Genomic DNA, 56,321 nt, shown 5'->3' with positions numbered 1-56,321 from the left:
CACCGGCGCAAGGCCGAGTTCTTCAAGACACTCGGTCATCCGGCCCGGATCCGCATCCTCGAGCTGCTCGCCGAGCGCGACCACGCGGTGCACGAGCTGCTCGAGCAGATCGACATCGGGCCGAGCAATCTCTCCCAGCAGCTGGCCGTCCTGCGCCGTCACGCCCTGGTGGTCTCCCACCGGCAGGGCAACGAGGTCCTGTACTCCCTCGGCATGCCCGAGGTGGCCCGGCTGCTCGAGGTCGCCCGCAGCATCGTCGAGCACCCCGACGCCGCCGACGCCCTCGTTCCCGAGGTCGAGAACACCCGCCACACGGGTCCATCGACCCCCACGAGTGAGACCCGCCTCACCCCACCACCCCGCAACTGAGAGGCCTCCTTCTTCGTCATCTCGACCAGACGAAGGAGTACGACACACCACATGACGACGATCCCGGTCAGCGAGACCGCCCCCGCCCAGCCCGGCACCCCCCGCTCCCCCCAGCAGTCCCAGCAGCCCTCCTCCCCCGCACCCGACCCCCGCCCGGTGGACCGTCTCGCGGCGCTCCTGGGGACCGTCCGCGACGTGCTGCTCGCGCTGCTCGACCTGGGCCGCGCGCACACCCGCACCGCCTGGTCGGAGATCCGCGCGACCACCCCGCCGTGGTTCCCGACCGTCTTCCTGACCTGGTGCGTGGCCGCCGCGGTGCTCGCCGCCGCGTTCGCGGTCTGGGTGCTCCTCGTCATGCTCACCACCGGCTGACACGATCCACCCGGGAGGTCCGATGTCGAGGCAGCAGGTCGCGGTGCTGGGTGCCGAGAGCACCCTCGGCACGCTCGTCGTGGACCGGCTGCGCGCCGAGAGCCACCAGCCGCTCCCCCTCGCGTCGTACGACGAGGACGCGCTGCGCGCCGGCCTCGCCGGCACCGACGTGGTGATCAGCGTGCTGACGCCACCGCAGGACACCGGGGCGCCGTCGCTGACCGAGGTGACAGGACGGGTGCTCGACGCCATGCGCGCCGCGGGCGTGCAGCGCTACGTCGGGATCGGCAGCGCCGCCGTGCGCTGGTGGCGCGACGAGCCGACGGCGCGGGCCCTGCTGCTCCCCCGCCTGGCGCGGCTGCGGTCCCGCGACGCCCAGGCCGACCTGGCCGCGATGACCGAGCTGGTGAGCGGATCGGCGCTGGAGTGGACCCTGGCCCGGGTCGTGCGCACGACCGACGCGCCCTCGCGCGGCACCATCCGCTCCGGCTACCTGGGCCTGGACGCGGTGCGCTGGTCGATGACCCGCACCGACCTGGCGACCTTCCTCGTCGAGCAGGTCACGGACGAGACCTACCTGCGCGCCGCGCCGGTCGTCTCGAACTGACACGATGCCGCGCCGCCGGCCGAGCGACGCTATCGTGCGGCGGGTGAGTGATGTGACGGCGGTACGCCACCCGGTTCCCGAGACGGTGCGCACCCTCGACGTCCTCGCCAAGGCGGCACTGCTGCTGCTGATGTTCCTCGCGGTGACCTCGCCCGATCTGGGCAACATGCAGGACAAGGGCGCCCACGCCCGGGCGATCGGCTATCCGCTGGCCGCCTTCGCCGTACCGGTCATCTGGTACGTCTGGTGGCGGGAGCGCGCATCGTTCCCCTGGGTGGCCGACCTGCTGATCACCTTCACCTGCTTCACCGACACCCTCGGCAACCGGATGGACCTCTACGACTCGATCGTGTGGTTCGACGACTGGATGCACTTCATGAACACCGGGCTGCTGACCGCCGCGGTGATCCTGCTGACCCTGCCGCACACCAGCTCGCTCGGGCGCACCCTGGAGCGTGCCGTCGCCTTCGGTGCCACCGCCGGCATCGTGTGGGAGCTCGCCGAGTACGTCGCGTTCCTGAGCAAGTCCACCGAGCGGCGCTCGGCCTACAGCGACACCCTCGGCGACCTCACGCTGGACACCCTGGGCGCCGTGGTGGCCGCGCTGGTGCTCTTCGTGCTCTGGCGCCGCGGCCAGCTCCACCGGGCGGCACCGCAGCTGGCGCACCGCGCCGCGTTCGCCGTCTGAGGCGCCCTGCTCAGGCCTCCGGGTCCTCGGGCCGGTGCCGCGCCGGGCCCTCGCGCTTCATCCGCTGGCGCTGCGAGACCACGGTGTACTTGGGGTCGCGTGCCGAGGCCTGACCGGCCTCGAAGACCCCGAAGCGGATGCAGGCCGACCCGGCCATCAGCGCTGCCCCCGAGAGCGCGGACAGCACACGACTGCGTCCCGACAGCGCGGCACCGGCCGCGCCCGCCAGGGTGAGGCCGCGTGCGGCCCGCATCAGCCGACCGGCGCGTCCGGCGTGCAGCGGCTCCGCGGTCACGCCCATCGACTGCTCCATGCGGCGTTCCATGGCCAGCTCCATCAGCGCGCCCCCGACCGCGAGGCGGCGTGCCGGTCCGGTCTCCGAGGTCGGGGCCCCGATCAGGGCGAGCCCGGAGGCCGCGGCGGCGGCGGAGCCGACGAAGACGAACGGCAGCTCCCGGTAGGCCTCGTGCCACGACGGGGTCGCGGTGTCGGAGAGCAGCACCGCGGTGTAGGAGGCCACCGGCGGGGCGAACACGGCGGCGACCAGCCCGGCCGGGCGTCCGGTGAGCTCCAGCAGCCGCAGCGGTCCGCGCCGCTTGTCGGCGGGCAGCAGCGCGACGAGCTCGGCGGCGGCCGCTGCCCCCGCGAACGGCCCGTAGGCCGACAGGATCCAGGTGCCCACCGACATCGGCGAGGTCAGCTTGGCCACGCGCAGCATGTTCACGAAGCGGGAGGGTCGGCCCAGGTCGTGGACCAGCGCGGCCATCGAGAACGACAGCGCACCGAGCGCACCCACCCGTCCGACCCGCCGCAGGCCCGGGCGCCCGGTCAGGTCGGCACCGGCCGCGAGCAGCGAGGAGCCGGCCGCCAGGCCGCCAGCGAAGAGGTAGGCCGGGATGTCGGCCTCCCACGGGGACGGCTTGACGATCGGGCGTCCGTAGTAGGAGGTGAACTCCGCCTCCGGCACCATCGAGCGCTCGCCGCCGCGACGGCGTCGCCCACCCCCGCCGCGTCGGGAGCCGCGCGGCGGGCGACCCTGGGTCTGCGCGAGGGTGTCGCTCATCCCCGCCTCCCCACGAACGCGACCGCGGCGCCGGCCAGCAGCGTGACGGCTGCGGCGCTGGCGCGGCGGAACATCTGCGGCAGGTCGCGGGTGGTGACCACCGGGTCCGGTGGGAAGCCGTAGACCTCGGGCTCGTCGAGCAGCAGGAAGAACGCGCCGGTGCCGCCCACGCCGTCGTGCGGGTCGTTGCCGTAGAGGCGCGCGTCCATGACCCCGGCCTCGTGCAGGCGCGCGACCCGGCGCTCGGCGCGCTCGCGCAGCTCCTCGACGTCGCCGAACTGGATCGACTGCGTGGGGCACGCCTGGGAGCAGGCCGGCTGCTGACCGGCGCCGAGCCGGTCGTAGCACAGCGTGCACTTCTGGGCGATCCCGACGTTCTTGGAGCCCTCCGGTCCGCGGCGCCGCTCGATCACGCCGTACGGGCAGGCGGGCACGCAGTAGCCGCAGCCGTTGCAGATGTCGTCCTGCACCACGACGGTGCCGAACTCCGAGCGGAACAGCGAGCCGGTGGGGCACACGTCGAGGCAGGCCGCGTGGGTGCAGTGCTTGCACACGTCGGAGGACATCAGCCAGCGGAAGTCCGGTACGCCGTCGGACGGCGCCCCGTCGCCCGTCTCCCCCTCGGCCAGCAGCCCGCCCAACAGGTCGTCGTCGGGGCGCGTGGTCGGCATCCCGAGGTCGACCGCCGGCCGACGCGGCTGCTCGATGAACGCGACATGGCGCCACTGGTTGGAGTTCAGGGAGTGGGAGTTGTCATAGGAGGTCGCGGTCATGTCGAAGTGGTCCGCGGGGACGTCGTTCCACTCCTTGCAGGCCACCTCGCAGGCCTTGCAGCCGATGCAGATGCTGGTGTCGGTGAAGAACCCCTTGCGCTTGGGCTTGTCCTTGCCGTAGCCGGCGTCGGCCGCGGGGTCGAGCGGGCCCCACAGGTCGAACTCGTTGAACAGGCTCGTCATGGCGTCTTCCCGTCGCTGCTGTCGTCACCGGTTGAGTCGTTCGCCCCGTCCGGGCCCCACCGCTCCACCCGGTCGCGGTGCCGGTCCACCTCGGAGGCCGGGCCCGTGGTCACGATCGGGTTGGTCGGGTCGAGGTCCACGCCGGCGCGCCGCTGGTGCTCCATCACCAGCCGGCGCAGGGCCGGACCCGTCGGTCGCCTCCCGGCGATCACGTCACAGGTGCCCACCTTGGACTCCTGGATGAGCACGTTGGGGTCCAGGCTGATCCCGAACAGGTCATTGGCGGAGTCGCCGGTGACGATGCCGCCCTGGCCCCAGTGGTAGGGCAGCCAGACCTGGTGCACCTCGCGGCCGTCGACACGCAGCGGCACCAGCCGCTCGGTGACGAGCACCCGCGCCTCGATCGCCGAGCGCGCGGTGATGATCGTGGCCCACCCGCCGTTCTCGAGGCCGCGCAAAGCGGCCAGGGACGGGGAGACCTCGATGAACATCTCCGGCTGCAGCTCGGCCAGCCGGGCGACGTAGCGGCTCATGCCGCCGGCCGTGTGGTGCTCGGTGAGCCGGCTGGTGGTGAAGACGAAGGGATAGGTCTCCCCGTGCAGCTGCGGAGGCGTGGGATTCATCGGGTTGTCGGGGCGGTCGTACTCCTTGCGCACCGGGTTGGCCTGCTGGCCGTACATCGGGTTGCGGAACGGCGACTCGACCGGCTCGTAGTGGGTCGGCATCGGTCCGTCCACGAGCCCCTGCGGGACGTAGAGCGCACCCTTCCCGTCGCCCTGCATGATGAACGGGTCGTTGCCGGCGATCCCCTCGACCCCGTCGGAGCCCTCCGGCGGGACGTAGTCCGGCGACTTGGTCAGCTCGAAGTCGGGCACGTCACGGCCCACCCACTGACCGGCCTCCCCCGCCTCGGGGTCCCACCAGACGTAGGCCTTCCGCTCGCTCCAGGGCCGGCCCTCGGGGTCCGCGGAGGCGCGGTTGTAGAGCATGCGCCGGTTCGCCGGCCACGCCCAGCCCCACTCCGGGGCCACCTCGCTCTGCTCCGAGCCGGGCTTGCGGCGCGCGGCCTGGTTGACGCCGTCCTTGAACACGCCGGTGTAGATCCAGCAGCCGCCGAGCGTCGAGCCGTCGTCCTTCATCTCGTTGAACGACGCCAGCGGACGACCGGTCGCGACCTCGTAGCCGTTGATCTCGCGCAGCACCGCCTCGGCGTCCGGCTCGTCGCGCTCGCCGTGGACGGGGTAGTCCCAGGCGAGGTCGAGCAGCGGCTTGTCGCGGTCGAGGGTGGAGTCGGCGTAGCGCTCGCGCAGCATCCGGCCGAGGTGGTAGAAGAACCACAGCTCCGAGCGGCAGTCGCCCGGCGCCTCGACGGCCTTCTCGCGCCACTGCAGCATCCGCTGGGTCTGGGTGAAGGTGCCCTCCTTCTCCACGTGGGAGGCGGCGGGCATCAAGAACACCTCGGTGCGGCACTGCTCGGGCACGATCTCGCCGGTCTCGACCTCCGGGGAGTCCTTCCAGAACGTCGCGCTCTCGATCTCGAAGAGGTCACGCACGACCACCCAGTCCAGGTTGGCCATGCCGAGGCGTTGGGCGCGCCCGTGGGCGGAGCCCACCGCGGGGTTCTGGCCGAGCAGGAAGTAGCCCTTGACCTTGCCGTCGATCATGTCCATGACCGTGCGGTAGGTGCCGTGGTCGCCGGTGAGCCGCGGCATGTAGTCGAAACAGAAGTCGTTCTCGGGGGTGGCCTTCTCGCCCCAGTAGGCCTTGAGCAGGTTGATGCCGTAGGCCTGCGCGTTGCCCCAGAAGCCCTTGGCGCCGGGCGAGCGCACCGCGTCGATCCAGTCCGTCAACGTGTCGTGCACGCTGGCGCTCGGCATCGGCAGGTAGCCGGGGAGCAGGTTGAACAGGGTCGGGATGTCGGTGGAGCCCTGGATGCTGGCGTGACCGCGCAGCGCCATGATGCCGCCACCGGGGCGACCCATGTTGCCCAGCAGCAGCTGCAGGATCGCGCCGGTGCGGATGTACTGCACGCCCACGCTGTGCTGGGTCCACCCGACGCTGTAGACCAGCGCCGTGGTGCGGTCGCGCCGGGAGTTCTCGACCCAGGCCTGGGCGACCTCGAGGAAGTCCTCCTCGCTGACGCCGCAGGTGCGCGCGACCATCTCGGGGGTGTAGCGGGCGTAGTGCCGCTTGAGGACCTGGAAGACGCAGCGGGGGTGCTGCAGCGTCTCGTCGCGCCGCGGGTGGGCACCGACCTGCATGCCGTGGGCCTCGTGCTGCATGCCCGCCGCGGTCTCCCGCTGGTGCTCCTGGTCCGCCGAGCTGTCGGACTGGGCCTCGTCGAGGTCGCCCTCGGAGTCCTCGGACTCGTACTGCCACGACTCGGGGTCGTAGGTGCGGCGCTCGGGGTCGAAGCCCGAGAACAGCCCGTCGAGGTCCTCGGTGTCGAGGTACTTGTCGCTGACGATCGTGGCGGCGTTGGTGTAGGCCACGACGTACTCGCGGAAGTCCAGGTCGTTGCTGAGGACGTGGTTGATGATGCCGCCCAGGAACGCGATGTCGGAGCCGACCCGGATCGGGACGTGCTTGTCCGCCAGCGCACTGGTGCGGGTGAAGCGGGGGTCGACGTGGAAGACCTTCGCACCCCGGGCCTTGGCCTCCATGACCCACTGGAAGCCCACCGGGTGGGCCTCGGCCATGTTGGAGCCCTGGATGACGATGCAGTCAGCGTTGGCCAGGTCCTGAAGGAACCCGGTGGCGCCGCCCCGCCCGAACGAGGTCCCCAGACCGGGGACCGTGGCGGAGTGTCAAATGCGCGCCTGGTTCTCGATCTGGATCGCGCCCATCGCCGTGAAGAGTTTCTTGATGAGGTAGTTCTCCTCGTTGTCGAGGGTCGCTCCTCCGAGGCTGGCGATGCCGAGGGTGCGCCGCACCGTGTGGCCCTGCTCGTCGAGGTCCTGCCAGGTGTCGTTGCGTGCCTTGACCACGCGGTCGGCGATCATGTCCATCGCCGTGTCGAGGTCGAGCTCGGTCCACTCGGTGGCGTACGGCGCGCGGTACTTCACCGCGGTCTGGCGCAGCGGGCTGGTCACGAGATTCTTGCTGGCCGAGCCCTTGGGGCACAGCCTCCCGCGCGAGACCGGGCTGTCGGGGTCGCCCTCGATCTGCACGACCTGCTCGTCCTTGACGAAGACCTTCTGCCCGCAGCCGACCGCGCAGTAGGGGCACACGCTGCGGGCGACCCGGTCGGCGGTCTCGGTGCGGGCCTCGATCTCCTCGGTCGCCGCGGAGCGCGCGGCGACCCCGCGGCCGAGGCGGTCGTTGCCGACCACCTGGCGCACGACGGGCCAGGAGAGGAACGACTTCGCCATGGACCCTCCTTCGACGCGGACGTGCTGCGGGGACGTGGTGCGGGAAATCTAGCGGACGAGGAGTGGGCGCTCGCCTGCCTCGACGATCTCGCCGACGACCGGGTACCCAGGAAGCTCGCCGGCAACCAGCAGGCCGCCGGAGGTCTGCGCGTCGGCGAGCAGGACCAGCTCGTCGTCGCTGACGCCTGCGTCGAGGTGGGGGCGCACCCAGTCGAGGTTGCGCAGGCTGCCCCCGGGCACGTGGCCGGCGGCGTAGGACTCGCGGGTCGCCTCGAGGTAGGGCACGGCGGCACTGTCGATGACGGCGGTGACGCCGCTGGCACGGGCCATCTTGTAGAGGTGACCGAGCAGGCCGAAGCCGGTCACGTCGGTGGCGGCGGCGCACCCGGCGGCCAGCGCCGCCCGGGAGGCGTCCCGGTTGAGCTGGGTCATGGCCGCGATCGCGTGCTCGAAGCGCTCGCCGGTGGCCTTGTGACGGTTGTTGAGCACCCCGAGGCCGAGCGGCTTGGTGAGGGTCAGCGGCGTGCCGGGGCGGGCCGCGTCGTTGCGCAGCAGCCGGTCGGGATCGCCCATGCCGGTGACGGCCAGGCCGTACTTGGGCTCCGGGTCGTCGATGCTGTGCCCGCCGGCGAGGTGGCAGCCGGCCTCCAGCGCCACCTCGGCGCCGCCGCGCAGCACCTCCGCGGCGAGCTCGAAGGGGATCCGCTCGCGCGGCCAGGCCAGCAGGTTGACCGCCAGCAGCGGCTCGCCGCCCATCGCATAGATGTCGGAGAGCGCGTTGGCCGCCGCGATCCGGCCCCAGTCGTAGGCGTCGTCGACGACCGGGGTGAAGAAGTCGGCGGTGGCGATGACCGCCCGGCCGCCCGCGATCCGCACCGCGGCCGCGTCGTCGCCGTGCTCCAGGCCGACCAGCAGCTCGCCGACCTCGCCGGTGTGCACCGTGCCGCGGCCGCCGGGCAGCCCGGCCAGCACCCGCTCGAGCTCGCCGGGCGGAACCTTGCAGGCGCAGCCGCCGCCGGCGGCGTACTGGGTCAGGCGCACGGTGGGGGTCGCGGTCATGCCTCGACCCTACGAGCCGCCACCGACCCCGGCCACCCACGACCGAGGCCAGGGGCGTTCTGGGGGCCGATGTCCTAGGGTGACGAGCGACGTTGCGGGGAGGCGTTTCTCGTCTGGTGACGGGCGCGGTCCTCAAAACCGTTGTGGCCGAGCACCTCGGTCAGGCGGGTTCGATTCCCGTCCGCCTCCGCCAACGTCGACGATGCCGGAGCGGACCGAGCGGGAGGACGCGCGTGGAGGACCCCCGCCGGGCCACGCCCCGCACCGACCGCGTGCTGGCCGACCCCCGGCTGCGTGAGGCCGCGGAGCGGCTCGGCCCCGGGCTGGTGAAGCAGACGGTCGTGGAGACGCTGCGCCGCTGCCGCGCCGGCGAGGTCGCTCCCGAGGACGTCGCCGATGTCGCGTACGCCGCGCTGCCCACCTCAGCCAGCGCGCTGCGTCGCGTGCTCAACGCCACCGGCGTCGTCGTGCACACCAACCTGGGCCGCGCGCCACTCTCGGCCGCCGCGGTCGAGGCGCTCGGCGTGGCCGCCGGGGCCACCGATGTCGAGCTCGACCTGGCCACCGGCCGCCGGGGCCGCCGCGGCCGCTCCGCCATGGCGGCGCTGGCAGCCGCCGTTCCCGATGCGGGCGGCGTGCACGTGGTCAACAACGGCGCCGCCGCCCTCGCGCTGGTCACCTGCGCGCTCGCGCCGGGGCGCGAGGTGGTCATCGCCCGTGGTGAGCTCGTGGAGATCGGCGACGGGTTCCGGATCCCCGAGCTGCTGGAGTCGGTCGGCGCACGGCTGCGCGAGGTCGGCACCACCAACCGGGTGCGGCTCGCCGACTACGCCGACGCCCTGAGCGAGCAGACGGCGTTCGTGCTCAAGGTGCACCCCTCCAACTTCGTGGTCTCCGGCTTCACCTCCAGCGTCTCGGTGCGCGAGCTGGCCACGCTGGGAGCGCCGGTCGTGGTCGACATCGGCTCCGGGCTGCTCGAGCCGCATCCCCGGCTGCCCGACGAGCCGAGCGCCGCCGCCGTGCTGCGTCAGGGCGCCGACCTGGTCACCGCCTCCGGCGACAAGCTGCTCGGCGGCCCGCAGTGCGGGCTGATGCTCGGGCGCGCCGAGCTGGTGGAGCGGCTGCGCCGCCATCCGTTCGCCCGCGCGCTGCGCGTCGACAAGCTCACCCTGGCCGCGCTCGAGGCCACGCTCGCCGGGCCCACGCCGCCGGTGGCCCGCGCGCTCGGCACGAGCCCCGCGGTGCTGCACGAGCGGGCGGCCGCCCTCGCTGCCACCCTGGCCGACCTTCCGCACCTCGAGGCTGCCGCGGTCCCCAGCGAGGCGGCCGTCGGCGGTGGTGGCGCGCCGGGCGTGACGCTCCCCAGTGCGGCGCTCTCGCTGCCGGTCGCCCTCGAGGTCCCGCTGCGCCTCGACCCCGTGCTCCCGGTCGTGGGGCGCGTCGAGTCCGGGCGGCTGCTGCTCGACCTGGTCGCGGTCGGCCCGTGCGACGAGGACGCCCTGCTCGGCGCCGTACGACGTGCGGCGTCCGCCGTGGCCGGTGCGCCCGCTGACCCGGGCGCGGAGGTCTGAGGCATGCACGTCGTGGCCACCGCCGGGCACGTCGACCACGGCAAGACCACGCTGGTCGACGCGCTGACCGGGATGCGCTCGGACCGCCTCGAGGAGGAGCGTCGACGCGGGCTCTCGATCGAGCTCGGCTACGTGTGGACGACGCTGCCGGACGTCGGTGAGGTCGCGTTCGTCGACGTGCCCGGCCACGAGCGGTTCGTCCCCACGATGCTCGCCGGCATCGGGCCGGTGCCGGCGGTGCTGCTGGTGGTGGCCGCCGACGACCCGTGGATGCCGCAGGCCACCGAGCACCTCGCCGCCCTCGACGCGCTCGGGGTGCGCCACGGCGTCGCGGCGGTGACCCGCAGCGACCTCGCCGACCCCGGTCCGGCGACCGAGCGGGTGACCGCGGAGCTGGCCCGCACCTCGCTGCGTGGCGCTCCGGTGGTCCCGGTGTCCGCCCGCAGCGGCGCGGGCCTCGAGGAGCTCCGCGCCCACCTGACCCGGATGGTCCGCGCCCTGCCCACGCCCGACCCGGCCGCGGACGTGCGGATGTGGGTCGACCGGCGCTTCACCGTGCGTGGCGCGGGCACCGTCGTCACCGGCACCCTGCCGGCCGGCACCGTGGCGCCGGGCGACGAGCTCGAGGTCGACGGGGCCCGGGCCCGGGTGCGCGGGGTGCAGGCGCTCGGCGCACCGGTCGACACCGCCCACGGCGTCGCCCGGGTCGCGCTCAACCTGGTCGGCGACGGCCTCGACGAGGTCGACCGCGGCAGCGTGCTCCTCACCCCCGGGCGCTGGCAGCGCACCGAGCTGGTCGACGTCCGCGTCACCGGGGACCTCGACGCGCTGCCGGCCCTACCGCAGCTGCACGTCGGCGCGGCCTCGCTGACCGCGCGGGTGCGCCCGCTCGCCGATGGCCTGGTCCGGCTCACCCTGGACCGGCCGCTGCCGCTGCGCGTCGGGGACCGCGCCCTGCTGCGCGACCCCGGCAGCCGCCGCATCTGGGGCCTGCGGGTGCTCGACCCCGCTCCCCCGGCGCTGCGCCGCCGCGGCGCGGCCGCCCGGCGCGCGCAGGCACTGACGACGTCCTGGGCCGGCACCGGCTGGGACGGGGAGCCCGACCTGCGCGCGGAGGTCGAGCGGCGCGGGATCGCCGACGTCCGGGTGCTCACCCGCCTCGGGGTGCCGCCCACCGACCCGCTGCCGCCGGGGATCCTCGCGGCCGGGCACTGGCTGGTCGGCAGCCGGGCCGCGGGCGCCCTGGCGCGCCGGATCACGGCCCTGGTCGCCGAGCACGACCGGGCCCGCCCGCTGGACCCCGGCGTACCGCTCACGGCGCTGGCCGAGCGCCTCGGGGCGCCCTCGCCGGAGGTCGTGGCCGCTGTCGTGGCCGCGCCCCTGCAGGTGCGCGGCGGCCGGGTGGTGTCCGCCGCCGCGGCACCGGCACTGCCCCCGGAGATCGAGCGGGCCGTGGTCGCGATCCGCCGCGACCTCGCGGCCTCGCCGTACGCCGCGCCGAGCGCCGACCGGCTGCGCGAGCTGGGCCTCGACCCGCGCCGCGAGGCGGCGGCGGCGAAGGCCGGGCTGCTACTGCGGGCCGCGCCCGGCATCGTGCTGCTGCCCGGCGCCGACCGGGAGGCGGCGCGGTTGCTGGCGGCGCTCCCCCAGCCGTTCACGACCAGCGAGGCCCGCCAGCACCTGGGCACCAGCCGCCGGGTCGCGCTGCCGCTGCTGGACCACCTGGACCGCGCCGGCCTGACCCGGCGCCTGCCGGACGACCGGCGCGAGGTCCTCGCACCGCGCGGCGGGCCGGCTCAGCCCAGGTAGTCGCAGCGGTACGCCGCCGGCGCCACCACGCGTACGTCGAAGCCGCTCGCGCCGGGGACGTCGAAGGACGTGCCGGAGCCGTACATCAGCCAGTCCTCGGCGCCGTCGACGCGCACGAGCAGCTCGCCCTCGAGCACGCTCATCCGCTCGGGGGCGTCGGTGCCGAAGTGGTACTCACCCGGCGCCATCACGCCGAAGCTGACCGGACCGGAGGCCGCGTCGAAGCCCAGGCTCTGCACGCCGTCGTCGAAGTAGGAGTTGTGGGAGATCGTCATGGCGCCAGCCTGCCGGACCAGACCGGGCGCCTCGCGCCACGTCTCACCGACGCAGCGTCTGCACCTGGGTCACGGGCACAGGCAGAACGGGTGGCCATCGGGGTCGAGCATGACCCGCCAGGTGGCCCCCTCGGGCTGGGTGTCGGCGATGCTCGCGCCCAGCGACCGCGCGTGGTCACTGGCCCCCTCGAGGTCACCGACCCGCAGATCGAGGTGGTACTGCTGCGGCTGGTCCTGACCGGGCCACTGCGGGCGGGTGTAGTCCTGCACCGTCTGGAAGTTCAGCGTGGCGCCGAGCACGGAGGCCTGCGCGTAGCCGTACTCGGGGTAGACGCCGGTGACCTCCCCGCCGGTGAGATCGGCGTAGAACTGCGCGAGCCGCCCCGCGTCGGAGGAGTCGATGGTGAACGCGATCAGCTCGGTGACGTGGTTGCTCATGGACCCACCATGCGCCCACGTGAGCCGCGCCTCAACCGGTTCGCCGCGACTCCTCACCAGGTCGCGGGATCCGGCCCGGCGCCCGCGCCCCTCAGGACACCCGCATGCTCACCGGCAGCGCGGTGCGCTGGCGCGCGTCGAGGCCGGCGACGCAGCGGCGTACCTGGTCGGGTCGCCACGGAGCGGAGCGGATCGTCGCGAGCGGGTGGCGCGTCATCCAGGTGAAGGTCACCGAGTAGCGGTCCCGGGCGATCGGGGGCGCGGCGCGGTGGAAGATGCGAGCGGTGTCGGGCATCGCCGCGGTCCAGCGCGGTCCGGTGACCGGGCGCCAGAGCGAGGGTGGGACCACCTCGGAGAACCGGGCGTCGCCCACGAAGCCGCCGACGTAGCGCAGCTCGCGCGCGGCCGCGGCGGAGGTACGCCGGGGGACGTAGGTGAACGGACCGCCGTCCTCCTCCACGTCGTCGAGGTAGACCAGGACCTTCAGCATCCGCAGGTCCTCGATGTCGCGGTGCCACTGCCGGGTGTCGACGACGCGACCGTCCGCCACCTCGCGGTGCACCAGCGGCCCGAAGTAGCGCACCGGGACGCCGAGGTGGTTCTCGACCAGGTCGAGGACCTCGGGCTGCAGCCCCCACTGCCACAGCCGGATGTCCTCGAGGGTCTCGTCGCGCCCGAGCAGGACCGAGTGCGAGCCGCCCGGGGAGCGGTCGGCGAGGACGCCCGCCAGCTGGAGCAGCAGGTCCTGGAGGTCGTGGGTCCCGGGCAGCCCGAGGTGGTGCCAGGGCGCGCCGACGAGGCCGTGCTCCTGCAGCAGCCGCACCTGTGCGCGCTGGGCCGCCTCGAGCGGCGGCAGGAGCGGGCGGTGCCGCTCGACCCGGGCGGCGCGGCGCGCGTCGGCGTACCAGGTCGCGGGTGGGAAACGATGGATGACCTCGCGCTTGGCGCGGTTGCCGAATCGGCTCAGGGTGGGGTTCATGCCGGCTCCTGGGGGGTCGCTGCGTGCCGGCGCGGCCCGAGGCGCCCGCAGCGCGGATGTCTGCCCCTCCACTCCATCGGACCCGCGGCGCCCTGGACCCGCCCCCGAGGAGCGTTCACCGATCTGCGGTACATCGCTTCCGGAATCCGGGCCACCGGACTAGTCCGGGTGTGGGATCGTCGGCCGCCGGCCCGCCAGGGCCCGACAGGGCCCGATCGGCACTGTCGGTGCCCGGGCCGACAATGGCCTCATGGCCGATCGTCCCGAGGTCCCTCAGGAGTGGGTGCGGCGCATCGACGCCGTCCTGTCCGCGCTCCCCCGGTGCGCGGCCGAGCCGGCGTGGGTCGGGGTGCGCTGGCGGGTCGGCTCGGCGACGGTGGCGCACGTCTTCGGCGGCGAGGACGGCCTGTTCCGCATCACCTTCCGCGCCGAGCCCGACGAGGTGATGGCCTTCGAGCACCTGGGCGCGCCCTACTTCCGGATGGGCTGGGGCACCGACGCGGTCGGGATGCTGCTCGACGAGGACACCGACTGGGACGAGCTCGCCGAGCTGCTCACCGAGTCCTACTGCCTCCGAGCCCCCGCCCACCTCGCGGCGCAGGTGGAGCGGCCGCCGACTCAGGGCAGGTGATCAGCCGACGCGCACCCGCAGCACCTGTCCACCCCGCGCCGCGAGCGCGTCCGCGGGCACCCAGGTCGGGGCCGTGCAGACGAACAGGTCACGGCCGTCGGCACCGCCCAGCGCCACGGCGTACGGCGTGGGGACGGCGATCACCTCGCGCAGCCGGCCGTCGGCGAGGTCGACGCGCAGCACCTGGTCGGTGAAGGGCGAGGCGACCCACACCGATTCCGCGTCCAGCGCGATGCCGTCCGGGAGCACGCCGGGTCCGAGCTCGGCGAGCACCTGGCGCTCGGCGAGCGAGCCGTCGGCGTCGACGCGGAACCGGGTCAGACGCCCCGGCGTCGCCCGGGTCTCGGCGACCACGAGCGTGCGCCCGTCGACGGTGGTCGCGATGCCGTTGGCGAACAGCATGCCGTCGGCGGCGGCCCGCGCCTCGCCCCCGGGGGTCACCAGCGCGAGCACCGCAGGCATCGGCGGCGCCGGCGGCGCGCTGTCGTCGCCGTAGTTGCCGACGTAGGCGCGCCCGTCGGGGGTGACGTGCATGTCGTTGAGCTGCGCGGTCGCGAGGTGCGAGAGGTCGGCATGCACGACGAGCGTGCCGTCGTGCTCGCGGCGCAGCACCTGGCGCCGGTCGCCGGCCGCGACGAGCAGCCGACCGTCGGGGAGGAACCCGATCCCGGCGGGGTGGCCCTCGACCTCGCAGACCACCTGGGCCGCCGGGTCGCCCGGAGCCCAGCGCAGCACCTGCCCGGCCGCCACGTCGGTCACCCACAGCGCGCCGCCGTACCACCGCGGGCACTCGGGGAAGGCCAGACCGGACAGGACGACATCGAGGGGTGCGCTCACGCCGCGCAGCCTAGTGACGACGGCCACACCGCGTCGGATCCGGTCCCAGCAGGCCCGGCCCCGAGGTCGGCCGGCCGGTCAGGCCAGCGCGAGGAAGAGCTTCTCCATCTTCTTGACGTCGACGCCGTCGAGACCGTCGTCGCTGTCGGACAGGCACTGCTGGAGACCGGTCGCCACGATGGCGTAGCCCGCACGGGAGAGCGCCTTGTTCACCGCGGCGAGCTGGGTCAGCACCGACTCGCAGTCCGAGCCCTCCTCCATCATCCGGATGACGCTCGCGAGGTGTCCGTTCGCGCGCTTCATCCGCGTGATGATCGCCTTGGTGTCGGTCGGGTCGAGGTCCATGGGGGTCTCCTTGGCAGTGGTCGAGCAGGGCCGCTGCTCGAACTGTACAACCCCCCTGGGGGTTCTGTTACCTTGATATCAACCCCCAGGGGGGTTCACCCACCAGGGCGCGAGGCGCCCAGAAAGGACCGCCCCCATGCGTGAGATCACCATCGACGACCTCGACCCGGCCCTCGAGAAGGGCGCCACCCTCGTGGACGTCCGCGAGGTCAACGAGTACCGCGAGGGCCACATCCCCGGCGCGGTGAACATCCCGATGGGCCGCCTGACCAGCCGTCTCGACGAGCTCGACCGCAGCCGTCCGGTGTACGTCGTGTGCGCCTCGGGCAACCGCAGCAGCGCCATGACCGACGTCCTCACCAGCGCCGGCTTCGACGCGGTGAACGTCGCCGGCGGCACCGCCGCGTGGACCCGCGCCGGGCGCCCGACGGAGCGCTGATGACCATGAGCAGCCACGACACCTTCCCGGGCCTGACCGTCCGCACCCTCGAGAGCGCCTCGCTCGGTGACCGCAGCTATGTGGTCCACGACGGCGAGGTCGCCTTCGTGATCGACCCCCAGCGCGACATCGACCGGGTGCTGGAGATCCTCGCCGCCGACGGCGTGCGGCTGACCCACGTCTTCGAGACCCACATCCACAACGACTACGTCACCGGTGGCCTCGCCCTGGCCCGCGCGACCGGCGCCGCCTACCTGGTCAACGCCGCCGACGAGGTCGCCTTCGAGCGCACGCCGATCACCGACGACGAGGTCGTCGAGGTCGGCCCGCGCATGCGGGTCCGCGCAGTGGCGACCCCGGGGCACACCTTCACCCACCTCTCCTACGCGCTGTCCACCGTCGACCCCGCCGACCCCGAGCGGGCCGAGCAGGCGTACGCCGTGTTCACCGGCGGGTCGCTGCTCTACGGCGCGACCGGGCGCCCGGACCTGCTGGGTGCGGAGCACACCGACACCCTGGTGCGCCACCAGCACGCCTCGGCGCACCGCCTGGCCACGGAGCTGCCCGACGAGGCGGAGGTCTTCCCGACCCACGGCTTCGGCTCGTTCTGCTCCGCGACGCAGTCGGACGCGACCTCCTCGACCATCGGTGAGGAGAAGCGCACCAACCCCGTGCTCACCGAGGACGAGGAGACCTACGTGCGCGACCTCGTCGCCGGACTGGGCCCCTGGCCGGCGTACTACGCCCACATGGGCCCCGCCAACGCCGCCGGGCCGGAGGCACCCGACCTGTCGCCGGTCCGCGAGGCCGACGCCGAGGAGCTGCGCCGCCGCCTCGAGGCCGGCGAGTGGGTCGTCGACCTGCGCAACCGCACGGCGTTCGCGGCCGGGCACGTCCCGGGCACCCTCAACTTCGGCCTCGACGGGCCGTTCTCGACCTACCTCGGCTGGCTGATCGAGTGGGGCACCCCGATCACCCTGCTCGGCGAGAGCCCCGAGGACGTCGCGGCCGCGCAGCGCGAGCTGGTGCGCATCGGCATCGAGCGCCCCGCGGCGCAGGCGACCGGCGGGCCCCGGGACTGGACCGACGGCGAGCTCGCCGACTTCCCGGGCGCCACGTTCGACGACCTCGCCCAGGTGCGCCACCACCGCGAGGTCGTCGTCCTCGACGTCCGCCGCGCCGACGAGCACCGCAAGTGCGCCATCGACGGCGCGATCAACATCGCCATCCACGAGCTGCCGCACCGCGTCGCCGAGGTGCCGGCGGGCGAGGTCTGGGTGCACTGCGCCGGTGGCTACCGTGCCGCCGTCGCCGCCTCCCTCCTCGCCGCGGCCGGGCGCACGCCGGTGGCGGTCGACGACATGTTCGACAACGCCGGCGCGGCCGGTCTCCCGCTCGTCGGCGCCACGGCCGGCCCCGGGGTGAGCGGCTGAGATGTCGCTGGTCCTCGCCGTCGCCGCCGGCACCCTCATCGGCCTGTCCCTCGGGGCGCTCGGCGGCGGCGGCTCGATCCTCGCCGTACCGGTGCTGGTCTACCTGCTCGACCAGTCCCCCGCGCAGGCCACCACCGGGTCGCTGGTGGTCGTCGGCGTGACCTCCCTGGCCGGGGCCGTGACCGCGCAGCGCGCCGGCAACGTCCTGCTCGGCCGCGGCGTGGTCTTCGGGCTGGTCGCGACCGTCGGCGCCGTGCTCGGCGCCCGTGCCTCGAGCCTGGTGCCCGAGGACGTGCTGCTCGCGGCGTTCGCCGCGCTGATGCTGCTCGTGGGCGGGATCATGGCCCGCCGGCGCCTGCACCATGGCCGCGCCCCCGGGGCACACGCCGCGCGACCGGCGCTCGACGACCCGATCATCACCTTCCACCCGACCTTCGCCTGCGCCTGCCCGCGCGCGCTGAAGGTGCTCCTCACCGCGACCGTCGTGGGCGCCCTCACCGGCTTCCTCGGCGTCGGCGGCGGGTTCCTCGTGGTCCCCGCGCTGCTGCTCGCCCTCGCCCTGCCGATGCAGTACGCCGCGGGCACCTCGCTGGTGGTCATCACCATCACCAGCGCCGCCGCCCTCGCCGTACGCGCCGGCAGCGGCGTCAGCCCCGACTGGTCGCTGGTGCTGGTGCTCACCGCGGCCTCCGCGATCGCCGGCGTGATCGGCGCTCGGCTGGCCGCGCGCCTCGACACCGACCGCCTCCAGGCGGCGTTCACGGTGCTGGTGCTCGCGGTCGCCGTCTACACCGCCGCCCGGGCCCTGCCGGCGCTCCTCTGAGCGTCTGAGCGGCCGATGGGCCGGATGGTCCCCCGCGCAGGGTGACCTTCGACCCTCACCCGGCCCGAGTCATCGGGTGAGAGTCGAAGGACCACCCATCCGGAGGAGACTTCCATGCGCGCCGCCGTCGTCACCAGCTTCACCGAGCCCCTGCAGCTGGAGGACCGCCCGGTCCCCACCCCCGGGGACGGACAGATCCTGGTCCGCCTCGAGACCAGCGGGCTGTGCCACACCGACATCCACGCCGCGCACGGCGACTGGCCGGTCAAGCCGAGCCCGCCGTTCGTCCCCGGCCACGAGGGTGTCGGCATCGTCGAGGCCACCGGACCCGGGGTGACCGCGCACGCGGTCGGCGACCGGGTCGCGCTCCCCTGGCTGGGTCACGCCTGCGGGCACTGCGACCACTGCGTGAGCGGCTGGGAGACGCTGTGCGAGCAGCAGCAGAACACCGGCTACTCCATCGACGGCAGCTTCGCCGAGTACGCCGTGGCCGACGCGAACTACGCCGTGCGCGTGCCCGAGGGTGTCGACCCGTTCGACGCCGCCCCGCTGACCTGCGCCGGCGTGACGACGTACAAGGCCGTCAAGGTGGCCCGGGTCCGGCCCGCCGAGCGGGTCGCGGTCTTCGGCATCGGCGGCCTGGGGCACCTCGCCCTGCAGTACGCCCGCCTGGTCGGCGGCGAGGTGATCGCCGTCGACGTCTCCGACGACAAGCTGGCCCTGGCCCGCGACCTCGGCGCCGACCACACGGTCAACGCCGCCACCGAGGACCCGGTCGCCGCGATCGAGGCGCTGGGCGGCGCGGACGTCGCGATCGTGCTGGCGGTGATCCCCGCGGTCTTCGAGCAGGCCTTCGCCTCGCTGCGCCGCGGCGGCCGCCTGGTCTGCGTCGGCCTCCCGCCCGAGCAGGACGGGCCGATGAAGCTGCCGCTGTTCCCCACCGTGCTCAAGGGCATCAGCGTGATCGGCTCGATCGTCGGCACCCGCCAGGACCTCGCCGAGGTCTTCGAGCTGCACGCCCTCGGCCGGACCCGGGTCATCGCGGAGACCCGCTCGCTGGAGGACGTGAACAGCGCGATCGATGAGGTCCTCGAGGGCCGCGCGCCCGCGCGCCTGGTCTTCCGGATGTGAGCGCCGGCGGGTGCCAGTAGCGGAGCGACGTCCGAGAGCGCTCCCATTCGCTCCCATTCCCAGAGAGGGTCACCATGTCCGTCGAGGTTCCCCAGGCCACCTTGAACACCGGCACCCAGATGCCCGTCCTCGGCTTCGGCGTCTTCCAGATCCCACCGGAGGAGACCGAGCAGGCCGTCACCGCGGCCCTGGCCGCCGGCTACCGCCACATCGACACCGCCGCGGCGTACGACAACGAGGAGGCCGTCGGGCGGGCCCTCGCCGCGTCCGGGATCGCGCGCGAGGAGCTCTTCATCACCACCAAGCTGTGGATCCAGGACGCCGGGGAGGAGTCGGCCGCCCGGGCCTTCGACGCCTCGTTGCAGCGCCTCGGCCTCGACCATCTCGACCTCTACCTGATCCACCAGCCCTACGGCGACTACTACGGCGCCTGGCGCACCATGCGCCGGCTCGTGGAGGACGGCGTGCTGAAGGCCGCCGGCGTCTCGAACTTCCACGCCGACCGGCTCGTGGACCTCGCCGAACGCAGCGGGTTCGTCCCGGCGGTCAACCAGATCGAGACCCACCCGTACTACCAGCGCCAGGGCGCCCACGACGTCATGGTCGAGCGCGGCATCCAGCACGAGGCGTGGGGCGGGTTCGCCGAGGGGCGCAACGGCCTCTTCACCGACCCCGCGCTCACCGCGATCGGCGCCGCGCACGAGAAGTCCGTCGCCCAGGTCGTGCTGCGCTGGCTCTTCCAACGCGACATCGTCTCGATCCCGAAGTCGACCAAGCCGGAGCGGATGGCCGAGAACATCGACATCTTCGACTTCGCGCTCACCGACGCGGAGATGGACCGCATCACCGGCCTGGACACCGGGAGCTCGCTGTTCTTCGACCACCGCGACCCCGCGATGGCCAGCAGGCTGGGCGGCGTCCGGATCCACGACTGAGACCGGACGGGCCGCGTGCTCAGGCCCTGTCGGGCGGGAAGCCTCCGGTGGCCACCGGCCCCCACGTGGTCGGGGTGATCCGCAGCAGCGACTTGCCCTGGTCGAGCATCGCCTGGCGGTACTCCGCCCAGTCGGAGTGCTCCCCGGCGATGTTGCGGAAGTACTCCACGAACGCGTCGAGCGCCTCCTCGCCGGCCGTGGCGTCGAGCACGTCGCAGGTGCCGTTGACCTGCACCCACGGGCCGTTCCAGTCCTCGGAGACCACCACGACGCTCACCTCGGGCCGGCGCCGGGCGTTGCGGGTCTTGGCGCGCTCGGGATAGCTGGAGATCACCAGCCGCCCGGAGTCGTCGACCCCGCCGGTGACCGGCGAGGCCTGGGGGCTGCCGTCGGCACGCGTCGTGATGAGCAGCATCCGGTGGCGCGGGCGGACGAACTCGAGCAACCCCTCGAGGTCGACGGGAGTGTTGGTGGCGATCGTGCGGGCCATGGCGGTGACTCGTTTCGGCAGGGGACGTCCGGGCGACTGCTCGGTACCCCGTCGCCCGGCCGTCGGCCCGCTCGCCCCTCCCGCAATCTGGGGACACTGCCGGGGCGGTGGCGCGGGCGCCGCCGTGGGACTGCCTGCGCACCATGTGGATGCAGGGGCGCTGGCGCCGTGCCGTGGTGTCACTGCTGCTCGCCGTCTCCGGCCTGCTCGCCGTCGCGGGCGCCCGGGAGCGCTGGTGGCCCGCGTGCCGACCCGGTGACTTCGACACCCCGCGGTGCCTGGCGCTGCAGGACGACCGATACGACTTCACGGCGATGCCCGAGTCCTGGGTCCCGGTCGGCCAGGCCGCGGAGCTCGCCGGGGCGTCGTACGCCGCGCTGGCGCTCGCGGTCGCCCTGCTGCCCTGGCTCCTGCTGCGCGCCCGCCCGCCGGTCGCCGCGGCGGCGGGTCTCCTGCTCGGCGGGACGCTGCTCCCGGTCGCCGCGGCCCTCTGGCTCTCCGGACGCGCCGGGGAGGTCGTGGACGTTCCCCTGGTGTCGGCGTCGGCGCTGGGCTGGGCACTGCTGTGGCCGGTGGCGGCGATCGCCGTGGTCGCCACCCTCCTTGCACCGGTCCTGCTCGGCTACGTCTCCCACGACACCACTCCCTGGACCGAGGCGGTCACCGGTGGACTGCTCGTGCTCGCCGCCCTGGTCGCCTGGCCCGCCACCGGGCCCCGGCGCCGGGCGACCCCGCGGCCCAGCACCGGGACCCAGCCGCTCGTGCCGGTCCCCCAGACGGGATCCTGAGCGAGCGCCGAGCGGGCGCCAGACGGGCGCGCGTCACTGCGCAACTGCTGGGAGAAGCACCGCGATCCGGCAGCGGGCGGTGTTTCGCCCAGCAACTGCGCCGAAGAACACCGACCCGTGAGCGGCCGAAACGCCCCCGCCGTACCGCCCCCGCGTGGGAGCATGACGCCGCATGGCCACGCGGGTGCCGATCCCCCGCAACCGTTGGGGGGCGGGGCCGGGACGGGGAGCGTGAACGCGGTGACTGCTCTGAAGCCTGCCGTGCCGTCCGCCGCGACGCTGCACGCGCTCAGCCGGTTCAGCTATGGCTGGACGCCGACGCTGGGCCGGGAGATCACGAAGGCCGGCGGCTTCGGCCGGTGGTTCGACGCCCAGCTGGCGGCCGGCTCCGACGACGCGTTCACCCGCACCTCGGCGACCTGGTGGACCTCCGTGAACGCCTCCCCCGCCGTGCTGTGGCGCCGCCACGAGAGCGAGGTGGAGCCGCTGTGGCAGGCCGACGCCAACTACCAGCGCTGGGTGCTCGCGCGCCGCATCCACTCCCCGCTCCAGGTCCGCGAGGTGATGACCGAGCTGTGGGAGCACCACTTCCACGTCACCAGCGAGGGATCCGGGACCGCCCTGTTCCGCGCCGACTACGGCAGGCAGATCCGCGCCCGGGCGCTGGGCCGGTTCGCCGACCTGCTGCACACCGCGATCACCCACCCCGCGATGGGCGTCTACCTCGACAACGCCTCCTCCACCGCCAAGGCCCCGAACGAGAACCTCGGCCGCGAGCTGCTCGAGCTGCACACCGTGGGCGTCGGCGCCTACACCGAGGCCGACGTCAAGGACTCCGCGCGGATCCTCACCGGCTACCGCGTCGACACCTGGAACACCTGGAAGGTCTCCTACGACCGCGACTCCCACGCCGTCGGGCGGGTGCGGGTGCTCGACTTCACCGACGCCAACTCCTCGACCGACGGCCGGCCCACCACCCGTCGCTATCTCGATCACCTGGCCCGGCACCCGCGGACGGCGGAGATGGTCGCGCGCAAGCTCGCCACCCGGTTCGTCGTCGACGCCCCGCCCGCCGCGCTGGTACGCCGCCTGGCCGGCGTCTACCTGGCCCACGACACCGCGATCGTCCCGGTGCTGCGCGCCCTGCTGGCCTCCCCGGAGTTCAAGGCCGCGCGCGGCAAGAAGGTGCGCACGCCCACCGACGACGTCGTCGCGACGTACCGCGCGCTCGGCGTCCGGATCACCCGGCCGCGGCACGACGAGTCGGCCGCGAACGCGATCCTGTGGCAGTGCGGCAGCCTGGGCAGCCAGCCGTTCGCCTGGCCGCGGCCCGACGGGCTCCCCGACCAGGCCTCCGCCTGGGCGACCGCGCCCCGGTTCCTCGCGTCCCTGGACGCCCACTACTCGATGTGCGGCGGGTGGTGGCCGAAGAAGAACGCGACGTACCGGACGCCGGCCTCGTGGCTGCCGCTGACCGCCAAGCGGCGCTCGGTCCGCTTCGACCAGCTCGTCGACCACCTCTCCCGCACCCTCACCGGGCGCCCGGCCGGCCGCAAGCTGCAGCGGGTCGCGCGACAGGCGACCGGCTGCCGTCCGGCGGAGCGGATCTCGCGCACCCATCCGCTCGTGAAGTGGAACATGCACCGCCTGCTCACGGTCTTCCTCGACTCCCCGACCCACATGAGCAGGTGACGACGATGACCGCTCCCCACGCCCGCTCGGGCCACCCCGCGTCCTGCGCGGAGTTCACCGCGCTCTCGCGCCGCGGCTTCCTGCGCACCGCCGCGCTCGGCGGTGCCGCCCTGACCACCAGCGCCGCGTTCGGCACCGCCGTCGTCGAGACGTCGTACGCCGCGCCGCGCCCGGCCTCCTCGGTGATGGTCGTCCTCTCGATGCGCGGCGCGGTCGACGGGATGAGCCTGGTGGTGCCGCACGGCGACCCGACGTACTACACCGCGCGGCCGCGGATCGCGATCCCGGCGAGCCAGCTGCTGGTCCGCGACGGCTTCTTCGGGCTGCACCCGGCGATGACTCCCCTGCTGCCGCTGTGGAACAGCGGGCGGATGGCCGCCGTCCACGCCACCGGCCTGGCCGTGCCGAACCGCTCCCACTTCTCCGCGATGGAGGCAGTCGAGGACGCCGATCCCGGCTCCTCCGCCCGGGTCGGCTGGCTCAACCGGCTGATCGGCCGCGAGACCCCGGTGCACCCGCTGCGGGCGGTGCAGGTCGGCGCCACCGTGCCGCCGGCCTCGCTGGTCGGGCCGGTGCCGTCGATGGCGCTGTCCAGCATCGACGCGGTGCGGCTCGCCGGGCACGACAAGTGGGACACCCAGCACCGGCGTCCCGGGTCGATGCGGACCATGTGGTCGGGGGTCGCGGGCCCGCTCGGCACCGCGGCGCGCACCGCGTTCACCGCCGTGGACGACTTCCGGCCCGTGCAGGCGACCAGTGCGGCGCCGGGGAACGGCGCCTCCTACCCGAAGGGCGACCTGAGCGCGGCGCTCGCCGCCGCGGCCCGCACCATCCGGGGCGACGTGGGCGCCGAGGTGATCACGATCGACCACGGCGACTGGGACCACCACTCCGGGCTGGGGACGCTGGCGTGGGGCTCGATGCAGGCGATGACCAAGGAGCTCGCGGCCGCGCTCGCGGCGTTCTTCACCGATCTCGGACCGGCGGCCGCGAAGGTCACGGTGGTGACGATCTCCGAGTTCGGGCGCCGCACCCGCGAGAACGCCTCCTTCGGCCTCGACCACGGGCACGGCAACGCGATGCTGCTGCTGGGCGCCGGGGTGAAGGGCGGCTACTACGGCACCTGGACGCCGCTGCGCGGCACCAGCGACGACGACCTCGCGGTCACCACCGACTACCGCAGCGTGCTCGCCGAGGTGGTCACCCGTCGCCTCGGCGCGTCCGCGGCACGGGTGTTCCCGGGCTTCTCCCCCGAACCGGTCGGCGCCGTCACGTCGCTGTGAGGCGCCGGATCCGCAGCAGCGCGACCGCCACCACGCCGAGGTAGGGCGCGCCCCACCACGGCACGCTCATCTCGACGCGGCACCGCGACGGCCCGCGCGCGAGCACGACGTGCTCGGTGGCCGGTGCCCCGGCGACCCGCCATGACCAGGCGCGCACCGCGTCGCCCGCACGCCAGTCCTCGATGCGGAACCGCAGCCACACCCCGAGCGATGCCTGCACCTCGCCGGTGGCGCCCGCGGACAACAGGTGCGTGCCGTCGTCGAGGCGCGCGCCCCGCACCGTGGGCCCCCAGCGCGGCCAGCAGCGCACGTCGACCAGCTGCTCCCAGGCCCGCTCGGCCGGTGCGTCGACGTCGATGCCCAGGCGCGGCCGCATGTGCCGACGGTACGACCCAGCCCCGCAGGTCACGCGCCGGTCAGCGCCGCCAGGTCGCGCCACCACGAGAGCCGGTTCGGGCGCCCGTCGTAGTCGCGGCGCTGGTTGGCGCCGCTGGTCCCGGGCAGGACGAAGACCTGCGCCGGGCCGACGTACCAGTCCTGGACGCCGAGGTGCGGACGTCCGCGACGGCCCAGCGCCCGCGACGCCTCGTGGGCCACGCCCTTGCTGGTGAACGCCAGCCACTCGGGCTGCCACTTCTCCATCTTCGCGACCAGGTCGTCGATCTCCACCCAGCGCGGGTCCCAGTGCCCGGCGAGGTCGGTGAGCCCGTAGCCGAGCTCGGCGACCAGGTGGTCCTCCTCGGGACGCAGCCGGCGCGGCGAGAGCCCGCTGAGGTGCAGCGACTCCCAGAAGCTGTTGCCCGGCGACTCGTAGTAGTGGTCGCGCAGCTTCGTCGACTCCGCCCCGGCCAGGCCGCAGAAGACCACGACCGGGTCAGGGCCGACGATGTCGGGAAGGATCTCCACGCCCCCACTCTGCGTGGTGGCCCCAAGGCGCTGTCCCTCATCCCCGATCTCGGGTATCTCGAGCGGCCCTTCCCCTGCTCGCCTCATTCTTTCGGGTGGTGACCGACCCCGCCGATCGACGGACGGTGGAAGGACGTCCAGCCGCTTGCGGGCGGAGCAAAGGGGTGCAGTCATGGTCTCGTCGAAGTCGGTGTCAATGTCCTCGAGCCTGCGGCGGCTCCTCGCCCCCGCGGTCGCCACGGGGCTGCTGGTCGCCGGGTTGTCCGTCACCTCCGGCACCCCGGCGAGCGCGGCACCACCTCCGGCGCAGGTGCGGCAAGGCCCGGCCCAGGCCGACGAGCCGTGGCTCGACCGCGAGCAGCCCGCCGCTCGGCGGGCCCGCGCCCTGCTCTCCCGGATGACCCTGGCGCAGAAGGTTGCCACGATCGACCAGAACTCCGGCACCGGTGTCCCGGCGCTCGACGTACCGCCGATCCGCAGCATCGACGGCTGCTGCGGCGTGACCGGCACGGTGCCCACCACGGCCATGCCCGCCGGGATCGCGCTGGCCTCGACCTTCGGGCCGGCACAGGCCCGTTCCTACGGCAGGGCGATCGGCGAGGAGGCCTACAAGACCGGCTTCAACAGCATCGCCGGCCCGACGATGGACCTGCTCAAGACGCCGTTCAACGGGCGGATGTGGGAGTCCTTCGGCGAGGACCCGCTGCTGAACGGCGCCCTGGCGACCGCCCAGGTCAATGGCGAGGAGAGCAACGACGTCTGGGCGATCCCGAAGCACTACAACCTCAACAACCAGGAGACCCGCCGCGGCCACGTGAACGCCCAGGTGGGCGAGCGGGCGCTCAACGAGGTCTACACCCGGCCCTGGGAGATGATGGTGCAGCACGCGAAGCCGGGAGCGGTGATGTGCTCGTTCAACCGGGTCAACGGCCGCTACGCGTGCAGCAACGCCAGGCTGATGCGCAACACCTTGAAGGGCCGTCTGGGCCTGGACGGCTACATCACCTCGGACTTCGACGCCGGCCACGGGTTCGGCGACTACGCGGCCGGCCTCGACGTCTCCGGCCCGACCGAGACCTGGGCCGGTGCGGCTCTGGTCGAGGCGGTCCGCAACGGCGTCGTCCCGCGCTCGCGGGTCAACGACGCCGCCTTCCGGGTGCTCTACACGATGATCGAGTCGGGGGTCTACGACAACCCGCCCCCGGGCGCCACCACCGTCCCGGCCCCGCCCCAGCCCACCATCGACCAGGCCACCCTCGACGAGCACGACGGCCTCGCGGCACGGATCGGAGCGGCCAGCGCAGTGCTGCTGAAGAACCAGGGGCAGGCACTCCCGCTCGCTGCCGACGACCTGGACTCCCTGGCAGTGATCGGCGCGGACGCCGACTACTACATCGCCGGCGGCGGCGCGGGCGCCGTCGCCAACCCCGCCAATCTGACCACGATCGTGGACGGCATCACCGCACGCGCCTCGGGCGTCGACGTCAGCTACTCCGCCGGGGTCGACTCACCCGGCCTCGGGGACACCATGCCCGGACCGGCCCCGGTCCCGTCGGGCTCGCTCGCACCCGACACCGGCTCCGGTGACGGGCTGCGTGGGCAGTACTGGACCAACCCCACCTTCGCGGGCGCCCCGTTCGCCACCCGCGTGGACACCCAGGTCAACATCCGCACCGGCATCGGTTCGGACTTCAGCAGCACCTCGCGGGTGAGCGGGATCGGCTCGCCGCTCAACCTGGCCCCGATGTCGGCCCGCTGGACCGGGACGATCACGGCCCCCGCGGACGGCACCTACCGTCTGTCCTTGAGCCACCTCGGCACCGCCCGGCTCTACGTCGACGGCGAGCTGCTCATCGACGACCCGGGCAGCACCTACGGCACCCAGGACACAGCGGTCGAGATGACCGCCGGCGAGGCCCGCGACGTGCGCATCGAGTACGTCGCAGACGTGGCGAACCAGTTCAACGGCGGCCTCAACGACCAAGCGGGACCGATGATCCGGTTCGGCTGGACGATGCCCGACGACGCCCTGGCCCCGCGGATGGAGCGCGCCGTCGCGGCCGCGGAGGACGCCGACGTCGCGGTGGTCGTCGTTCGCGACTACACCAGCGAGGGCTCCGACCGCGGGACGCTCACGTTGCCGCAGGACCAGGACCGCCTGGTCCGCGCGGTCGCCGCTGCCAACCCGCGCACGGTCGTGGTCCTGGCGACCAGCGGGCCGGTACTGATGCCGTGGCTCGCCGACGTACCCGCCGCCGTCCAGGTCTGGTACGGCGGGCAGGCGCAGGGCCGCACGGTGGCCAGCACCCTCTTCGGGGACGTCAACCCCTCGGGCAAGCTGCCGGTGACCTTCCCGGCCACCGAGGCCCAGGTGGACCGGATCGGCGCGCGCAACCCGTTCCGCCACCTCAACATCGTCAACCCCACCGACCGCTACGAGGAGGGCGTCTTCGTCGGCTACAAGGGCTACGACAAGGCCGGCCTCCGCCCGCTGTTCCCCTTCGGGCACGGGCTCTCCTACACCCAGTTCCGCTACGGCAACCTCCAGCTGCGCAGCACCGGCCGCGGGCAGAGAGCGGCCGTGGTGGCGACCTTCCGGGTCCGCAACGTCGGCTCGCGCGCCGGCACCGAGATCGCTCAGGTCTACACCGGCAAGCTGCCGCGCGTGACCTCGCCGCGTCGTTCCCTCGCCGGGTTCGCACGGGTGCAGCTCGAGCCCGGCGCCGCCACGACCGTGCGGGTACGGCTGGACCGTCGCGCCCTGCAGTCCTGGAAGCCTCGTCGCGACGCCTGGGTGACGGCGCGCGGCGGGCGGTCCATCTCGGTGGGCACCTCCTCTCGCGACATCAGCCTCACCAAGCGGGTGCGGGTCCGGTAGGGCTCGGCGCGCCGGTGGCGTCCGCTCAGAGGTCGAACTCCCCCGGCGCGAGGCTGCGCAGCACGCAGAACTCGTTGCCCTCCGGGTCGGCCATCACGATCCACGACTCCGCCCCGGTCTGGCCCACGTCCGCCGATCGCGCACCCAGTCGCTCGAGCCTCGCGACCTCCGCCGCCTGGGTGGTGTCGATCGGTGAGAGGTCGAGGTGCAGGCGGTTCTTGGCCGCCTTTCCCTCCGGCACCCGCGCCAGGAAGATCGACGGAGCCAGCGGCCCACGCCGTACGGCGGCGAGGAGCTCAGCGTCCGCACCGCGGGCCGGGCCGATCTCGACCAGGTCGTCGGTGGCGTCGAGGACGCCGTACCCGAGCGCGGCGCACCAGAACTGCGCGAGCTGCCCCGGGTCGGCGCAGTCGATGTTGATCTCGGTGAGTCGAGAGGTCATGCCTCCCGACTCTCCTGCGTCAGCGGCTGTTTGACCAGACCGACCCGCGTCGGCCGACCTCGAGCAGCCGCTCCCCCAGCCGCTGCACGGCGCGCGGCCCGACGTCGAGTCGCTGCGCCCGCCGCGCCGAGGCGCTCGAGACGTTCGCGCGGTGCGCGACCCAGGCCGCGGGGTCACGGAACCCCTCCGCGTCCGCCACATCGTCGGCGCACGCCATCGCCCGCGCCTCGAGCGCCCGCACCCGTGAGGAAGCCCGCGCGATCAGCAGGAGCACCTCCCGTTTGTCGGTCAATGACAAGAACGTCGGATCCAGCTTCACGAGCTCGTCGAGATCGACACCCAGGCGCTCGGCACCGGCGACACAGGGACGAACCAGATCGGCCATCGCCGACTCCGAGATCAGAGCCGGACAGGTGCTGGCATTGCTCTGATCGCACTCCTGTTCGAAACGGATCGGAAGGGGCGCGGGCGTACTGTCAGGAATGTTGGTCGGCCCGAGCAACGACTCCACCGACGAGAGGACCACCCATGAACAGCATGACGCCCTACCTGTGCGTGAGGGACGCGCGAGCCGCGATGGACTGGTACGCCGGCGTCCTGGGCGCCCACGTGGCCGACGGCCCGATCCTCATGGACGACGGCCGCGTCGGACATGTGGAGCTCGACGCGGACGGAGCGCGGTGGATGATGGCCGACCCGTTCCCCGACCTCGGGGTCGAGGCGCCAGACCCGGCCGGCGCCACGCCAGTGACGCTGCACCTCGGCGTGCCCGATGTCGACGCCCTGGTCGCCAGGGCGCTCGACGCCGGCGCCAGGCTGGACCGCTCCCCCGAGGACGGACCGGGTGGCCGGGTCGCCGTCCTCCGCGACCCGTTCGACCACCGGTGGATGCTCAACGGCCCGAGCCGCACCTAGGGCGCACACCCGACCTCGCCCCCTCGCGAGGACGACCAACATGACGCGTTCGCGCCAACGGCAGCACTGCCACGCCGTAGTGTCAGCGCCGACGTCGAAGGTCGAGCGCACGGTCGGGAGCATCATGAGAGTCACCACCACGCGCGTGGTCCCACTGCCCCCTGAGCCAGCGTGGAGCCTGCTGTGCGACTCCCGGCTCCAGCTGCGCCCTCTATGCCCGATCTTCTTCCTCGGCACGCCCCGCCCGCACGAATGCGCGCTGCCCTCGGGCGAGGGTGCCGTCGGCGCGGAGCGCGAGTGCCGCTCGGAACAGGGCACCGTCCACCAGCGCATCACAGTCTGGGAGCCGCCCCGCCGACTGCGCTTCCACATGGAGTCGACCAGCCTCGGCTTCGGGCGATACCTCGACCAACTCACCGACGAGTTCACCCTGACCCCGCACCCGGCAGGCACGGCGATCAGCCGCACGACGACCGTGCGAGCGCGGGGATGGCTCAAGCCGGCGCGGTACGCCATGGTCTTCGTCGGCCTCAAGTCGGTGCACCGGTTCGTCTTCCGCAACTGGCAGACCTCCCCCACCGCCGCCTCTGCGCTCCGGGACTAGCCCAACAGGTCCGACCAACCCGTCGGCTCGATTAAGTCCGACAGCCGCCGCGCACGCACCTCGTCGGCGACCCAGGAACTGCTCTGCTTCGAGGTTCTTGTCAAAGTGACACTATCCGATTATTGTCTTCATGACACCAACCGCAGGAGGTCACGATGCCCACCACGATCGCCGCCCCGGCCGCCGGCCGGACCCTCGACGTCCAGCCCGCTGCGAGCACCGCGCTGCTCACCGACCAGTACGAGCTGACGATGCTGCGCGCGGCGATCGCCAACGGGACCGCGCAGCGCTACTGCGTCTTCGAGGCCTTCGCCCGCCACCTGCCGCGCGGTCGCCGCTACGGCGTCGTCGCCGGGCTCGACCGGATCCTGGAGGCGGTGGAGTCGTTCACCTTCTCCCCCGACCAGGTGCTCTCGCTGCTCGAGCGCGAGGTCATCGACATCCCCACCGCGAGGTGGCTCTCGGGCTTCCGCTTCACCGGCACCATCCACGCCTACCCCGAGGGCGAGCTGTACGTCGGCGGCTCCCCGGTGCTGCGGGTGGAGGGCAGCTTCGGCGAGTGCGTGCTGCTCGAGACGCTGATCCTCTCGATCCTCAACCACGACGTCGCGATCGCCTCGGCGGCCTCGCGCATGGTCAACGCCGCCGGCGGCCGCAGGCTGCTGGAGATGGGCTCGCGCCGCACCCACGAGGAGGCCGCCGTGGCCGCGGCCCGGGCGGCGTACGTCGCGGGGTTCGACGCGACCAGCAACCTGCAGGCCTGCTACCGCTACGGGGTCCCCGCCGTCGGCACCAGCGCCCACGCCTTCACCCTCGCCCACGACACCGAGGCCGAGGCGTTCGCCGCCCAGGTGGCCACGCTCGGGACCTCGACCACGCTGCTGGTGGACACCTACGACATCGAGCAGGGCATCCGCAACGCGGTCGAGGCCGCCGGGCCCGCCCTCGGCGGGGTGCGCATCGACTCCGGCGACCTGGGTGCCGAGGCCGTGCGCGCCCGCCGACTGCTCGACGAGCTGGGCGCCCCCGGCGCCAAGGTCGTCCTCACCGGCGACCTGGACGAGTACCGCATCGCCGACCTCGCCGATGCCCCCGTGGACGTCTACGGCGTCGGCACCCGCCTGGTCACCGGCTCGGGCCACCCGACCGCCTCGATGGTCTACAAGCTGGTCGCGATCTCCCCCGACGAGACCGACCGCGACCTGCGCCCGGTCGCGAAGAACGCCCCCGGCAAGGCGTCCGTCGGCGGCCGCAAGACCGCTCGCCGCCTGCTCGACGACCGCGGCGTCGCCGTCGGCGAGGAGGTCCTCCCCGAGGACGCCGGCCGCCGCCCGGGCGCCGCCCAGCGCCGCGGGCGTGACCTGCAGGTGCTCGCCTACGCCGACGGGGTCCGCCTGCACCGCCCGACCCTCGAGCAGAGCCGGGCCCTGCACCGTCGGGCCCTGGCCGAGCTCGACCCGGCCGCCCTCGACCTCGCCGACGGCCCCGCCGCCTTCGGCGCCTGACCCACCCCACGAGAGGAACCCGTCATGACCACCGCGCTTCTCATCGTCGACGTCCAGCCCACCTTCTGCGAGGGCGGCGAGCTGCCCGTGACCGGCGGCAACGCCGTCGCCGAGGCCGTCGCCGCCCACCTCCGCGCGACCCGCGCCGACTACGACGTCGTCGTCACCACCCAGGACCGCCACGTGGACCCCGGCGCCCACTTCTCCGACGCGCCCGACTTCGTGGACAGCTGGCCCGCGCACGGCGTCGCCGGCACCGCGAACGCCGAGATCCACCCGGCCACCGCCGCGGCGCTGGCGGCCGTTGGCGGCGCCGACCTCACGATCTTCAAGGGCGCGTACGCCGCGGCGTACTCCGGCTTCGACGGCACGGACGAGACCGGCACCCCGCTCGCCGAGGCGCTGCGCGAGCGCGGCGTGGACGCCGTCGACGTGTGCGGCATCGCCGAGAGCCACTGCGTGAAGGAGACCGTGCTCGACGCCCTGAGGGCGGGCCTGCGCACCCGGCTCCTGGTCGACCTGACCGTCCCGGTGACCGCGGAGCTCGGGGCCGCGGCCCGTGCCGAGATGCTCGCCGCCGGCGCCGAGGAGGCGCGCACCGGTCTCGGCCTGGACCGCTGAGCCGAGCACCACATGGGCACCATGAGCCCAGACGCCCCGATCCCGCCCGACCCGAGGAACCCGATGCGCCCGACCGACCGGCTGCCCGCCTACGTCCCCGAGAGCGAGGAGGAAGCGGCCTACCTGCGCACCTACGACCCCTCGTCGTACCCGAGCACGTTCACCACCGTCGACATCATCGTGCTCACGATCCGCAACGGCGAGCTGTCCCTGCCGCTCGTCAAGCGCAAGGGGTTCCCCTACCGCGGCCGGTGGGCGCTGCCCGGCGGGTTCGTCGAGCCCGAGGAGACGTTGTACGACGCCGCGCTGCGCGAGCTTCAGGAGGAGACGGGGATGACCAGCCCGCGCGGTCACCTCGAGCAGCTGCAGACCTACGGCGACCCGCACCGCGACCCGCGGGCCCGGATCATCTCGGTGGCCTACCTCGCGATGATCCCGGGCCTGGAGACGCCGCGGTACGGCTCCGACGCCGAGGACGCACGCTTCTGGGCGGTGCGCGACCTGGTCGACGAGCAGGTCGCGCTGGCCTTCGACCACGCCCGGATCCTCGCCGACGCGCTCGAGCGGGCCGCCGCCAAGCTGGAGTACACGACCCTGGCGACCGCCTTCTGCGAGCCGACGTTCACCCGCGGCGACCTGCGCCGCGTCTACGACATCGTCTGGGACACCAAGCTGCCCGCGCCCAACTTCCACCGCAAGGTCTCCAAGTCCCCCGGCTTCGTCGAGGAGCTCCCCGACAAGCGGCCCTCCGGCCCGTCCGGCGGCGCCCCGAGCGCCCTGCTGCGCGCGGGCGGCGCGACCACCCTGCACCCCCCGATCCTGCGACCCCACCGCGGCCGGCTCTACGAGGGCCGCCTCGACACCGGGACGCTCGTGCGCACCGGTCCCAGCACCGACCCCGGCCCCAGCACCGGCACCAGCACCCCCGAGACCGAGGAGCAGTCATGAGCGCCCTGCAGCAGGAGATCATCGAGACCCTTCGCGTCGCCGGCTCGATCGACCCGCACGCCGAGGCCGAGCGACGCATCGCCTTCCTGGCCGACTACCTGATCCGCTCCGGGGCGAGCGGCTACGTGCTTGGGATCAGTGGCGGGGTCGACTCGACGGTGGCCGGCAGGCTCGCCCAGGAGGCCTGCCGGCGCGCCGGCGGCACCTTCACCGCCGTCCGGCTGCCCTACCACTCCCAGCGCGACGAGGCCGACGCCCAGGCCGCACTGCGCTTCATCTCCCCCGACCGCACGGTCACCGTCGACATCGGCGCCTCGGTCGACGCCATGCAGGCCGCCGTCGCGACCGGCATCGAGGGAGTGCTGCCGCCGGTCACCCGGGCCGCCGAGGACTTCAACCGCGGCAACGTCAAGGCCCGCGCCCGGATGATCGCCCAGTACGCCGTGGGCGCGCACGCCTCCTCCCTCGTGGTCGGCACCGACCAGGCCGCGGAGGCGGTGATGGGGTTCTTCACCAAGCACGGCGACGGCGCCTGCGACGTCGCCCCGCTCACCGGGCTCACCAAGGCCCAGGTGCGCGAGGTCGGCACCGCGTTGGAGGCGCCCGCCGACCTGGTCGAGAAGACGCCCACGGCCGACCTCGAGGACGACCGTCCCGGCCTCCCGGACGAGGAGGCCTACGGCATCACCTACGCCCAGATCGACGCCTACCTCACCGGCGAGGACGTCGGCGAGGACGTGGCCGGGATCATCGAGTCCGCCTACGCGCGCACCCGCCACAAGCGCGAGCTCCCCGCGGCCCCCGCGGCCCCCGCGCGGGGATGACCTGACCGGTCCCTCCCGGGCGCTCGACACCCCGCCGAGGTTTCCTCGGGGGCGCGGCCGGGCAGGGGCCATGGTCCGACCACGCAACAGCAGCATCACCGCAGAGCCAGGAGGCGCTTGGCGATGGGCGTTCGCTACAACCCACCACCGAACTGGCCGCCGCCGCCGACCGGCTGGACTCCCCCGCCGGGCTGGCGCCCGGACCCCGCCTGGGGCCCGCCGCCGCCCGGCTGGCAGCTGTGGGTGCCGGGGCCCGCGGCGTACGCAGGTCCACCGGCACCGGCACCGGCCCCGGGCTGGACCCCGGCCTTCGCGGCGAACAACAGCGGCACCACGATGGTCGCGGTGGCAGCCGCCACGTGCGGGCTGGCCGGGTTCGTGCCGCCACTGTGGGCTGCGCGGCAGCGCCCGCACGACGCCCCCTTCCGCAAGCGGATGTTCGCCACCGCGGGCGGCCTCGCCGCACTCGAGGTCGTCGGGATCGTCCTGACCTCGACGGCGGACGTGGACGAGCGCCAGACCCCCACGGGGCTCGCCGCCGACCTCGGCGCGATCGCGCTGCTCATCAACCTGGTCCTCGCGGTCACCGTCGCGGTGCTGCTGCGCAACACGCAGCCCAGCGAGGACCTCCCCGGGGTCGCGGAGGAGCTCGCGCGTCGTCGGCTGCGCGAGGAGTACCGCGCCCTCGCCCGGCGCGACCCATCCCTCGCACGCAACCTGCGGGTCGGCCGCCCGGACCTGCCGCGCAACCTCGACGACGGGGGCCTGCTGGACCTCAACGCGCTTCCCGCGGACCAGCTCGAAAGGTTCGCCGCGCTCTCCCCCGCGGAGGCGACCAGCGTGGCCGACGCACGCCACCAGCTCGGCCGGTTCACCAGCCTCAACGAGCTCGCGCTCTACGCCGACCTGTCCGAGACCACCACGGCCATGCTCAGCGAGCACGCGGTCTTCATCTGAGACCGCGTGCTCGCGGCCGGCGCGTCAGCGCTTCCTGCGGACCGGCTCGGCCACGACCACCTGGTACTTCGTGTAGTGGAAGCGCCCGTTGGCGTAGCGGACCCGGTTGGTGCAACTGATCAGCACCAGCCGGTGGGCGCCGGTGGTCTGGAAGAACCGGTGCGGCAGCTTGCGGGTGCGGGGGTACGTCGAGGTGCCGGTCACCCGGTAGCGGTAGCTCTTCCCGGCGCTGGTCACCGCGACCACCTGGCCCCGCTGCGCGCGGCGCAGGCCCCACATGGCGCCCGGGCGGTCGCTGCGGTCCGAGACGTGCCCGGCGATGATCGCGGTGCCGATCGTGTCGCCGTACCCCGCGGACTTGCGCAGCCAGCTGGTCACGTCGACATCGGCGGGCAGCCTCATCTCCCCGCGGGCGATGGTCGTGGGGATGACCGTGGCGTCCAGGCCGAAGCCCGGGCCCCGCACCACCGTCGACGCCCGCCGCTCGGCGCCGAGGCCCGGAAGGACCCCGGAGAACCCGCCGTTGACCGCCGGGACGGGGTACGACGGCTTCGCGACCGTCGTCGTCTCCGAGGCCAGCCCGCAGCGGCTGGTCGCGGCCGTGTTGGCAGCCGTGGCCCGCGTCGTCACCCGCCAGGTGTAGACGCCCGGCTCGTTGATCCGCACCGACGCGGTGCGGCTCCAGCCGGCGCTCGCGCGCCACCGGACGGTGCGCACCAGCTTGCCCGGCCCGCAGGTCGCGGCCGCCCGCGACGTGAACGGCCCGTAGAGGCGGGCGGTCGCCGGGACCGAGGTGCCGCGCGCGAGCCGGGTCACGCGGACCCGGTCGTGGAAGGCCTCCCCGGGCGTGACCCGTGTGTCGGAGGTCCGGGTCGCGATCTCGGGCTCGGCGGGCGGGCGGATCGTGACCACCGCGTTGTCCGGGCCGGACGAGGTGGGCTCGCCGAGGGGGTCGGTGCCGGTGGCCCGTGCGGTGTTGCGCAGCCGGCGTGCGGACAGGTCGGCCGCCCGCACGACGTAGACACTGGTGCAGGTGACGCTCGCCCCGGGAGCCAGGCTGCTCGCGGCGGGCGGGCAGGTCGGCGTCGGCAGGTTGCCGGCGCCGGTGAACCGGCCCTCCACGACCGCGACGGCGCTGAGCGGCACGTCGCCGGTGTTGGTGATGCGGAACCGGTAGGTCACTCTCTCCCCAGCCGCGGAGACCGTGCCGGGACGCGCGGTCTTCACGATCGTCAGCGCGGGTTCCTCCGAGCCGTTGACGGTCGCGGAGTCGGAGTTGTTGGTCGGGTCGGGGTCGTACGGGACCCCGTCGGACCGGTCGGAGTCCGCGGTGTTGGTCAGCGCACCGGTCTGGGCGACGCGGGCCACGATCTGCAGCTCCGCCTGGGGATCGGTCGCGGGCAGGTCCGCGGGATCGAGGTCGCCGATGCTCCAGACCCCCGTGTCCGGGTCGTAGGTGCCGAGCGTCGCGGTGCTGCTGACGTAGGTGAGCCCGGCGGGCAGGAGGTCGTCGACGGTGACGTCCTCAGCCGCGTCCGGGCCGAGGTTGCGGACGCCGACGGTGAAGGTGACGGTCTCGCCGACCACGGCGGTGGGGTCGTCGACGGTCTTCTCGACGGCGATGTCGGCAGCCGGGACGAACAGCTCGGCGTTGTCGGTGTTGTTGCTCGGGTCCGGGTCGTCGACCCGGGACTCCTGGATCGCGACCAGGTTGCGGTAGTTCCCCGACGCGTCGGCACTGATGAGGACGGACACCTCCAGCGTCGCCGTTGCCCCTGCCTCGAGCCGCGGGATGGTCCAGATGCGGTTCGCCTCGTCGAAGGTCCCGTTGTCGGTGGTGTGCCCGGTGATGTTGGCCTGGATGAGCGCGGGGTCCTCGGTGACCGTGTCGTCGGTGGCGTTGGGGCCGTTGTTGGTGATCGTGATCGTGTAGACGACCGTGTCCCCCGGCTGGGCCACCGGCTGGTCGACGGTCTTGGTGATCGCCAGGTCGGCGAGCTCCACGAACGTCGCGGTGGCCGAGGCGGAGTTGTTGGTCTCATCGACGTCGCGCTGGTCGAGGGTGCTCAGGCCGACGGTGTTGCTGCGCTGCCCGACGACGGTGCCGGTGGCCCGGATCGTGAGGGTGGCGCTCGCCCCGACGGCGAGCGAGTCGAGGCTCCACGTGCCGGTCTCGGGGTCGAACGTGCCGTCGCCGGTGGACGAGACGTAGGTCAGCCCCTCCTCCAGGACGTCGTCGAAGACCACGTTGGTGGCCGCCGTCGCGGGTGCCCCCGCGACGGCGTTGTTGGTCGCGGTGACCGTGAACACCACGTCTTGGTCCAGCGGGACGGCCGAGACGTCCTCGTCGCCGTCGGGACGGGCGACGTCCTTGGTGACGGCCACGTCGACCGCCGGTCCCAGGGTGGTGACGGTGGCCGAGGACTCGTTGTCGGCCGGGGTGGGGTCGTCCAGCAGCGGCGCGGCCACGGTGACGACGTTGACCTTGGTGCCCTCGGTGTCGAGCCGCGCGGTGATGGCCAGCGTGGCGCTCGCCCCGGAGGCCAGCGTGCCGACGTCCCAGCGCCCGCCAGGGAGGTCGACGGTGCCCTGCGAGGGGGTGCTGTCGAGGATCGTGATCCCCTCCGGGCCGGTGTCGGTGACGAAGACGTCGCGCACGGTGTCGGGTCCCCGGTTGAGGACCGTGACCGTGTAGGTGACGGTGTCGCCGACGACGGTCTCCTCGTCGGAGACACCCTTGACGATGGCGAGGTCGGCGATGGGGGTGCGTACGTCGACGCTCGCCGACGCGGAGTCGTTGGCGCTGTTGATGTCGGTCGGTGACACGCTGGCGATGCTGACGGCGTTGGTGAAGGTGCCCGGGGCGGTGGTGTCGAGGACGAAGTCGTACGTCGCGGACGCCCCGACGGCGAGGGCGCCGATCGTCCAGATGCCGCTGGCCGGGTCGTAGGTGCCGGTGCCGCCGGAGTCCCCGGGTCGGTAGGTCAGCCCCGGGGGCAGCTCCTCGGTCACGGTGATGCCGGTGCCGGGACGCGGCCCCAGATTGGTGACGGTGACCCGGAACGTGACCGGCTCCCCCGCCGCGACCAGCGCGGACCCGATGACCTCCTTGGTCACCGCCAGGTCGAGGGCCGCGGGGTTCAGGGTCACCGTGTCGCTGTTGTTGGCGGCGTTCGTGTCCAGCTGGTCCAGCCTGGTCAGGCTCGCGGTGTTGGAGACCACCCCGTTGGTGTCGACCCGGGCGGTGATCGTGAGGGTCACGGCGTTGCCGACGGCCAGGTTCGGGATCGACCAGGCGCCGGTGCCGGCGGCGTACGTCGACGGTTGAGGACCGGCCGTGCTCGAGGTCAGCAGCGCCAGGCGCCCCTCGGGCAGCAGGTCGGTGATGAGGACGTCGGTGGCGATCGCCGGACCATTGTTGGTCGCGGTGATGGTGAAGGTGACCGTGTCGCCGACCGCCGGCTCGGGGTCGTCGACGGTCTTGGTGACCGCGATGTCGGTGTTGACGCCGATGCTGGCCTGCGCCTCGGGCGACTCGACCTCCTGGCCTGCCGGGGTCTCCCCCGTCGCGACCGCGGTGTTGACGATGCTCCCCGACGGGTCGGCCTGCCTGGTGTCGACGGTGTAGGTGCCGATGCACGTGGTGGAGGCCCCGGGCGCGAGCACGTTGACCTCGCACACGAGCGCCTCCGAGGAGACCCGGTCATCGGCGACGGAGATGTTGGTGATCGTGGAACCGCCGGTGTTGGTCACCGTGTAGAGGTACTCCACCTCCTGGCCCGCCTCGTACGGTCCCGGGGTCTGCACCTCCTTGTCCAGGTCGAGCTCGGAGACGAGCGGCACCGTGACCGTGGCCTCCGGCGACGTGATCGGGTCGCCGGCGGGATTCTGCGCGGTGGCCGTCGCGACGTTGACCACCTCCCCGGCCTCGACGTCGGCGGCGGTGACCGTGTAGGTGCCTCGACACACGGTGGTCGACCCGGCCGCTGGCGCTGGGACCAGGGTGGTGTCCTCACAGGTGATCGGCCCGGTGACGGTGTCGTCGGCGATCGACAGGGCCGACAGGGGTTCCTGCCCGGCGTTGGTCACGGTGTACTGGTAGGGAATGACGGTCCCCGCGGTGATCACGGCCGGAAGCGCCCCGGCGCTGCGGTCCACCTGCTTCTCCAGCTGCAGCTGTGCGAGCGGGTTGACCGAACGCACGACCGCGTTGCGGATCAGGTGGACGTCGGTCTGGCCGCCAGTGGAGCCCGAGAGCCCGAACTTGTAGGTGCTCGGCAGGTCGGCCGGTGCCGGGATGTCGAGCTCGGTGATCCACGGGCTGTTGGGGTTGCTGGGGTTGTAGCGGACCTGGACGATGATCCGCGGGTCGGGTGCCGGGGTGACGGTGATGTTCACCTGGCGCCAGGACGCCGCGAGGGTGCGGGCGCGCAGGGTCCCGTCGCCGCCGTTGAGGGTCGTGCCGGGATCGTCCGGGTCTGCCGGGTTCTCCGGGGTGGTCGAGGCGAGGTAGCAGTAGCCGGTCGCACCGTCCCCGGGTCCGCGCACGGTGATCACGTTCGGGGCCACGGCGCCCTCTGCCGTCGAGGGCGAGCGCTCGCTCTCGGGGCAGCCGCGGCCCCGCCCCTCGCCGTCGTCGTAGTAGTTGCCGAAGGCGTCCAGGCCGACGCCGAGCACGCCGCCCGCGACGCCTGGCTCCGTGACGTCGTCGATGATGCGCTGGGCGTAGCCCAGGCTCCCGCCCGGCGCACCGGTCTCGGTCAGGTCGGTGGAGCCGTCGACGAGGAAGAACCCGATGCCGTCGGCGCCGGTGCCGCCGTACTGGAACTGGTCGAAGGTGATGGTCACGCCGGCGGTGGCCGGGATCGGGCTGTTGTAGAGCACGCTGCCGGCCCGCTGCGTGGTCGTGTCGGTGAGCTGCAGGTAGCCGGGGGTGACGCCGAGGCCCGGCACCGGGCCAGTGCGGTGCGTCGCGCAGGTGGGGATCTGGGCCGCACCCGCCGGCGGCGCGGTGATGGCCCCGGTCAGGCAGGTGTCGCCCTGCACCGTCCACGCCGGGTCCGCCACCGAGCGGCCGGTGAACGTCTCGTCGACGATCGTGGTCCCACCCGTCGGCGGGTCCGCGGACGCCGGCAGCTGGGCCGCGTCGACGATGGACAGTGTGGCTACGGCCATCCCGCACGCAGCGGTCATGGCAGTCAGTCGTCGAAGATTCACCATCGCCTACTCCCGAGTCAGGCCCCCGCACTTCTCACTGTGAGCCCCATCACGCATATCCACAACCCGTGCGGGGGTCTCGGTCCCTTCGCCGAGTCGGCGCGTGTGGTTGCGCCGCGGCGTGGGCAGGCCGCCACGGCTGTCTGCGACAGTGGCGACCGTGACCGACCACGGACTGCGCGGGAGCGGGCTGCCGGCGGCGGACCTGCGCTCCCCCGCCGGCCTGCTGGCGCTTCGCTCACTGCCGGGAGTCGGCGATCAGCACGCCATCCGGCTCGCCACCGTCTTCGGCACCGCGGAGGCGTTCAACGCCGCGTCACCGCAGGAGCGGCGCGCGGTGGCCGGCCTCGCGGTGGACCGCCAGGTCCGGGTCGTGCCGGTGGACGCCAGCGACGGATCGGCGCGGACCCTTGGCTACTTCGACGCGGGCTATCCTGCCGCGCTTCGGGACATCGCGGACCCGCCGGCGGTGCTGTGAGTCCGCGGCTCGCTGCCGGACCCGTCGCGGCGGATCGCCGTGGTCGGCACCCGCGCGGCCACCGCGTGGGGCGCACGGACGGCCGAGCGCATCGCGACCGCGGCGGCGCACGCGGGCGTGAGCGTCGTGTCCGGCCTCGCGCTCGGCATCGACATCGCCGCCCACCGTGCCGTGCTGCGCGCCGGCGGGCACACGACCGCCGTGCTGGGATCGGGCCTCGACCGGGTCTCCCCCGAGGGGCACCGGGCCGACGCCGAGCGGATCGTCGAGGCCGGAGGCTGCCTGCTCAGCGAGCAGCTCCCGGGCACGCCGGCCGGCACCCGCTCGCTGGTCGCGCGCGACCGCCTCCAGTCCGGGCTCTGCGCCGCGACGGTGCTCGTCCAGTGCGGGCCGACCTCGGGGGCGATGGCGACGGCCCGCTTCACCGTCGAGCAGGGCCGGATCCTCGCGATCCCCGCCGTACCGGACGGCCCGGAGCGCCGCGACCCCGAGAACGCCGGCAGCCTCGCGCTGCTCGCCGGTCACCCGGCCCCGCGCCTGCTGTCCTCGTCCCACGACCTCGCCGAACTGCTGGACGCCGTCTCCTAGCGGGGCCAGGACGCCTCAGGCGGCCGGCCCCTCCACGGCGTCGACCGTCGGGTCGACGAAGAAGTTGTCGCGGAACAGGCCCGTGGGGTCGTAGCGGCGCTTCAGCTCGCGCAGCCGGGCGAGGTGGGCGGGCGGGAACGCCCGCTCGAGCCACAGCGGCCCGGTGCCGGTCTCGAAGCTGAGGTAGCTGCCGGACAGGTGCGGGACCAGCCGCTCCCAGGCCGCGTCGAACGCCGGGCCGGTGCCGAAGCCGGAGAGCGAGAACGCCGCGTTGCGCCCGGCGTACGCCGTGGCCGCGCTCGCGACGTCGGCGACCGCGCCGCCGACCGCGCGGATCGAGAAGAAGTACGACGTGCCCGCGTCGAGCAGGTCCGCGACCTCGGCCGCGAGCGCGGGCGAGAGGTGGTCGGCCAGGCCCGAGTGGGAGTGCGGCTCGCCGCGGCCGCGCTGCGGGTCGTCGCTGCTGAACAGCCCCATCACCTGGTCGTACGTCGTGAGCACGGCCTGCTGCTCCAGCAGCGGCGCGATCTCGGCGATCGGCTGGAGGCGCGCGATGACGGTGTCGGGGTCCTCGGAGTCGACGACCAGCATCGCCTGGGCGACCCGCGCGCCGTCGCGCCGCGCGCCGAGGACCACCTGCCCCGTGACGCTGCGGTCCGCCGCCTCCAGCTCCCGGCCCCACCGCTCCAGGAAGGCAGCGGTGTCGCTGGCGTCGAAGGCGAGCTGGGCGAAGGCGATGGTGCCGACCCGGGCGGCGGTGACCTCGAAGGAGGTGGCGATGCCGAAGTTGGCGCCGGCGCCCCGCATGCCCCAGAACAGGTCGGTCTCCTGCTCGGCGTCGGCGCGGACCACCCGGCCGTCGGCGAGCACCATCTCGACAGCTGTCACGTGGTCGATGGTCAGCCCGTGGCTGCGGGCGAACCAGCCGATGCCGCCTGCGGTCGCGAGCCCGCCGACGCCCACGCCGCCGTAGTCGCCGCTGCTGATCGCGAGCCCGTGCGGTGCGAGCACGCGCGCGACGTCGGCCCACCGGGCACCGGGTCCGAGCCGGACCCGACCCGTGTCGGGGTCGAGGACCTCGATGCTGTCGAGCGCACTGACGTCGATGACCAGGCCGCCGCGGTTGAGCGAGCGACCGGAGATGCCGTGCCCGGCGCTGAGCACGCCGAGCGGCAGCTCGCGGTGCCCACGGGCGACGGCGACGGCGCTCCGCACCTCGGCGACGCTGCGCGGCCGGAGCACCAGGCCGGGGGCCCCGCCGCGCAGGTAGCTGGAGGTGTAGCGCGCGTACGCCGGGTCGCCCGGCTCGACCGCGCGCTCGGCGAGGTCGGCGGGCAGGTCGTCGTACCCGATGCCGGGGAGGCGGCGCGCCAAGGCGGAGGTGCGACGGACCCGGCCGCGCTCGCGCACACCGGAGCTCGCGCGGGCCTCGGCGACGCGCTCGCGCACGTCGCCGGTCAGCGCCGCGAAGCGCCGCAGCCCGCCCTCGTCGTCACCCACCACGATGAAGGTGCTGACACCGTCCTCGACGGCGAGACGCACCAGCTCGTCGGCGCCGGTGTCGGGACCGACGTTGAGCAGCCGCACGATCTCGGCGGGATCGCGACCGGCGTCGCGGGCGGCCTCGTCGATCACCCCCATGCCGCGGGCGAGGTCGCCGGGCTGGAGGTAGGCCATCGACGGCAGCCAGCCGTCGCCCGCACGGCCGATCAGGCGCAGCATCCGCGGCTTGAGCGCCCCGAGCCAGATCGGCACGTCGTGCGCGGGCGCCGGCCCGCGCTTCGCGCCGCGGACCCGGTGGTGGGCGCCGTCCACGGCGAGGACCGACCGGTCGGCGGTGTCCCACACGCCGCGGATGATGGTGAGCGCCTCGGCGAGCGCGTCGACCGACTCCCCGGGAGTCAGGCGGGTCCCGCCGTACGCCTCGATCGCGTCCCAGAATCCCCCGGCACCCAGCCCCAGCGCGACCCGGCCCCCGGAGAGCAGGTCGAGGCTGGCGACCGACTTGGCGAGCACGGCCGGCTGGCGCAGCGGCAGGTTCAGCACGTTGCCGCTGAGCTGGATCCGCTCGGTGCGCGCCGCGGCGTACGACATCAGCGTCCAGGTGTCGAGGAACGAAGGCTGGTAGGGGTGGTCCTGGAACGTTGCCAGGTCGAGGCCCAGCTTTTCGCTGAGGACCGCGAGCTCGACCGGCCGCTGGGGCGAGGCGGCCGTCGGCGTGATGAAGGATCCGAAGCGCAGGGGGTGACCGTAGTCGGGCATGCGCCCAGCATCCGCCGCCCGGCGCCCCAGGACAACCATGGGTAAGCGAGTTACCCTGAGTAAGTGACCAGGAGCCCGATACCGCAGCGTCAGGACCGGATCGACGACGCCACCTGCCGAGAGTCCACGGCGGGCCTGGAGTTCGTCGGGCGCCGCTGGACCGGCGCGGTCATGCTCGCCCTGGGCCGCGGCGCGTCGCGGTTCGGGGAGATCGAGGCCGCGGTCGACGGGATCTCCGCGCGCCTGCTCACCGCCCGGCTGCGCGAGCTGGAGTCACACGACCTCGTCGAGCGCGAGGTGATCCCGACGACGCCGGTCTCCGTGCGCTACCGGCTCACTCCGCGCGGCCGCGACCTACTGGCGGCGATGCAGCCGTTGGTGGCCTACCACCTGCGCTGGGGCGACTGAACGGTGTGCGCCGTCTCGTCCCGCGCCGCTCGGGAGAGGGACAGGTCCTGCAGACGAGCACCCTGGTGGACGCGGACCGAGTGACACGCTGACGGCCGCGCCCGGTGCTCAGCTCGCCGACCGGTGCCGACCGGGACCCGGGTCGCCGACCCGCACCGTGTTCGGGAAAGACCGGTCATGGGGGTCCGCCGACTGGCAGCATGTGCCCGCTCGGCCGATCAGCGGCCCGTGTCCCGGGAGCCCGCCGTGCGTCGTGTCCTCGCGCCCCTCCTCGTCTGCCTCATCGGCCTGGCCGGGGGCGTCCCATCGTCCACGGCGTCGGCCGGCCCGAGCCTGGCTGAGCCCACGTACGCGGTCGAGCGGCTGGGCGTGGGCCACTATCCCGGCGGCGTTCCCAGCGACTCCGACTTCATCCCCGATGTCGAGCTCACCGAGCGCGGGGTCTTCCATATCCACCGAGGGCGCGGGTGGGTCTGGTCCTACCGATTCGGCACCGACGACCCCTGGGTCAAGGCACCCGTGACCCTGCCCGCAGGCGCGATCACCGGCGCCGGAACCGGGGACTTCGTCGCCGCGGCCTCGCTCTTCGAGAGCGGTGCGGAGGTCGCGTCCACGATCCGCACGGTCGAGCTGGGCGGCACCAACTTCGCGACGTCGTCGCGGGTGCACGTCCCACGCATCCCCGACACGTCGCGGAGCGTGCGGCTCGCCGCCTCCGGCGACCGGCTCTACGTCGCGATCGCCCAGGGAGCTGCCGGCGCCGCCCGCAGTGCTGTCCTGCTCCGCAGTGACGATCGCGGCGCGACGTGGGACGCGCACCCCACGGATCTGATCGCCGCGGCGGGTCTGCCGGACAGCGGGCCCCGTCCCGTGATCCAGCTGCGCGCCGAGGGCGACCTCGTCGCCGCGGTCGTCGGAAGGCACGTCCTGGTCAGCCGCGACGCCGCCACCACCTTCTCGCCGCCGACGTCGCTCACCCCGATCGGGGGTGACCAGGGACCGGTCACGGTCGCCACGGACGGCGACACCGTCCGCGTCGCCTGGTTGCAGCAGACGGGGCCGGCTGCGCCGGAGCTGCGGAGCGCCCTCGTCGCCGATGGCTCCGTGACCGACGCGACGACGGTGCCGACGGCGCCCAGCCCGCTCGCCCAGGGGGTCGACACCGAGATCGTCCTTGCTGCCCTGGGGTCGACCTATGCGATCCAGGTCGCGGACGGCCGCCTGGTCAGCCTCGATCCGGACGGCGTCTGGCGATGGCCGCTACGCACTGAGCCCAGCCTCGGCAGCCACTGCGCGCCGGGCTGCTGGAGCCTTCCCGACACCGTGTACGGCGACCGGCTGGTGCACCGCGGATACGGCCGCTACATGTACAGGTTCGTGGACCGCACGCCGCCGCACATGACAGTGCTCGACGGGCGGGCGCCGGTGCTGCCGATGCATCGGACGGTCACGACACGCGTCGATGACGAAGGCGGGATCACCGGGCTGACCTGTCGGCACACGCCCGGGCGGGCGTCCACCAGCTCGCCGTACTGCTATGCCATGGGGAACCGGCGCGAGGGCGTCCACACGTTGACCACAACGGTCAGCGACGAGGTCGGCAACGAGGCAGTGCTGACACATCGCTGGATCGTCGACGGCACCGCACCGCGGGTCCGCGTCACACGGGGCGGCCCGGCACTCGTCTCCGATCGAGCGATGGGCTGGTCCTGGCGCACCGCCGACACGCACGGTGTCGGCCGGACAGCCGCCCGGATCGTCCGCACCCCGATGCGCCGCGCGGGCGTGGTACGCCGAGCGGTGCCCGCGACATCGACGTCGTACGCCGTTCGCCGACCGCGACCGGGCGAAACGGTGTGTCTCGAGGTCAAGGCGTGGGACGTGGCCGGCAACCGGGGGAAGTCGGTCTCGTGCACCTCGGCCATGGCCGACGACGCTCGGCTCTTCGGCGCCCTGCGTACGGTCTCGGGACGCTCCTATCGTGGTGGCACCGCCAGCCTGTTGCCGCCCGGTCGACGCGTCCGCACCGACCCGGCCGATCGGCGCGGCGCCGTCAATTGGGCATTCCGCCTCCGCACCTGCCCGAGCTGCGGGTCCCTGCTGATCGCCACGAGCCACGGCGACAGACGGGTGGACCTCCGATCGGACCGCGAGGGGTTCACGACGGTGTACGCCAGGAGGCTCGACGCATCGCCGCGGTGGACCAGGCTGAGAGGTCTGGTCGCGACCGGGCAGGTCGTGGTCGACGGCTACTGGGCCATCGATCTCTGACAGCTCCTGCGGGAGTCGTCTCCGGCCTGAATCGAGAGGTGAAATCGTGAGCTCACGGCCGCTGGTGACGCTCGGCCTGACGTTGGTGGTCGTGCTCGGGGCGCTCGCCTGGCTCCTGCTCCGTGCAGGCTCGACCGCGGAGATCACCGGCGCCGCCGACAGGTTCACCCCTGCCCCGGAGTGGACGCTCGCTGAGGAGATCATCGAGCCTCCCCGGCTGATGTGCATCGGTGCTTCGGTGCCGTGCCCCAGCGTCCACCGCCGCTATGAGTCCGCCGCATTGTTGAGCGCCGCCCAGCTCGAGCGGCTCGGTGCCGACGCGGGCGCCGAGGACTGGACGCTGAGCGGCACCTGCCAGCCGGACGCCACCACCACCGGCACTTACACCGTGTGCACCGGCGAGGGAACCATCGGGGCCTACGTCGTCACCGTGAGCCAGGCAGTGCATGCCGACGCGGCCGCCGCCGGCCAGGGCCCCGGCCGGCTGGTCGTCTCCGTCGAGAAGGCCTGAGCGCGGACACGCAGCCCGCGCGGCCAGCGGTCCTCGGGTCCCCCAGATGGTCTGTGCCTGGCCTGGGAGCCGTGTCTGAGGCGCTGCCCCATCTCTCGTCCACGTGGCCGTGCGCTGACCACTGAGCAACCGTGCCCCCGGCAGGATTCGAACCTGCGACCGGCGGATTAGAAGGCCGCTGCTCTATCCAGCTGAGCTACGGAGGCGGGGGGTCAGAACTACAGTCGGGATTAACCTCGGGACAACACCTGTGTGATTCAGCCCTCTGTCGCCGACCCGTGGGACAGTATGCCTCAACTGCAGGTCGGGCTTTGAGTTCCGGCCCTGCTTGCTCTCGTCGCTCACTGCGTGGCATCGACACGACCCGCAAAGTGCCACTCTCGAGAGCGAGGTAGACCTTTGCCGCGCCGAAGCTTCGTGCGCTGTGCGGTTTGAGCAATCGCAGAGTCGACGTCGGCGCGGCTCCCTCCCTGCTCCGCTCCCGCCATGCGAGAGCCGACCGGAGCGGCGGAGCGTCACCACACGAGTGGGCTGCTTCGTCAGTTCGGACAACCCCGGGCGCGGCGTCGCGTTCTACCGAGCGGCAGGACCAGTCGGCAACCGAGTCGGTGCCCCGTTGTCGGAGAGCGCCGACCCAAAGGGCGACGAGGCAAACCATCCACCGAAGACAGACCGCCGACGCACCCAGCCTGGGCGGCCAGCACGCGACAGGTTTCGGCCGTTTCCCTTGGGCAAGTTGGAAACCCGCGGCAACTACGGTCGACACGCCGATCGAGACTCACGGACCTTCCGCCCAGAATGAGGCACCTGCCTCAGTGAGAGCCAGTTCCGCTTCCATCCGTCCGCGGGTCTACCCACGAACCTGCGGATGGACGGCGCTGCTTTTTCGACTAGGCAGGAGGACATGCGGCAAGTGTGATGGGAGGACTCGGGCGTGGAGGTAGCCTCGCGCCTGTGTCAGATCCTGGCCTCTTCACGTCATTCGTACGGGCGAACCGTCCACTCTCCTCCCACCTACATGGCCTGCCCGGTGTCCGCGCCTTGGTGGAACGGGTCCGCACCGTCGGCACAACCGAGCAACTTGAACGGTTTCGTGGCCACGATCTGATTGCTCTGATCGCAGGATTCCGACCAGTGACACCGAGGCTTGGCCCTCTCCAACAAGGGCGCGTCGACGAGGCCAACGGCGAGTTGGCGGAAGATCAGCGAAAGCACGAGCATCGCGACGACGAGATTTTACTTTCGCCGCGAGGTCGAGGGCGACCCCGAAGCGCTCAGATACTGGCCTGACGCCGTCGATCCCGTGCCCGACACAGTCGACGCCGAGCTTATGGAACGCATCGGGTGGCCACGAGAACCTCTCCCGCGCCTCTGAACAGGACGTTGCCGAATACTGGGGCTCAAGTCGACGTGGCAGCTCAATATGGTCAACGAGAGCGGGCCGTGGGCGCTGTACACGTACGTCGATCTCACGAGAGAGGAGGAGCGTGCGTTCGCGCGAGACGGATCACTCCGGGAACTCATCGGACAGCGCGATGACCGACTGCGATCGATCGTGGCAGCGATCAGCGCTCAGGTGGACCACTTCTTCGACGAGGAATTGCCCGCCCAGATCGGGAACCTAGTCGAAGACCGCGCCAGCGTGCTCGCAGACCGTGCAGCACTCGTGCGAAGCCTGGAACTGCCGGAACAGTGGTCGTCCGAGCCACCCACGCTGGAGGAGGAGCCTCTCTCAAGCGACGGCGCCCCCGCCGAGGATTCCATCGAACTTGAGATGTCGGCTCATTACCGGCTGAGCCCGAAGTCCTTTACAGACGTCCTGGGCAGTATCCGCGTCTGGGCCAACTCGATCGAGCAGAACCCACGCGGTTTTAGCCACCTCGACGAGGACTCGATCAGCGACCTCCTCGCGGCAACCCTGAACACCACGGTCTCACGCGCCGGCCGCGAGGTGTATTCGAAGAGCGGCCGCACGGACATCTATATCGAAGCAGACGCACTCTCTGCTGGATCAGGGCCCGCCAAGGTCTTCATCTGCGAGTCCAAGTGGGTACGTGGCCGCGCGTCAATCTTGTCGGCACTGGAAGACCAGATATTCCGGTACGCGAACGCACACACCACCTCAGCCGTACTGCTAACCCTCTGTGAGCACAAGCGGTTCGCTGCAGCCCATGAACGGGTGGTCACGTGGGCGTCGGAGGCGAAAGGGTTCGTCGCCCCTCCGACGGAGAGCGGCGTCAGTGGATGGCCGTTGCTGAGTTATCGAGTAGACGGTCGCCTCATCAACGTCTGTATTGCTAGTGTCTCCGTGCCGCAGGTGACGACTCGCGAGGACAAGCCCAAGTAGCACCGTACCGCAGTGAAACAGATCGCTTATCGCCCAAGTGCCGATCCTCCTCGCGAGATCGATGATGCGCCCTCTGAAGATCGAGCTCGTGCTCGCATGGAACTGCTCCGGAGGATGGATTCCTTCACGAACACTTTCTGACTAATCGGTGAGCGGTAGAGCCTCCTCGTAGCGTCACTCCCCCGCGACAGCGCTAGGGCCTCGTGTCCTTGAAGACCCCGCTACGTAGTAGGTGGGCGAACACTCTGGCTGCAGCGACCGCCGCTTCCTGATGGTGCTTGTCCCCCTTCTCCTCGTCGGCCATGTCGCAGACGGCCTTGATCACGGTGGCGTGCCGCCCTGCGGACTCCGCTGCTCGCACAACGCCATACGACTCCATGTCAATCGCCGCAAGCTTCCGGTGCCGCTCCTGCAGCCCCATGCGAAAATCCTCGTTGGCGACAACCTTCTCCCCGCATGCCATCACCCGATTGTCCGCCTTCAGCGTGATCCCAGCGTCCGACAACTCCACGGCGTGGGAGGCGGCCCGTCGAACTATCTCAGGGTCACACTCACGTGAATGGTCGCCACGTCGTTCCCCCGTCGAGGAGATCTTGGCTGACTCGTAGTAGATGACGGTCTTTGGAATGACGACGTCTTGCAACTCGACCTCTCCAGGAACGCCCGCGCAGATGCCAACGAGGACGACGTGGAACGCTTTCGTACGAAGGATGGCGTCGCGGGTCTTGAGCGCGGACCCGACTGATCCCATCTCATCCATATTCACGACCCTGACGAGCCACTCTTCGCCGTCTTGGTCCTTAACGGTGGCGCGGACGGACGGGGCCGGCCCGTTGCCGTACTCAAGTTCTTGGAGGACAGCCTCGTACTCCTCGGTTAGAGCGGTAACGACGAGCACGTCAGCTCGTTCGGCCGGCACGGCGTCGTACAGCTCGTACAGCGGCGCCGTGCTCGCAGCAGGATTGCGTTGAGCCAGGAGGCACTGCTCGGAGAGCTCATCAGCGCTGGTTTGCCAGTCACCATCAACAAAGAGGGGGGCCGCGCCTAAGACGCTCACGAGCTCGGAATTGTTGGGTGCGGTCAGCTCAGACTCATTCACCAGACTCCGCGCGACACCGTTGCGGGCCACGAAGATATCTAGGTACGGCTCCAAGCGCCAGATCTGCTCCGCCTGCTCTTGGGTAAGCCTTCGTTCGGATACGAGCAGGATGTCGATGTCCGAGCGCACACTTCCTGTCCGGTCCTTCCGAGAGCCGAATAGGTAGGCTGTCAGGTTCTCGATGTCCAAGATCTCCGCGACCTCGAGCAACAGCCCCTTGAGGTCGACATCTCGGGTAGGTACGCGACCGCGGGATCCTCTTAACGCCATGTTGCGGATTATCTCGTACTCTGGCGAGGATGTATGGGGATCTCAGCTTACGCTCGCAGGGGCTTCCTCTGGGAGGGAACATCGGGCTTCCACACGCAGCGGGTGCCGGCCCATACGAGCATCCCACGCCGGCGTCTTACCGGCTCCCTTCTGTTGCCAACCGGTCCGGCGTAGCGTCTTGTCCGCGGGTCCGGGAAGTGGCTGATCCGAAGTGTCGATGAGCAGGGGAAGGTCGACCGCGCTGGATTTTGAGACGCCCTGCAGTGCCCTCCCGGACCCGTGCCAACGTCCTCGACGGCGGCGCGTTGAGCGTCCTCGAGGAGTTGGCGGTAGATCGCATCTGAGATCCTGCGCTTGAGGCAGCGGATCGCCTCGAGGGGCTTCTTGCCCTCGGCTCGCTTGCGTCGGTAGTAGGCGCGGCCGTCGGTGTCGAGCCGGATCTGGCTGATCGCGGCGATGTGGATCATGTGGTTCATCCGCCGGTTCCCGGCACGTGAGAGACGGTGTCGGTTCTGCTCACCAGAGGAGGCGTCGAGGGGTGCGGTGCCCGTCCAGGACGCGAAGCGGTTGCGGTCGGCGAAGCGGGTCACGTCACCGACGTCGGCCAGGACACGGGCTGCCACGACGGGGCCAACACCATGAAGGTCCATCAGCCGGGAGCCTCGGGCCAAGACGATCGACTTCAGTTCGGCGGTGGCCTTCTTGATCTTGGCCTCGACCGAGACGAGTTCGGCAAGTTCCTCGGAGGCGATGCGTCGGCGGGTCTTCCCGGCGATGTCGCGCGGCCTCACGCTGGCCAGCATCGTTTTGGCCTGACCCGTGGTGAGGTCGCGTTTCGCCTGCCCTGGCAGGAGTTCAGCGAGCAGTGCCTGGAGCCGGTCGACGGTCTGGACCCGCCGCCGGGTGAGTGCTTCACGGCGGTCGGTGAGCATTCGCAGTGCCTCGAGTTCACCGTCGTGCTGCAGCACCCGCAGGGTCGTGGTGCGCACTGCGACGGCCGCGACCGCGTGCGCGTCGTGGGCGTCGGTCTTGCGGTTGTGCCCGGTGTCGAACAGTCGCACTCGGGCGGCGGGTTTCGCGGGCACGTCGACCACGTACTCGCCGTCTTCGAGGAGTCGTTGCGCGAGCGGTCGCCCGGCGCCGTTGCTGCCTTCGACCGCCCAGACCCGGTCCGGCCACTTCCTGGCGTAGGACCGCATCGCGGCGTAGCCGGCTCGGTCCGTGGTGAACCGACCTGATCCGAGCATCTGCTCGCGCTGACCGACGACCTCGATCGTGACCGACAACTTGTGGGGATCCACCCCGATGATGACCTGCTCGACCTTCTGACTCATGTGCTGCTCCCGCCTCTTCGATCCGATGTGGACGGCGAGGTGGGCATTGCTACTACGAGCAGGGCAGTCCCTTCTTGAGCCACGCCTCGTCACGGTGACCGGCGGGCCGCAGACCGATAGCGAGCCACACCAGAACAGCCGGTGGGCAGCCGCATAGAGAGCTGCCCGCCGATCACCTGGACCGAGTCTGGCCGGACGCCGGTCCTACGGGAATCGTCTAGTAGCCGCCCAGGGCCCGCCGCCTCCGGCCGCGGAGGTCCGCGTCACCGAGCCGGTGTTGTCAGTCCTCGGGAACCGCAGGCGTCGCGGACGATCACCCAGATATCTCCAAACGTCACGGCCAACAGTCGGGCGGCGCCAGTATCCTCCGCGGCATGACCCAGGACCCCGATGGCGACCCTCAGCACCTCCCTGCGAGGCGAGACACTCGTGGAGCCATCCTCGGTGTACTGGCCGGAGGGATCATCGGCGTCGGGGGCACTCTCGCATTGAAGGGTGGCCTTGGCTGGCCCAATCTCGGCGACCTACCAGACACGATCTGGGTCGCCGTCATCACCACATCCGCACTCGTCGTACAGGGATGGCTGACTGGGAGGCGCGAGGAACGAGTGCGGAGCGACGACCGCCACGAGCGCACCCAGGATCGCGAGGCTGAAACGCACCGGCGCGAGCAGGAGCGTGCTGACGCGTTGACCGAGCGTTGGCGGGATGAGCGAAAGGAAGCGCACGCGTATCTCCTTGAGGCCTTCTCGCTTGCGATGGACGCTTTTCGCGCTGCCACCAGCAAGGCTGGCTTGGCTCGCTTGCTGGGGTACAGCAAGGAGGACCGGAAGCCCTTTCAAGACGCGGCAGCCGAGGCCCACGAGCTAGTAGAGAAGCAGTTGGCTGTGGTGCACCTGCTCGCATCGACGTCAGCCGCCGAAGCAGCTGAAGCCGCCGTCGGGCGGCTTCGCGGGGTCTGGGCGATGGTGATGTCTTTCGACATGAATGAAGACGATCCGGACAAGCGGGATGAGGATGTGAAGAAGGCCGAGGCCCGAATGGCAACCGTCTACGAGGTGCGGGACGCGTACAGACAGGCTGCACGTCAGGACATCGGAACCGTTTAAGGATCTCGGGAACTACCTCAATCTGTAGTCCGCCGGTGAACGGGACGTCGCGTCAATCCGCCGCTCTGCGGACGCGCGCTACGCAGACGCCGGACTAGGGTCGCGGACCCAGGAGCTCGGCGCGTTGGCGGCGGGCGGGCTGAGCCAAGCCAGCCGCCGTACGGAGCGTTCCATGTCCGACTCGACCGTCTTCCCGTTCCGGCCCACCACCTTGACCACGGCCCAGCTCGCAGCCGTCTCCTACCTCGCCCGCTACTCGGGACGCACGCACAAGCTCTACGCCTACCAGCTTGGGCGCTGGTTCACCTGGTGCGAGAACCACGGACTGGATCCACTCCTCGGTATCCAGCGTGCCCACGTCGAGCTGTACATCCACCAACTCGGCGAAACCGGCCTGATGGACTCCTCCATCGTCACGATGATGCACGGCGTCCGCAGCTTCTTCCGGTTCGCACACATCGACGGTCTGATCACTGCCGACCCGGCCGTCTACGCACGCCTTCCCAAGGTCCAACACGACGAGTCCCGCACCCAGGGACTCGACCGACTCGAACTCATCCGCTTCCTCCAGGTCGCCCAGACCCTCACGGTGCACCACGGAGCGCTCGCATTCCTCCTCGGCATCAACGCCCTGCGCGCATCCGAAGCAGCCGCGGTACGCATCGAGGACTACGCGGAAACGCTGCGGGGACACCGAGTCCTGCACCTGGTCGGCAAGGGCAACAAGCCCGCCACCATGCCGATCACGATCCCAGTGCTGCGTGTCCTTGAGGCCTGCCGAGGACAGCGATCCGACGGGCCGCTCGTCCTGAGACCGACCACGGGAAAGCCGATCGACCGCCGAGACGTCTACCGGATGGTTGTGCGGTCGCCAAGGTCGCGGGGATTCCTCGGCACATCAGCCCGCACTCGCTGCGTCACGCCGCCATCACCAACGCTCTCGACGCCGGCGTCCCGCTGCGCGACGCGCAAATCCTGGCGCGCCACGCCGACCCGCGCACGACCGAGCACTACGACCGCGCCCGCGGAAACCTCGACCGACACGGCGTCCACTTCCTCACCGCTTACGTGGCTGGAGTGTGAACGTCCTGCGTCCCGTGCGCCCAGAAGGATATGCGCCGCTTTCCGAGGGAAGACAAGGCCTTGTCGCTGACACGTCGCGACGTTTCCTCGTTTCCCCTCCGGCGATTCAGGCCATTCGACTTCAGGACGCGATGTAGGCCAGCATTGCCCCATGGCAGCCGGCGCGACGATGCACACGTTCGAGATCGAGCTGGCCGACATGGATCGGGGCGTCTACGAGCAGTTCACGGTTCGGGCGGCGCGGCATCCGTCGGAAACCGAGGCGTACCTCCTGACGCGTGTGCTCGCCTACTGCCTCGAATACGAAGAGGGCATCGCGTTCAGCGAGGGGATCTCGGCGGCCGCCGACCCGGCGGTGCTCGTGCGCGACCTAAGCGGGAGGCTGCTGGCCTGGATCGAGGTTGGGGCGCCGGACGCCGCGCGCCTTCACGCGGGCAGCAAGGCTGCTGAGCGCACGACCATCTACACGCACCGCGACCACACCAGGGTGCTGGCGCAGTGGGCGGGCGCGAAAATACATCGCGCAAGCGAGATCGTCCTGCACAACTTTGATCCCGGGTTCATCGATTCCGCCGTGGACGCGATCGAGCGCCGCAACGCGCTCACGCTCACTGTTACCGAGCGGCAGCTCTACCTCGAACTAAATGGCGTGCACCTTTCGTCGGCGGTCCACGATCATCCGATCAGTTAGTGGCGCGGGCTCGCCTCGCTATCGGCCCCGCTGTTGCCGAGCAGCACTTCATCGGTGCCAGCAGGCCACGCCCACTCCGCCGCCTGTGGGCGCCGCCAGAACCTTCGCTCGTCCCGATGAGCGGGAACTCCGACACCTCCCGTCGCAGACCCCAGCCGGCCCGCTCGAGTTGGTTTCGTCCGGGCTTGGTGCCGTCGTCGGTTCGTCGGTCGACGAGTCGGAGCTGGGCACGTCGACCAGGAACCGGCCAGATTCGTCGATGACCATGAACTGCACTGTGCGGAGAGAGTCGGCGACGCCTACCTCAACGAAGTGCCCGCGGCCCATCTGCCCGGCGGGAAGCTCCTTCGACGAAACTACGTCGAGGCCGCCGACCTCTTGGACGAAGGCTGCGATCTCGGCCAGGTTGGACCCAAGGTCCTCGTCAGACATCTTCGCAGTGACTTCGCAGGCCAAGTCGACGTCTTGTGCCACGGCTGCTTGCAGGAGAGCGCTGACTGCTTCGACGGCCGTGTCCCGTCCACTCTGGCACGCCCCCGCGGCGGGCTCTTCCTCGTCGGAGGAACACGCGGTCAGGGCCAGCGCGAAGACCGAAACTATGGCGAGGCAGCTACTACGCTTCACAGAATACCTTTCAGACGTGGTGGCCGAACGGGTCTGCTGCACGAACTGGTGACAGTTTGACCTGCCCCACAGCCTGGTTTCCAGATTCAGTGATGAGTCGAGGGCCTGATTGAAAGGCTCCGACCGTGCCTCGTCCCTACCCACCCGAGTTCCGCGCACGTGCTGTCGCGCTGATCCGTTCCGGCAAACAGGTGAAGCAGACCGCCTACGAGTTGGGCATCAGCGCCGGCTGCCTGCACAACTGGGTTCGTCAAGACCAGATCGACCGCGGAGAACGCCCCGGAATCAGCACCAGCGAGTCCGCCGAACTCCGGGCCGCCCGGCGTCGCATCCGGGAGCTCGAGACCGAGCTCGCCATCGTCCGGCAGGCGGCGAAGTTCCTGGACCAGGACAAGCCCCACCCAAAAGGGTTCACCCGGTGATCGACCGCTTGGCCGGCGCCGGGATGCCCGTTGATGTCGCTTGTCGAGTCCTCGGGGTCTCACGCCAGGGCTATTACCGCTACAAGCGCCGACCGTTGTCGGCAACTCAGATGCGCCGCCAATGGCTGACCGGGCTGATCCGAGAGGTGCACGTCGCGTCGCGGGGCACCTACGGGTACCGCCGTGTCCACGCCGAACTCACGATGGCGATGGACGTCCAGGTGAGCTCGCGGTTGGTGTCGGTGCTGATGACGCAGGCGGGGATCTACGGCCTGCCAGGCCCGGCACGGGTGAAGCGTCTCAAGGGCGTCGCGACCTCAGGTGACTTGGTCAATCGCAAGTTCCACCGGCTGCGACCGAACGAGCTCTGGGTCACCGACATCACTGAACACCCCAGGCGTGAAGGGAAGGTCTTCTGTGCCGCGGTCCTGGATGCCTACAGCCGACGGATCGTGGGCTGGTCCATCGATTCTCGCCAGGACGCCACCCTCGTCGTCAACGCCCTGGACATGGCCATCCGCAACCGCCAACCCGACCCAGGCGGCATCGTCCATGCCGACCACGGAGTGCAGTTCACCTCGTGGGCGTTCGGGGACCGGATACGCAGCGCAGGCCTGCTGCCA

Annotated in this window: 51 protein-coding genes, 2 tRNA genes and 1 pseudogene (2 of these 54 only partly in view); 34 read left to right on the top strand and 20 right to left on the bottom strand. The window is 72.1% G+C overall.

The genetic code is table 11. The features are described 5' to 3' along the window. The 4 genes in view from HBO46_RS05325 to HBO46_RS05310 are tightly spaced (at most 51 nt apart) and all read left to right on the top strand, a layout consistent with a single transcriptional unit that may run on beyond the window. Positions 1-369, top strand: the 3' portion of a protein-coding gene (locus tag HBO46_RS05325; RefSeq protein ID WP_166140026.1) for an ArsR/SmtB family transcription factor. Its footprint begins 15 nt before the window's first position; 369 of the gene's 384 nt are visible here — the last part of the coding sequence; its start codon lies beyond the left edge, outside the window; the stop codon is at positions 367-369. Between the two features lie 51 nt (positions 370-420). Continuing rightward, positions 421-741: a hypothetical protein gene (locus tag HBO46_RS05320; RefSeq protein WP_166140027.1), complete on the top strand. Its 321-nt coding sequence runs from the start codon at positions 421-423 to the stop codon at positions 739-741. Positions 742-763: 22 nt separating this feature from the next. After that, entirely contained in the window at positions 764-1,348 is a 585-nt protein-coding gene (locus HBO46_RS05315) for an NAD(P)-dependent oxidoreductase (RefSeq protein WP_166140028.1), read from the top strand. 43 nt (positions 1,349-1,391) lie between these two features. Further along, positions 1,392-2,036 carry a hypothetical protein gene (locus tag HBO46_RS05310; protein WP_166140029.1) on the top strand — a complete coding sequence of 215 codons (645 nt, stop codon included), beginning with the start codon at positions 1,392-1,394 and terminating at the stop codon, positions 2,034-2,036. Between the two features lie 10 nt (positions 2,037-2,046). Here the strand turns inward: HBO46_RS05310 and nrfD are convergent, their stop codons facing one another. From nrfD to selD, 4 genes are read right to left on the bottom strand one after another with little or no spacing between them, the layout of a single operon-like run. Further along, on the bottom strand, positions 2,047-3,099 hold the full coding sequence (gene nrfD / locus HBO46_RS05305; protein ID WP_166140030.1) for an NrfD/PsrC family molybdoenzyme membrane anchor subunit: 1,053 nt from the start codon (positions 3,097-3,099) through the stop codon (positions 2,047-2,049). After that, a complete protein-coding gene (locus HBO46_RS05300; protein ID WP_166140031.1) occupies positions 3,096-4,055 on the bottom strand; it encodes a 4Fe-4S dicluster domain-containing protein in 960 nt (319 codons plus the stop codon). The genes nrfD and HBO46_RS05300 overlap by 4 nt, the downstream gene beginning before the upstream one ends. Beyond that, on the bottom strand, positions 4,052-7,426 hold the full coding sequence (fdh, locus tag HBO46_RS05295; RefSeq protein ID WP_263457785.1) for a formate dehydrogenase: 3,375 nt from the start codon (positions 7,424-7,426) through the stop codon (positions 4,052-4,054). The genes HBO46_RS05300 and fdh overlap by 4 nt, the downstream gene beginning before the upstream one ends. A 48-nt stretch (positions 7,427-7,474) precedes the next feature. Beyond that, positions 7,475-8,485 carry a selenide, water dikinase SelD gene (selD, locus tag HBO46_RS05285; RefSeq protein WP_166140033.1) on the bottom strand — a complete coding sequence of 337 codons (1,011 nt, stop codon included), beginning with the start codon at positions 8,483-8,485 and terminating at the stop codon, positions 7,475-7,477. Between the two features lie 98 nt (positions 8,486-8,583). On the opposite strand from selD, the gene HBO46_RS05280 reads away from it, so the two are divergent. From HBO46_RS05280 to selB, 3 genes are all read left to right on the top strand, one after another. Beyond that, positions 8,584-8,678: transfer RNA gene (locus HBO46_RS05280), tRNA-Sec, on the top strand. A 40-nt stretch (positions 8,679-8,718) separates the two neighbouring features. Then, positions 8,719-10,056, top strand: a complete 1,338-nt coding sequence (gene selA, locus HBO46_RS05275; protein WP_166140034.1) for an L-seryl-tRNA(Sec) selenium transferase — start codon at positions 8,719-8,721, stop codon at positions 10,054-10,056. A gap of 3 nt (positions 10,057-10,059) precedes the next feature. Beyond that, a complete protein-coding gene (selB, locus tag HBO46_RS05270; protein WP_166140035.1) occupies positions 10,060-11,865 on the top strand; it encodes a selenocysteine-specific translation elongation factor in 1,806 nt (601 codons plus the stop codon). On the opposite strand, the gene ppnP is transcribed toward selB, so the two are convergent. From ppnP to HBO46_RS05255, 3 genes are all read right to left on the bottom strand, one after another. After that, positions 11,853-12,140, bottom strand: a complete 288-nt coding sequence (gene ppnP / locus HBO46_RS05265; protein ID WP_166140036.1) for a pyrimidine/purine nucleoside phosphorylase — start codon at positions 12,138-12,140, stop codon at positions 11,853-11,855. The genes selB and ppnP overlap by 13 nt on opposite strands. Before the next feature lie 69 nt (positions 12,141-12,209). Further along, positions 12,210-12,578: a VOC family protein gene (locus HBO46_RS05260; RefSeq protein ID WP_166140037.1), complete on the bottom strand. Its 369-nt coding sequence runs from the start codon at positions 12,576-12,578 to the stop codon at positions 12,210-12,212. Positions 12,579-12,669: 91 nt separating this feature from the next. Then, complete coding sequence (locus HBO46_RS05255; protein WP_166140038.1) at positions 12,670-13,557, bottom strand: phytanoyl-CoA dioxygenase family protein; 888 nt, start codon at positions 13,555-13,557, stop codon at positions 12,670-12,672. Positions 13,558-13,807: 250 nt separating this feature from the next. Between HBO46_RS05255 and HBO46_RS05250 the strand changes: the two genes are divergently transcribed. After that, positions 13,808-14,188 (top strand): MmcQ/YjbR family DNA-binding protein, encoded by a 381-nt coding sequence (locus tag HBO46_RS05250; RefSeq protein ID WP_166140039.1) that lies wholly within the window; start codon positions 13,808-13,810, stop codon positions 14,186-14,188. Here the strand turns inward: HBO46_RS05250 and HBO46_RS05245 are convergent, their stop codons facing one another. Both HBO46_RS05245 and HBO46_RS05240 read right to left on the bottom strand, forming a co-directional pair. Beyond that, complete coding sequence (locus tag HBO46_RS05245; RefSeq protein WP_166140040.1) at positions 14,189-15,025, bottom strand: SMP-30/gluconolactonase/LRE family protein; 837 nt, start codon at positions 15,023-15,025, stop codon at positions 14,189-14,191. A gap of 78 nt (positions 15,026-15,103) precedes the next feature. Then, a complete protein-coding gene (locus HBO46_RS05240) occupies positions 15,104-15,370 on the bottom strand; it encodes a metal-sensitive transcriptional regulator (protein WP_166140041.1) in 267 nt (88 codons plus the stop codon). 136 nt (positions 15,371-15,506) lie between these two features. On the opposite strand from HBO46_RS05240, the gene HBO46_RS05235 reads away from it, so the two are divergent. The 5 genes from HBO46_RS05235 (at position 15,507) to HBO46_RS05215 (ending at position 20,131) form a co-directional block, all read left to right on the top strand. Next, positions 15,507-15,809 (top strand): rhodanese-like domain-containing protein, encoded by a 303-nt coding sequence (locus HBO46_RS05235; RefSeq protein ID WP_166140042.1) that lies wholly within the window; start codon positions 15,507-15,509, stop codon positions 15,807-15,809. Between the two features lie 5 nt (positions 15,810-15,814). Continuing rightward, positions 15,815-17,242: an MBL fold metallo-hydrolase gene (locus tag HBO46_RS05230; protein WP_166140043.1), complete on the top strand. Its 1,428-nt coding sequence runs from the start codon at positions 15,815-15,817 to the stop codon at positions 17,240-17,242. A 1-nt stretch (position 17,243) separates the two neighbouring features. Continuing rightward, on the top strand, positions 17,244-18,065 hold the full coding sequence (locus HBO46_RS05225) for a sulfite exporter TauE/SafE family protein (RefSeq protein ID WP_166140044.1): 822 nt from the start codon (positions 17,244-17,246) through the stop codon (positions 18,063-18,065). A 114-nt stretch (positions 18,066-18,179) separates the two neighbouring features. Next, on the top strand, positions 18,180-19,196 hold the full coding sequence (adhP, locus tag HBO46_RS05220) for an alcohol dehydrogenase AdhP (RefSeq protein WP_166140045.1): 1,017 nt from the start codon (positions 18,180-18,182) through the stop codon (positions 19,194-19,196). Positions 19,197-19,270: 74 nt separating this feature from the next. Next, complete coding sequence (locus tag HBO46_RS05215) at positions 19,271-20,131, top strand: aldo/keto reductase (RefSeq protein ID WP_166140046.1); 861 nt, start codon at positions 19,271-19,273, stop codon at positions 20,129-20,131. 19 nt (positions 20,132-20,150) lie between these two features. On the opposite strand, the gene HBO46_RS05210 is transcribed toward HBO46_RS05215, so the two are convergent. Continuing rightward, positions 20,151-20,621 carry a PPOX class F420-dependent oxidoreductase gene (locus HBO46_RS05210; protein ID WP_166140047.1) on the bottom strand — a complete coding sequence of 157 codons (471 nt, stop codon included), beginning with the start codon at positions 20,619-20,621 and terminating at the stop codon, positions 20,151-20,153. Between the two features lie 107 nt (positions 20,622-20,728). Here HBO46_RS05210 and HBO46_RS05205 point away from each other — a divergent pair, with 107 nt between their 5' ends. From HBO46_RS05205 to HBO46_RS05195, 3 genes are all read left to right on the top strand, one after another. Next, a complete protein-coding gene (locus HBO46_RS05205) occupies positions 20,729-21,409 on the top strand; it encodes a hypothetical protein (protein WP_166140048.1) in 681 nt (226 codons plus the stop codon). A gap of 240 nt (positions 21,410-21,649) precedes the next feature. Then, the gene (locus HBO46_RS05200) at positions 21,650-23,101 is read left to right on the top strand and encodes a DUF1800 domain-containing protein (protein ID WP_166140049.1); all 1,452 of its coding nucleotides are present in this window, start codon (positions 21,650-21,652) and stop codon (positions 23,099-23,101) included. Positions 23,102-23,106: 5 nt separating this feature from the next. Next, positions 23,107-24,384, top strand: a complete 1,278-nt coding sequence (locus HBO46_RS05195; protein WP_166140050.1) for a DUF1501 domain-containing protein — start codon at positions 23,107-23,109, stop codon at positions 24,382-24,384. Here the strand turns inward: HBO46_RS05195 and HBO46_RS05190 are convergent. Both HBO46_RS05190 and HBO46_RS05185 read right to left on the bottom strand, forming a co-directional pair. Next, positions 24,371-24,760, bottom strand: coding sequence for an SRPBCC family protein (locus HBO46_RS05190; protein ID WP_166140051.1), 390 nt, complete (start codon positions 24,758-24,760; stop codon positions 24,371-24,373). The genes HBO46_RS05195 and HBO46_RS05190 overlap by 14 nt on opposite strands. A 29-nt stretch (positions 24,761-24,789) precedes the next feature. Further along, entirely contained in the window at positions 24,790-25,290 is a 501-nt protein-coding gene (locus HBO46_RS05185; protein ID WP_166140052.1) for a mismatch-specific DNA-glycosylase, read from the bottom strand. Between the two features lie 196 nt (positions 25,291-25,486). Between HBO46_RS05185 and HBO46_RS05180 the strand changes: the two genes are divergently transcribed. Beyond that, a complete protein-coding gene (locus HBO46_RS05180) occupies positions 25,487-28,168 on the top strand; it encodes a beta-glucosidase (protein WP_166140053.1) in 2,682 nt (893 codons plus the stop codon). Positions 28,169-28,193: 25 nt separating this feature from the next. On the opposite strand, the gene HBO46_RS05175 is transcribed toward HBO46_RS05180, so the two are convergent. Next, positions 28,194-28,610: a VOC family protein gene (locus HBO46_RS05175; protein WP_166140054.1), complete on the bottom strand. Its 417-nt coding sequence runs from the start codon at positions 28,608-28,610 to the stop codon at positions 28,194-28,196. Between the two features lie 19 nt (positions 28,611-28,629). Then, positions 28,630-29,136, bottom strand: a complete 507-nt coding sequence (locus HBO46_RS05170; protein WP_166140055.1) for a hypothetical protein — start codon at positions 29,134-29,136, stop codon at positions 28,630-28,632. Between the two features lie 2 nt (positions 29,137-29,138). On the opposite strand from HBO46_RS05170, the gene HBO46_RS05165 reads away from it, so the two are divergent. The 7 genes from HBO46_RS05165 (at position 29,139) to HBO46_RS05135 (ending at position 34,984) form a co-directional block, all read left to right on the top strand. Beyond that, entirely contained in the window at positions 29,139-29,525 is a 387-nt protein-coding gene (locus HBO46_RS05165) for a VOC family protein (RefSeq protein ID WP_166140056.1), read from the top strand. 124 nt (positions 29,526-29,649) lie between these two features. After that, the gene (locus tag HBO46_RS05160) at positions 29,650-30,129 is read left to right on the top strand and encodes an SRPBCC family protein (protein ID WP_166140057.1); all 480 of its coding nucleotides are present in this window, start codon (positions 29,650-29,652) and stop codon (positions 30,127-30,129) included. A gap of 155 nt (positions 30,130-30,284) precedes the next feature. Beyond that, complete coding sequence (locus HBO46_RS05155) at positions 30,285-31,634, top strand: nicotinate phosphoribosyltransferase (RefSeq protein ID WP_166140058.1); 1,350 nt, start codon at positions 30,285-30,287, stop codon at positions 31,632-31,634. A 24-nt stretch (positions 31,635-31,658) separates the two neighbouring features. After that, a complete protein-coding gene (locus HBO46_RS05150) occupies positions 31,659-32,255 on the top strand; it encodes an isochorismatase family protein (protein WP_166140059.1) in 597 nt (198 codons plus the stop codon). 63 nt (positions 32,256-32,318) lie between these two features. Next, entirely contained in the window at positions 32,319-33,203 is an 885-nt protein-coding gene (locus tag HBO46_RS05145) for an NUDIX hydrolase (protein WP_224769382.1), read from the top strand. Further along, the gene (gene nadE / locus HBO46_RS05140; RefSeq protein WP_166140060.1) at positions 33,200-34,027 is read left to right on the top strand and encodes an ammonia-dependent NAD(+) synthetase; all 828 of its coding nucleotides are present in this window, start codon (positions 33,200-33,202) and stop codon (positions 34,025-34,027) included. Before HBO46_RS05145 ends, nadE begins: the two co-directional genes overlap by 4 nt. A gap of 123 nt (positions 34,028-34,150) precedes the next feature. Beyond that, positions 34,151-34,984 carry a hypothetical protein gene (locus HBO46_RS05135; protein WP_191480202.1) on the top strand — a complete coding sequence of 278 codons (834 nt, stop codon included), beginning with the start codon at positions 34,151-34,153 and terminating at the stop codon, positions 34,982-34,984. Between the two features lie 24 nt (positions 34,985-35,008). Here HBO46_RS05135 and HBO46_RS05130 read toward each other — a convergent pair whose 3' ends face one another. Further along, on the bottom strand, positions 35,009-40,177 hold the full coding sequence (locus HBO46_RS05130; RefSeq protein ID WP_166140061.1) for a DUF7507 domain-containing protein: 5,169 nt from the start codon (positions 40,175-40,177) through the stop codon (positions 35,009-35,011). A 184-nt stretch (positions 40,178-40,361) separates the two neighbouring features. On the opposite strand from HBO46_RS05130, the gene HBO46_RS05125 reads away from it, so the two are divergent. Both HBO46_RS05125 and HBO46_RS05120 read left to right on the top strand, forming a co-directional pair. Beyond that, positions 40,362-40,679, top strand: a complete 318-nt coding sequence (locus tag HBO46_RS05125; RefSeq protein WP_166140062.1) for a hypothetical protein — start codon at positions 40,362-40,364, stop codon at positions 40,677-40,679. Between the two features lie 12 nt (positions 40,680-40,691). Continuing rightward, complete coding sequence (locus HBO46_RS05120) at positions 40,692-41,267, top strand: DNA-processing protein DprA (RefSeq protein ID WP_243732114.1); 576 nt, start codon at positions 40,692-40,694, stop codon at positions 41,265-41,267. 15 nt (positions 41,268-41,282) lie between these two features. Here the strand turns inward: HBO46_RS05120 and HBO46_RS05115 are convergent, their stop codons facing one another. Beyond that, positions 41,283-43,529: an LLM class flavin-dependent oxidoreductase gene (locus tag HBO46_RS05115; protein WP_166140064.1), complete on the bottom strand. Its 2,247-nt coding sequence runs from the start codon at positions 43,527-43,529 to the stop codon at positions 41,283-41,285. 63 nt (positions 43,530-43,592) lie between these two features. On the opposite strand from HBO46_RS05115, the gene HBO46_RS05110 reads away from it, so the two are divergent. The 3 genes from HBO46_RS05110 (at position 43,593) to HBO46_RS05100 (ending at position 46,719) form a co-directional block, all read left to right on the top strand. Further along, positions 43,593-43,937, top strand: a complete 345-nt coding sequence (locus HBO46_RS05110) for a winged helix-turn-helix transcriptional regulator (protein WP_207950483.1) — start codon at positions 43,593-43,595, stop codon at positions 43,935-43,937. Between the two features lie 246 nt (positions 43,938-44,183). Beyond that, positions 44,184-46,208, top strand: coding sequence for a hypothetical protein (locus HBO46_RS05105; RefSeq protein WP_166140065.1), 2,025 nt, complete (start codon positions 44,184-44,186; stop codon positions 46,206-46,208). A gap of 46 nt (positions 46,209-46,254) precedes the next feature. Next, positions 46,255-46,719, top strand: coding sequence for a hypothetical protein (locus HBO46_RS05100; protein ID WP_166140066.1), 465 nt, complete (start codon positions 46,255-46,257; stop codon positions 46,717-46,719). Between the two features lie 132 nt (positions 46,720-46,851). On the opposite strand, the gene HBO46_RS05095 is transcribed toward HBO46_RS05100, so the two are convergent. Beyond that, a tRNA-Arg gene (locus HBO46_RS05095) sits at positions 46,852-46,925 on the bottom strand. 1,217 nt (positions 46,926-48,142) lie between these two features. Between HBO46_RS05095 and HBO46_RS05090 the strand changes: the two genes are divergently transcribed. Beyond that, complete coding sequence (locus HBO46_RS05090; protein ID WP_166140067.1) at positions 48,143-49,066, top strand: hypothetical protein; 924 nt, start codon at positions 48,143-48,145, stop codon at positions 49,064-49,066. Positions 49,067-49,259: 193 nt separating this feature from the next. Here the strand turns inward: HBO46_RS05090 and HBO46_RS05085 are convergent, their stop codons facing one another. Further along, entirely contained in the window at positions 49,260-50,435 is a 1,176-nt protein-coding gene (locus HBO46_RS05085) for a 5'-methylthioadenosine/S-adenosylhomocysteine nucleosidase (protein WP_166140068.1), read from the bottom strand. 47 nt (positions 50,436-50,482) lie between these two features. Then, positions 50,483-51,769, bottom strand: a complete 1,287-nt coding sequence (locus HBO46_RS05080) for an IS110 family RNA-guided transposase (protein WP_224769381.1) — start codon at positions 51,767-51,769, stop codon at positions 50,483-50,485. 374 nt (positions 51,770-52,143) lie between these two features. Between HBO46_RS05080 and HBO46_RS05075 the strand changes: the two genes are divergently transcribed. From HBO46_RS05075 to HBO46_RS05065, 3 genes are all read left to right on the top strand, one after another. After that, positions 52,144-52,878: a hypothetical protein gene (locus tag HBO46_RS05075; RefSeq protein WP_166140069.1), complete on the top strand. Its 735-nt coding sequence runs from the start codon at positions 52,144-52,146 to the stop codon at positions 52,876-52,878. A gap of 172 nt (positions 52,879-53,050) precedes the next feature. Continuing rightward, positions 53,051-54,031 carry a tyrosine-type recombinase/integrase gene (locus HBO46_RS20905; RefSeq protein ID WP_166140070.1) on the top strand — a complete coding sequence of 327 codons (981 nt, stop codon included), beginning with the start codon at positions 53,051-53,053 and terminating at the stop codon, positions 54,029-54,031. A gap of 81 nt (positions 54,032-54,112) precedes the next feature. Next, the gene (locus HBO46_RS05065) at positions 54,113-54,652 is read left to right on the top strand and encodes a YaeQ family protein (protein WP_166140071.1); all 540 of its coding nucleotides are present in this window, start codon (positions 54,113-54,115) and stop codon (positions 54,650-54,652) included. Between the two features lie 48 nt (positions 54,653-54,700). Here HBO46_RS05065 and HBO46_RS05060 read toward each other — a convergent pair whose 3' ends face one another. Next, positions 54,701-55,420, bottom strand: a complete 720-nt coding sequence (locus tag HBO46_RS05060) for a hypothetical protein (protein WP_166140072.1) — start codon at positions 55,418-55,420, stop codon at positions 54,701-54,703. On the opposite strand from HBO46_RS05060, the pseudogene HBO46_RS05055 reads away from it, so the two are divergent. Beyond that, positions 55,402-56,321 (top strand): annotated as a pseudogene (locus HBO46_RS05055) (IS3 family transposase) (it continues 234 nt past the right edge of the window). The gene HBO46_RS05060 and the pseudogene HBO46_RS05055 overlap by 19 nt on opposite strands.

Origin of the sequence: Nocardioides ochotonae, from assembly GCF_011420305.2 — a bacterium.
In the GTDB taxonomy this organism is placed as follows: domain Bacteria; phylum Actinomycetota; class Actinomycetes; order Propionibacteriales; family Nocardioidaceae; genus Nocardioides; species Nocardioides ochotonae.
Note: the sequence above shows the minus strand (reverse complement) of the source record. Positions and strands in the feature narration are given on the sequence as shown.

Bases quoted from the DNA above. Each gene is read 5' to 3' on its own strand.
- HBO46_RS05195 (WP_166140050.1), top strand. From the start codon at position 23,107: ATGACCGCTCCCCACGCCCGCTCGGGCCACCCCGCGTCCTGCGCGGAG.
- HBO46_RS05135 (WP_191480202.1), top strand. From the start codon at position 34,151: ATGGGCGTTCGCTACAACCCACCACCGAACTGGCCGCCGCCGCCGACC.
- HBO46_RS05090 (WP_166140067.1), top strand. From the start codon at position 48,143: ATGGTCAACGAGAGCGGGCCGTGGGCGCTGTACACGTACGTCGATCTC.
- HBO46_RS05225 (WP_166140044.1), top strand. From the start codon at position 17,244: ATGTCGCTGGTCCTCGCCGTCGCCGCCGGCACCCTCATCGGCCTGTCC.
- HBO46_RS05260 (WP_166140037.1), bottom strand. From the start codon at position 12,578: ATGAGCAACCACGTCACCGAGCTGATCGCGTTCACCATCGACTCCTCC.
- HBO46_RS05320 (WP_166140027.1), top strand. From the start codon at position 421: ATGACGACGATCCCGGTCAGCGAGACCGCCCCCGCCCAGCCCGGCACC.
- HBO46_RS05300 (WP_166140031.1), bottom strand. From the start codon at position 4,055: ATGACGAGCCTGTTCAACGAGTTCGACCTGTGGGGCCCGCTCGACCCC.
- HBO46_RS05315 (WP_166140028.1), top strand. From the start codon at position 764: ATGTCGAGGCAGCAGGTCGCGGTGCTGGGTGCCGAGAGCACCCTCGGC.
- selB (WP_166140035.1), top strand. From the start codon at position 10,060: ATGCACGTCGTGGCCACCGCCGGGCACGTCGACCACGGCAAGACCACG.
- HBO46_RS05075 (WP_166140069.1), top strand. From the start codon at position 52,144: ATGACCCAGGACCCCGATGGCGACCCTCAGCACCTCCCTGCGAGGCGA.
- HBO46_RS05080 (WP_224769381.1), bottom strand. From the start codon at position 51,769: ATGAGTCAGAAGGTCGAGCAGGTCATCATCGGGGTGGATCCCCACAAG.
- HBO46_RS05115 (WP_166140064.1), bottom strand. From the start codon at position 43,529: ATGCCCGACTACGGTCACCCCCTGCGCTTCGGATCCTTCATCACGCCG.
- HBO46_RS05145 (WP_224769382.1), top strand. From the start codon at position 32,319: ATGCGCCCGACCGACCGGCTGCCCGCCTACGTCCCCGAGAGCGAGGAG.
- selD (WP_166140033.1), bottom strand. From the start codon at position 8,485: ATGACCGCGACCCCCACCGTGCGCCTGACCCAGTACGCCGCCGGCGGC.
- nrfD (WP_166140030.1), bottom strand. From the start codon at position 3,099: ATGAGCGACACCCTCGCGCAGACCCAGGGTCGCCCGCCGCGCGGCTCC.
- HBO46_RS05250 (WP_166140039.1), top strand. From the start codon at position 13,808: ATGGCCGATCGTCCCGAGGTCCCTCAGGAGTGGGTGCGGCGCATCGAC.
- HBO46_RS05175 (WP_166140054.1), bottom strand. From the start codon at position 28,610: ATGACCTCTCGACTCACCGAGATCAACATCGACTGCGCCGACCCGGGG.
- HBO46_RS05085 (WP_166140068.1), bottom strand. From the start codon at position 50,435: ATGGCGTTAAGAGGATCCCGCGGTCGCGTACCTACCCGAGATGTCGAC.
- HBO46_RS05165 (WP_166140056.1), top strand. From the start codon at position 29,139: ATGAACAGCATGACGCCCTACCTGTGCGTGAGGGACGCGCGAGCCGCG.
- HBO46_RS05190 (WP_166140051.1), bottom strand. From the start codon at position 24,760: ATGCGGCCGCGCCTGGGCATCGACGTCGACGCACCGGCCGAGCGGGCC.
- HBO46_RS05155 (WP_166140058.1), top strand. From the start codon at position 30,285: ATGCCCACCACGATCGCCGCCCCGGCCGCCGGCCGGACCCTCGACGTC.
- nadE (WP_166140060.1), top strand. From the start codon at position 33,200: ATGAGCGCCCTGCAGCAGGAGATCATCGAGACCCTTCGCGTCGCCGGC.
- HBO46_RS05235 (WP_166140042.1), top strand. From the start codon at position 15,507: ATGCGTGAGATCACCATCGACGACCTCGACCCGGCCCTCGAGAAGGGC.
- HBO46_RS05180 (WP_166140053.1), top strand. From the start codon at position 25,487: ATGTCCTCGAGCCTGCGGCGGCTCCTCGCCCCCGCGGTCGCCACGGGG.
- HBO46_RS05255 (WP_166140038.1), bottom strand. From the start codon at position 13,557: ATGAACCCCACCCTGAGCCGATTCGGCAACCGCGCCAAGCGCGAGGTC.
- HBO46_RS05210 (WP_166140047.1), bottom strand. From the start codon at position 20,621: ATGGCCCGCACGATCGCCACCAACACTCCCGTCGACCTCGAGGGGTTG.
- HBO46_RS05215 (WP_166140046.1), top strand. From the start codon at position 19,271: ATGTCCGTCGAGGTTCCCCAGGCCACCTTGAACACCGGCACCCAGATG.
- HBO46_RS05240 (WP_166140041.1), bottom strand. From the start codon at position 15,370: ATGGACCTCGACCCGACCGACACCAAGGCGATCATCACGCGGATGAAG.
- HBO46_RS05160 (WP_166140057.1), top strand. From the start codon at position 29,650: ATGAGAGTCACCACCACGCGCGTGGTCCCACTGCCCCCTGAGCCAGCG.
- adhP (WP_166140045.1), top strand. From the start codon at position 18,180: ATGCGCGCCGCCGTCGTCACCAGCTTCACCGAGCCCCTGCAGCTGGAG.
- HBO46_RS05230 (WP_166140043.1), top strand. From the start codon at position 15,815: ATGAGCAGCCACGACACCTTCCCGGGCCTGACCGTCCGCACCCTCGAG.
- HBO46_RS05150 (WP_166140059.1), top strand. From the start codon at position 31,659: ATGACCACCGCGCTTCTCATCGTCGACGTCCAGCCCACCTTCTGCGAG.
- ppnP (WP_166140036.1), bottom strand. From the start codon at position 12,140: ATGACGATCTCCCACAACTCCTACTTCGACGACGGCGTGCAGAGCCTG.
- HBO46_RS20905 (WP_166140070.1), top strand. From the start codon at position 53,051: ATGTCCGACTCGACCGTCTTCCCGTTCCGGCCCACCACCTTGACCACG.
- HBO46_RS05065 (WP_166140071.1), top strand. From the start codon at position 54,113: ATGGCAGCCGGCGCGACGATGCACACGTTCGAGATCGAGCTGGCCGAC.
- HBO46_RS05130 (WP_166140061.1), bottom strand. From the start codon at position 40,177: ATGACCGCTGCGTGCGGGATGGCCGTAGCCACACTGTCCATCGTCGAC.